The sequence below is a fragment of the Paenibacillus sp. O199 genome, assembly GCF_001636635.1.
In the GTDB taxonomy this organism is placed as follows: Bacteria; Bacillota; Bacilli; order Paenibacillales; family Paenibacillaceae; genus Paenibacillus; species Paenibacillus marchantiae.
Genome location: NZ_LGRP01000038.1, coordinates 1 through 43,588 on the forward strand (window position 1 = coordinate 1; position 43,588 = coordinate 43,588).

44 protein-coding genes are annotated in these 43,588 nt (G+C 47.1%); 28 read left to right on the forward strand and 16 right to left on the reverse strand.

Features of this window, described 5'->3' with window-relative positions:
- Nucleotides 1-182: 182 nt before the first annotated feature.
- The 10 genes from A6049_RS28295 to A6049_RS28340 all read right to left on the reverse strand — a co-directional run bounded on the left by A6049_RS28295 (nt 183) and on the right by A6049_RS28340 (nt 10,585).
- Nucleotides 183-1,508, reverse strand: coding sequence for a 6-phospho-beta-glucosidase (locus tag A6049_RS28295; protein ID WP_063567783.1), 1,326 nt, complete (start codon nt 1,506-1,508; stop codon nt 183-185).
- Between the two features lie 54 nt (nt 1,509-1,562).
- Nucleotides 1,563-2,555: an N-acetylglucosamine kinase gene (locus A6049_RS28300; protein ID WP_063567784.1), complete on the reverse strand. Its 993-nt coding sequence runs from the start codon at nt 2,553-2,555 to the stop codon at nt 1,563-1,565.
- Between the two features lie 33 nt (nt 2,556-2,588).
- Nucleotides 2,589-3,596, reverse strand: a complete 1,008-nt coding sequence (locus A6049_RS28305) for a LacI family DNA-binding transcriptional regulator (protein ID WP_063567785.1) — start codon at nt 3,594-3,596, stop codon at nt 2,589-2,591.
- 131 nt (nt 3,597-3,727) lie between these two features.
- Complete coding sequence (locus tag A6049_RS28310; RefSeq protein ID WP_063567786.1) at nt 3,728-5,110, reverse strand: ABC transporter substrate-binding protein; 1,383 nt, start codon at nt 5,108-5,110, stop codon at nt 3,728-3,730.
- A gap of 53 nt (nt 5,111-5,163) precedes the next feature.
- The gene (locus tag A6049_RS28315; protein WP_063567787.1) at nt 5,164-6,048 is read right to left on the reverse strand and encodes a carbohydrate ABC transporter permease; all 885 of its coding nucleotides are present in this window, start codon (nt 6,046-6,048) and stop codon (nt 5,164-5,166) included.
- Nucleotides 6,045-6,902 (reverse strand): carbohydrate ABC transporter permease, encoded by an 858-nt coding sequence (locus tag A6049_RS28320; protein ID WP_063567788.1) that lies wholly within the window; start codon nt 6,900-6,902, stop codon nt 6,045-6,047. The genes A6049_RS28315 and A6049_RS28320 overlap by 4 nt, the downstream gene beginning before the upstream one ends.
- Before the next feature lie 672 nt (nt 6,903-7,574).
- Nucleotides 7,575-8,309, reverse strand: a complete 735-nt coding sequence (locus tag A6049_RS28325) for an IclR family transcriptional regulator (protein ID WP_063567789.1) — start codon at nt 8,307-8,309, stop codon at nt 7,575-7,577.
- Between the two features lie 162 nt (nt 8,310-8,471).
- Nucleotides 8,472-8,924 carry a heme-binding protein gene (locus A6049_RS28330; protein WP_161490649.1) on the reverse strand — a complete coding sequence of 151 codons (453 nt, stop codon included), beginning with the start codon at nt 8,922-8,924 and terminating at the stop codon, nt 8,472-8,474.
- A gap of 6 nt (nt 8,925-8,930) precedes the next feature.
- On the reverse strand, nt 8,931-10,124 hold the full coding sequence (locus tag A6049_RS28335; RefSeq protein WP_063567791.1) for an MFS transporter: 1,194 nt from the start codon (nt 10,122-10,124) through the stop codon (nt 8,931-8,933).
- Between the two features lie 167 nt (nt 10,125-10,291).
- On the reverse strand, nt 10,292-10,585 hold the full coding sequence (locus tag A6049_RS28340) for a putative quinol monooxygenase (protein WP_063567792.1): 294 nt from the start codon (nt 10,583-10,585) through the stop codon (nt 10,292-10,294).
- A 322-nt stretch (nt 10,586-10,907) separates the two neighbouring features.
- On the opposite strand from A6049_RS28340, the gene A6049_RS28345 reads away from it, so the two are divergent.
- Nucleotides 10,908-11,264: a FlxA-like family protein gene (locus A6049_RS28345; RefSeq protein WP_063567793.1), complete on the forward strand. Its 357-nt coding sequence runs from the start codon at nt 10,908-10,910 to the stop codon at nt 11,262-11,264.
- Between the two features lie 149 nt (nt 11,265-11,413).
- Here the strand turns inward: A6049_RS28345 and A6049_RS28350 are convergent, their stop codons facing one another.
- Nucleotides 11,414-12,769 carry an MATE family efflux transporter gene (locus tag A6049_RS28350; RefSeq protein ID WP_063567794.1) on the reverse strand — a complete coding sequence of 452 codons (1,356 nt, stop codon included), beginning with the start codon at nt 12,767-12,769 and terminating at the stop codon, nt 11,414-11,416.
- 167 nt (nt 12,770-12,936) lie between these two features.
- Between A6049_RS28350 and A6049_RS28355 the strand changes: the two genes are divergently transcribed.
- From A6049_RS28355 to A6049_RS28390, 8 genes are all read left to right on the forward strand, one after another.
- Nucleotides 12,937-13,671 carry a class I SAM-dependent methyltransferase gene (locus A6049_RS28355; RefSeq protein ID WP_063567795.1) on the forward strand — a complete coding sequence of 245 codons (735 nt, stop codon included), beginning with the start codon at nt 12,937-12,939 and terminating at the stop codon, nt 13,669-13,671.
- A 177-nt stretch (nt 13,672-13,848) separates the two neighbouring features.
- Nucleotides 13,849-14,427, forward strand: a complete 579-nt coding sequence (locus A6049_RS28360) for an RNA polymerase sigma factor (protein ID WP_240321569.1) — start codon at nt 13,849-13,851, stop codon at nt 14,425-14,427.
- Entirely contained in the window at nt 14,424-15,686 is a 1,263-nt protein-coding gene (locus tag A6049_RS28365) for a hypothetical protein (protein ID WP_063567796.1), read from the forward strand. Before A6049_RS28360 ends, A6049_RS28365 begins: the two co-directional genes overlap by 4 nt.
- A gap of 60 nt (nt 15,687-15,746) precedes the next feature.
- Complete coding sequence (locus tag A6049_RS28370; RefSeq protein ID WP_063567797.1) at nt 15,747-16,205, forward strand: 2-thiouracil desulfurase family protein; 459 nt, start codon at nt 15,747-15,749, stop codon at nt 16,203-16,205.
- 267 nt (nt 16,206-16,472) lie between these two features.
- Entirely contained in the window at nt 16,473-17,150 is a 678-nt protein-coding gene (locus A6049_RS28375; RefSeq protein WP_063567798.1) for an NAD(P)H-dependent oxidoreductase, read from the forward strand.
- Between the two features lie 147 nt (nt 17,151-17,297).
- Nucleotides 17,298-17,609 carry an ArsR/SmtB family transcription factor gene (locus A6049_RS28380; protein ID WP_063567799.1) on the forward strand — a complete coding sequence of 104 codons (312 nt, stop codon included), beginning with the start codon at nt 17,298-17,300 and terminating at the stop codon, nt 17,607-17,609.
- A 164-nt stretch (nt 17,610-17,773) separates the two neighbouring features.
- The gene (locus A6049_RS28385) at nt 17,774-18,808 is read left to right on the forward strand and encodes an LLM class flavin-dependent oxidoreductase (RefSeq protein ID WP_063567800.1); all 1,035 of its coding nucleotides are present in this window, start codon (nt 17,774-17,776) and stop codon (nt 18,806-18,808) included.
- Nucleotides 18,809-19,124: 316 nt separating this feature from the next.
- Entirely contained in the window at nt 19,125-20,285 is a 1,161-nt protein-coding gene (locus tag A6049_RS28390; protein WP_063567801.1) for an AI-2E family transporter, read from the forward strand.
- Between the two features lie 139 nt (nt 20,286-20,424).
- On the opposite strand, the gene A6049_RS28395 is transcribed toward A6049_RS28390, so the two are convergent.
- Nucleotides 20,425-20,796, reverse strand: a complete 372-nt coding sequence (locus A6049_RS28395) for an ArsR/SmtB family transcription factor (protein WP_063567802.1) — start codon at nt 20,794-20,796, stop codon at nt 20,425-20,427.
- A gap of 264 nt (nt 20,797-21,060) precedes the next feature.
- Here A6049_RS28395 and A6049_RS28400 point away from each other — a divergent pair, with 264 nt between their 5' ends.
- The 7 genes from A6049_RS28400 to A6049_RS28430 all read left to right on the forward strand — a co-directional run bounded on the left by A6049_RS28400 (nt 21,061) and on the right by A6049_RS28430 (nt 29,075).
- Nucleotides 21,061-23,430, forward strand: coding sequence for a heavy metal translocating P-type ATPase (locus A6049_RS28400; protein WP_063567803.1), 2,370 nt, complete (start codon nt 21,061-21,063; stop codon nt 23,428-23,430).
- Between the two features lie 100 nt (nt 23,431-23,530).
- Nucleotides 23,531-23,890 (forward strand): SdpI family protein, encoded by a 360-nt coding sequence (locus A6049_RS28405; RefSeq protein ID WP_161490650.1) that lies wholly within the window; start codon nt 23,531-23,533, stop codon nt 23,888-23,890.
- 246 nt (nt 23,891-24,136) lie between these two features.
- Nucleotides 24,137-24,577, forward strand: a complete 441-nt coding sequence (locus A6049_RS28410) for a helix-turn-helix domain-containing protein (protein WP_063567805.1) — start codon at nt 24,137-24,139, stop codon at nt 24,575-24,577.
- Nucleotides 24,578-24,717: 140 nt separating this feature from the next.
- Nucleotides 24,718-25,935: an MFS transporter gene (locus A6049_RS28415; protein WP_063567806.1), complete on the forward strand. Its 1,218-nt coding sequence runs from the start codon at nt 24,718-24,720 to the stop codon at nt 25,933-25,935.
- Nucleotides 25,936-25,954: 19 nt separating this feature from the next.
- Nucleotides 25,955-26,377 carry a universal stress protein gene (locus A6049_RS28420; protein WP_063567807.1) on the forward strand — a complete coding sequence of 141 codons (423 nt, stop codon included), beginning with the start codon at nt 25,955-25,957 and terminating at the stop codon, nt 26,375-26,377.
- Between the two features lie 90 nt (nt 26,378-26,467).
- The gene (locus tag A6049_RS28425) at nt 26,468-27,892 is read left to right on the forward strand and encodes an aldehyde dehydrogenase family protein (protein ID WP_090810322.1); all 1,425 of its coding nucleotides are present in this window, start codon (nt 26,468-26,470) and stop codon (nt 27,890-27,892) included.
- Between the two features lie 367 nt (nt 27,893-28,259).
- The gene (locus tag A6049_RS28430) at nt 28,260-29,075 is read left to right on the forward strand and encodes a MerR family transcriptional regulator (protein ID WP_063567809.1); all 816 of its coding nucleotides are present in this window, start codon (nt 28,260-28,262) and stop codon (nt 29,073-29,075) included.
- A gap of 153 nt (nt 29,076-29,228) precedes the next feature.
- Here the strand turns inward: A6049_RS28430 and A6049_RS28435 are convergent, their stop codons facing one another.
- Nucleotides 29,229-29,717, reverse strand: coding sequence for a GAF domain-containing protein (locus A6049_RS28435; RefSeq protein ID WP_063567810.1), 489 nt, complete (start codon nt 29,715-29,717; stop codon nt 29,229-29,231).
- 186 nt (nt 29,718-29,903) lie between these two features.
- Between A6049_RS28435 and A6049_RS28440 the strand changes: the two genes are divergently transcribed.
- The 5 genes from A6049_RS28440 to A6049_RS28460 all read left to right on the forward strand — a co-directional run bounded on the left by A6049_RS28440 (nt 29,904) and on the right by A6049_RS28460 (nt 33,355).
- The gene (locus A6049_RS28440; RefSeq protein WP_063567811.1) at nt 29,904-30,200 is read left to right on the forward strand and encodes a hypothetical protein; all 297 of its coding nucleotides are present in this window, start codon (nt 29,904-29,906) and stop codon (nt 30,198-30,200) included.
- A 197-nt stretch (nt 30,201-30,397) separates the two neighbouring features.
- Nucleotides 30,398-30,970, forward strand: a complete 573-nt coding sequence (locus A6049_RS28445; RefSeq protein ID WP_063567812.1) for a GNAT family N-acetyltransferase — start codon at nt 30,398-30,400, stop codon at nt 30,968-30,970.
- A gap of 51 nt (nt 30,971-31,021) precedes the next feature.
- Complete coding sequence (locus A6049_RS28450) at nt 31,022-32,530, forward strand: MDR family MFS transporter (protein WP_079695914.1); 1,509 nt, start codon at nt 31,022-31,024, stop codon at nt 32,528-32,530.
- A 119-nt stretch (nt 32,531-32,649) separates the two neighbouring features.
- Complete coding sequence (locus A6049_RS28455) at nt 32,650-33,138, forward strand: hypothetical protein (protein WP_063567814.1); 489 nt, start codon at nt 32,650-32,652, stop codon at nt 33,136-33,138.
- 34 nt (nt 33,139-33,172) lie between these two features.
- Nucleotides 33,173-33,355, forward strand: a complete 183-nt coding sequence (locus tag A6049_RS28460) for a hypothetical protein (protein WP_063567815.1) — start codon at nt 33,173-33,175, stop codon at nt 33,353-33,355.
- Between the two features lie 89 nt (nt 33,356-33,444).
- Here A6049_RS28460 and A6049_RS28465 read toward each other — a convergent pair whose 3' ends face one another.
- Nucleotides 33,445-33,906: a MarR family winged helix-turn-helix transcriptional regulator gene (locus A6049_RS28465; RefSeq protein ID WP_024632985.1), complete on the reverse strand. Its 462-nt coding sequence runs from the start codon at nt 33,904-33,906 to the stop codon at nt 33,445-33,447.
- A gap of 307 nt (nt 33,907-34,213) precedes the next feature.
- Between A6049_RS28465 and A6049_RS28470 the strand changes: the two genes are divergently transcribed.
- The gene (locus A6049_RS28470; protein ID WP_240321570.1) at nt 34,214-35,548 is read left to right on the forward strand and encodes an MFS transporter; all 1,335 of its coding nucleotides are present in this window, start codon (nt 34,214-34,216) and stop codon (nt 35,546-35,548) included.
- 112 nt (nt 35,549-35,660) lie between these two features.
- Here A6049_RS28470 and A6049_RS28475 read toward each other — a convergent pair whose 3' ends face one another.
- Nucleotides 35,661-35,969, reverse strand: coding sequence for a type II toxin-antitoxin system death-on-curing family toxin (locus A6049_RS28475; protein WP_240321571.1), 309 nt, complete (start codon nt 35,967-35,969; stop codon nt 35,661-35,663).
- A gap of 179 nt (nt 35,970-36,148) precedes the next feature.
- Between A6049_RS28475 and A6049_RS28480 the strand changes: the two genes are divergently transcribed.
- The 3 genes from A6049_RS28480 (at nt 36,149) to A6049_RS28490 (ending at nt 38,648) form a co-directional block, all read left to right on the forward strand.
- Nucleotides 36,149-36,880, forward strand: a complete 732-nt coding sequence (locus A6049_RS28480; protein ID WP_063567817.1) for an ABC transporter ATP-binding protein — start codon at nt 36,149-36,151, stop codon at nt 36,878-36,880.
- A 19-nt stretch (nt 36,881-36,899) separates the two neighbouring features.
- Nucleotides 36,900-38,150, forward strand: a complete 1,251-nt coding sequence (locus A6049_RS28485) for an ABC transporter permease (protein WP_063567818.1) — start codon at nt 36,900-36,902, stop codon at nt 38,148-38,150.
- Between the two features lie 114 nt (nt 38,151-38,264).
- Nucleotides 38,265-38,648 (forward strand): hypothetical protein, encoded by a 384-nt coding sequence (locus tag A6049_RS28490; RefSeq protein ID WP_063567819.1) that lies wholly within the window; start codon nt 38,265-38,267, stop codon nt 38,646-38,648.
- 178 nt (nt 38,649-38,826) lie between these two features.
- Here A6049_RS28490 and A6049_RS28495 read toward each other — a convergent pair whose 3' ends face one another.
- Nucleotides 38,827-40,092 (reverse strand): BaiN/RdsA family NAD(P)/FAD-dependent oxidoreductase, encoded by a 1,266-nt coding sequence (locus tag A6049_RS28495; RefSeq protein WP_063567820.1) that lies wholly within the window; start codon nt 40,090-40,092, stop codon nt 38,827-38,829.
- A 169-nt stretch (nt 40,093-40,261) separates the two neighbouring features.
- Here A6049_RS28495 and A6049_RS28500 point away from each other — a divergent pair, with 169 nt between their 5' ends.
- The 3 genes from A6049_RS28500 (at nt 40,262) to nadE (ending at nt 43,532) form a co-directional block, all read left to right on the forward strand.
- Nucleotides 40,262-41,983 carry a two-component system sensor histidine kinase NtrB gene (locus A6049_RS28500; RefSeq protein ID WP_095206241.1) on the forward strand — a complete coding sequence of 574 codons (1,722 nt, stop codon included), beginning with the start codon at nt 40,262-40,264 and terminating at the stop codon, nt 41,981-41,983.
- Nucleotides 41,984-42,150: 167 nt separating this feature from the next.
- On the forward strand, nt 42,151-42,585 hold the full coding sequence (locus A6049_RS28505; RefSeq protein ID WP_053779648.1) for a BrxA/BrxB family bacilliredoxin: 435 nt from the start codon (nt 42,151-42,153) through the stop codon (nt 42,583-42,585).
- 137 nt (nt 42,586-42,722) lie between these two features.
- Entirely contained in the window at nt 42,723-43,532 is an 810-nt protein-coding gene (gene nadE / locus A6049_RS28510) for an ammonia-dependent NAD(+) synthetase (RefSeq protein ID WP_063567821.1), read from the forward strand.
- Nucleotides 43,533-43,588 lie beyond the last annotated feature (56 nt).

The window sequence follows — 43,588 nt, forward strand, 5'->3', positions numbered from 1 at the left end:
GATAGAGAGCTAGGAGAATGTATTTAATGATTGATTTAAGAAAGCCTTATAGATAGCAAATGCCTAGAAACAACAAACCGCCATATCTCAGGAAATTCTGGGATATGGCGGTTTCTCTTAATTTGAAAGTACGTCGATAGACGTTTTTCTTATGGTATCAGGACGAATGGATGATAGCCGAATTATGCTTTAGCTGCAGATTCAGTAAAGAACTGCGGCAAATATTCCTTGTTGGCTTCGAGCATTTCATCCAGCATCTGAATCGCCACTTCGACCGAAGGGACCAAAGGATGATGGGCCAATGCCTGTATGGCCAATCCACGATCGCCGGTCACGGCAGCATCGATGGCGAGGCGCTCATAGGTTTTAACCGCATGGATCAGTCCAACTGCCATTGGAGGAACCTTGGTCAACGGCAGGGGCAGTGGACCGGTTTTGGTGACCACGCAGTTGACTTCAATGCTGGCATCGTCTGGCAGGAAATCAATGATACCTTGATTGGCTACGTTCAACGTCTGAATGTCATTCGTTCCGTTGTAGAGTGAGCGCATCAGGTTCACGGCTGCTTCGGAATAGAAGGCGCCGCCCCGCTGTTCCAGCTGTTTCGGTTTATCTTTCAGGTCCGGGTCATTGTAAAGCTCGAAAAGTTCTTCTTCGACGCGTTTAACCACTTCCGCACGGTTGCCGCCTTTTTGTAAGGATTCCAGCTGCTCTTCGAGCATGGCGTCGGTCATATAAAAGTATTTCAGATAGTAAGAAGGCAGGGCATGCAGGGATTGCAGGAATTCCGGATTCCACTCCCGTGCAGGCACGTTCTTCGCGCTGTAACCGGCCGTATCGGACAGCATGTCATCCAGTTTGTCTTCTCCATTCACATCAATACGCGTAATCCAGTGGAGATGGTTCAGGCCAACAAACTCGGCATAGATGCGGTCCGCTTCTACGCCGTATTTGGCTGAGGTTTGCTTGATTAGGCCGATTGGTGCATTACAGAGACCAATACTTTTAACGTTGGAATACTTCAGAATGGCTTCCGTGACCATACCCGCCGGATTCGTAAAGTTCAGCAGCCAGGCATTAGGAGCGAGTTCTTCAATATCACGGCAGATATCAAGCAGGACCGGAATCGTCCGCAGCGCCTTCATCATGCCCCCGGGACCAGTGGTTTCCTGACCGATCACGCCGTATTTCAGGGGAATGGATTCATCGCGGCCACGGGCGTCAAGCATGCCGACACGCATTTGAGTGCTGACGAAATCCGCACCCTTGATGGCTTCGCGACGGTCGAACGTCAAATGAACTTCAATCGGCAGACCCGATTTCTCCACCATGCGTTTGGCTAAGTTGCCGACAATATTCAGTTTGCGCTCTCCCGGCTCAATATCGACCAACCACAGCTCTCGTACAGGAAGCTCGGCATGATGGAGGATGAACCCCTCAACGAGCTCCGGAGTATAGGAAGATCCACCGCCGATTACCGCTATTTTTAGCCCTTGTTCATATGCCATTTTGCACACTCCAGTCTTTTAAGAATTTTTTATGATGACAGTGTTTATAGACGTTTATCTTGTTGTTTGCTTAATATGTTCGAAGTCACGGAAGGCCCGCATTTTGTCATATACATCCTGGCTTACCGCATGTCCGGCCGCATCCATAGCAGACCATAAGGCACCGACAACAGGCTCGGTGGCCAACGTTACGATGGTCGCGTTTGGAGCGATGGTTGCAACAGTCTGTGCAATTTTGCTACGTATCCAGCCACGGTCTCCCCTTGTTAGCAGACTTCCTGCCAGTATAACGTCAAAGGCGTCCTTTTCCATTCCAAGTTTATGGATAACCGCAGCTGCTGATTTGCCAAGCTCGACGCCTTGACGGTTCAGAATTTCCAGAGCTACAGCATCGTCCTCTGCGGCAGCTTCAAATAGCAGCTTCGCTGCATGGACAGGCACATGCTTGCCGTGATCCTGAAAGTCATCGAACATGTCGCTGACACTGTCATATCCAAGGAAGTTCAGCAGCAGGGGAGTCAGGAGCGTTGGCTGCTCACGGCCGTCCCAAGAACGGATGACAGAGCGGAACACCTCAATATTGAGGGAACCGCCACCGCCGAAATCACCGTACATATAATCAAAACCGCCGACCTGTATATGTTCTCCTGCCGGATTGCGGCCTGCGGAGTTGGTGCCTGTGCCGCAGATCAGCGCGACCCCGTAAGGCCGGTTCGTACCTGCGCGCAGACCGATCATCGTGTCACAGTTAATCGAGTAGTTCTGGGTGAATCCGATTCCTTGAACCAGAGGGTGCAGGATTCGGTAATCTACCTCCCGATCTGCGCCTGCAAGTCCGAAATAGGTGTGCGAGATTTCATGAATCCGCAGTCCTGCTTCGTTTAGAGCTCCTTCTGCAGCTTCCCGTATGCTTTGTGCGGCCAAGGCGCGGTCAATCTGGTGATTGCCGTTGCCGCCCACGCCTTTGCCAAGCACATTGCCGAAGTCATCGGTCAGCAGGGCGTATGTTTTTGTTCCTCCCCCATCGATTCCCAAGTAGTAAGCCAATGGTCGTCACTCCTATATATAAGGTTATATTTTTTATCCGGTTGTACCTTTTGTTGGTGATCCAGTAGATTCTCTCACGATGAGTTCAGGATCGATCCTTACATTAGCCCCGCGTTTCATCGTACCGTCCATGCGTTTCAACAGCATATCCGCAGCGGCGACCCCAATGCGGTCGGCAGGCTGCCGGACCGTTGTCAGATGGGGGTGCAGCTTGGATGAAATATACTGATCGTCATAGCCGACGATAGCTACCTGTTCAGGCACCTTGATGCCTTCTTCCATGAGGGCGTTCACGACCCCAAGCGCGATATGATCATCGCCCGCGAACACTGCGGAAGGCAGGCGTCCCTCACGCAGCCATTTGCGGCAGATGTCATAACCAAAATCGATTTCGAAATCGCCCGTGATCATTTCAAATGGAGCCAGATCTTTTTCCTTAAGTGCCTGCAGGAAACCGCTGCGACGCTCTCTCGTACTGCGGAACATGTTTTGTCCGCTTAAGTGCGCGATGGAGGTATGGCCGAGATCAAGCAGATGCTTCGTAGCGGCATAGCCACCTTTGTAGTTATCGATCGTTACCGAAAAAGTATCATTCTCCGGCTTCTGATTGTCGATTAGGACATAAGGAATATTGCGCCGCTTCAGTTCCACGATGTAGTTATCCTCTTCCATCGGCGAGAGCAGAATAAGTCCGTCTACCCGGTCCTCCTGGATCAGGTAATGGGTTTCATCGGAGCCAATGCCGGTAGAGACCGAAACGGCCAGAAAATAGCCGTGAAGTGCAAGCACTTCGTTCAGCTCTTTAACGACGGTGTCGAAGAAGGAATCCTGAAGAGTGGTCATGATCAAGCCGACGATTCCTGTCTTACCGCGAGCTAAACTCCGCGCAGCAGCGTTGGGATGGTAATCGAGCTCCTTGATGGCTTCCAGAACCTTTTGCCTATTTTTCTCTCGCACGGATTCGGCACCGTTTAAGACGCGTGAGACCGTTACGACGGACAGCCCTGATTTCTTTGCAACATCAAATATACTAACCTTCATTGTTTATTCTCCTTGCGGCAGATTTTCCGTACTTTATATTGACTTAACAATAGTATACATGTACGGAGGCTTAGCCGCGAAGCTAATTTGATAGATGCACCGCCCCTTGCAGGACGGCACAATGTCTAGCGTTAACGTTTGATAATTTCCATGACCTTTTTCTGAATCGTCGGCATCACTTCTTCAACGGTGTTGTGTCCGGTATCGATCGGCTGCATCTCATTAATGAACATGTCGTTGATCTGAGAATAGTGGGTGATCAGGTGGTTATAGGATTCAAAGCCGTATTTCACAGCGCCTTCGTAAACCTTCTTCACATCTGCCGCATCGATGCCATCAAAATGCTTGTAATAGGTTTCGGCTGCCTTCGTATTCACTGGAGGGTTACCACCGCTCAGGTCGATGGATTTTTCCTGAATTTCGTCGCTGACCAGATACTTGATCCATTCAAAAGCTTCCTTCGGATGTTTGGAGCCCTTCAGAATCAAGAGCGGATCGACGAACAGCACGCTGCGGACCTTGTCATTGCCGCCGGCAGGCACTGCAGCCACGCCAACCTTGAAAGGAAAGTCATTGGAGCCCGCAAGGCTCCATGAGCCGCTGACGGTCATACCCACCTTGCCGGTTACGAACGCATCGCCGTTTTGCCCCGCTACGCTTTTGCTCCATTCCGTTGTCGGAGACACTTTATCTTTTAAGATCAGGTTGAACAACTTGTTATAGGCTGCGATGACTTCAGGCGAATCAAAATAAGTCTCGGATGGTACGCCGCCGTTGGTCCAGGTATCCTGGGAGTAGGGTTCAGCTCCGAAATAGAGCGGGCGCATATCGCGCTCGGACCATGTGAAGTCAACGCCATATTGAGTTTTAGCAATATCATTGGATACATGCGTCATTTTCTTCGCGTCTTCGACCATTTTGTCAAACGTCCAGCTCTTGTCCTCGTAATCGCTTGGAGGATAAGCAACGTTAGCAGCATCGAACATGTCTTTGTTGTAGAGCATCAGAGAGACGTACATGTTGACCGGAATACCGTAGACTTGGTCTTTGACGGTGTAGATTTTCATAAGATCATCCGGGATGTTGTAGTCGGACGCCTTAAATCCGTCTTCCTTAATAATGTCGTTCATATCAAGCAGCATGTCTTTGTTATAATACTCTGCAAAACCGCCGTATCCATAATGGCTTGTGACGTCAGGCGATTTGCCCCCGGCAATCAGCGTTTGAAGTTTACTGTCGAACTGCTCGTAAGGAGCTTTCTCGATTTTCACCTTAATATTCGGATGTTGGGCTTCGAAATCCGGAACGAGCTTTTCGATAAAAGTGCGATCCTCGGAATCGATGGTGTAGTGCGTTATGGTTACTTGCCCACCTGAGTTAGCGCTATCGCCATCGTTACCAGGTACGACATCTCCCGCTGATTTGCCGCCGCTACAGCCGGACAAAGCCAATACGACGAGCATGCTGGTCGCAAGCAAAAGTGTAAAAGACTTTTTGATCCTTATCGTTTTCATGAATTACAGTCCCCCATATATTCAAGTTTTTTGCCGCCCCTGCGACGGAGTCTTTACTTGATGCCTGTAAGTACAATTCCTTCCACAAACCGCTTCTGGGCTATCGCAAACAGGGTCACGATCGGCAGCATGGCGAGTACGGAGGCGACCATGAGCAGATGCCACGGCGGAATTCGAAAACGCGAAGATGTGAAGGAAGACATACCGACCGGAAGCGTAAACTTATCCGATGAGCTTAAATAGAGCACAGGTGTCAAAAGGTCATTCCAGCTGTAGATGAAGGCAAAGATCGCAACGGTTGCAAGTGCTGGACCAGACAGAGGCAAAGCAATCTGTCGCCACATCCGGAACTCGCTGCAGCCATCGATACGTCCGGCGTCAAACAGCTCATCCGGCAGCGTGGTAAAGAACTGTCGCAGCAAAAAGATGTTGTATGCTGAACCGAAAAACGCAGGGACAATCAGCGGCAGGAAGGTATCGATCCAGTTCAGCTTGGAAAAGAGAATGAACTGTGGGATCATAATCGCTGGATATGGAAGCATCATGGTGCTGAGCATGAGCATGAACCACAAGTTGCTACCCTTGCCCCGATATCTGGCGAAGCCATAGCCTGCAAGCGCCGACGAAAACAGGGTGCCGACAACAGTCAAAATGCCGATAATGAGACTGTTCATATACATTTGACCGAAGTTCAGCGTGTCGAAAATTTCTCTGTAGTTACTCCACTGCCAGGACTCCGGCAGAAAGGTCGGAGGAAACGTCAGCAGTTCCTTCTTCGATTTCAGTGAGGTCGAGACCATGAAAAACAAAGGGAGGAGCATGAGAAAGGTGGTGACCACCAGGGCAATGAAGCTGGCAATGCTAACCGCATCGATTTTGCGCCGGCGTTTATTCACAGAAGGTGAAGCCCCTGGGCCGGCAGTCGGAATCGTACTCATTTGCGTCCGCCTCCTTCATAGTGAACATAACGGTTCGAGAGTTTGATAATAAGCGCCGTAAACGCCATGACGACGATCAGCAGTACCCAAGCGAGTGCCGAGGAGTAGCCCGCTCTGTATTCCTTGAAGGCGCTGGTGTACAGGTTGTAAACGTAGAACCAGGTCGAGTAGTTTGGACCCCCTTGGGTCATTACATACGCCTGCGTAAATACTTGGAAGGAATCAATGACGCCCATAATCAGTTGGAACAAAAGTACCGGTGAAATCATGGGCAGCGTTACGTTCAGGAAAATCCGGAAACGTCCCGCACCGTCAAGCTTGGCGGCTTCCACGAGGCTTGAAGGAACGCCCTGAAGTCCCGCAAGGAACAAAATCATGCCTGAGCCCACCGTCCAGAAGGACATAATCATCAGAGCGTAAAGCGCATAATCGGGGCTCATGAGCCAAGCTGGGCCGCTAATGCCGAACCAGGACAGCACGTAATTGAACAGACCGATCGATGGATTGAAAATCCAGTACCATAGCAAGGACATGGCGACGCCGGATACCATGCTCGGAAAATACATGGCCGTGCGGAAAAATCCGCGAAACGGTATTTTCGCATTGAGCAGGAGAGCAAATCCCAGTGCCAGCAGCAGCTGGATCGGTACACTGATAAATGTATAGCGTACCGTTACGACAACAGATTTCCAAAATAGGTCATTTTGAAACATTTCTTTGTAATTCGCGAGTCCGACATATTTCGGCGGGTGGATAATGTCATAGTCCGTGAAGCTGTAATAAAGGGATGACAGAATCGGATACAAGGCAAACACGAAGAAACCGATAAGCCATGGAGAGATGAAGAGGTACATGTAAAATGTCTGCCGCCGGCTTTCGCGATGGGTCACATAAACACCAACCTTTCTATTTGATATAAAGTTATAACGCTTTAACTTTCGTAGTTGAGTTTCCCCGAAATTAAAAGGTTTCATGTGATGTTATGTAATTGAAAGTTAAAGTGCTTTAACTTTATTATCCGGACTGATGAGATTATCATAGTGGATGGTTTCTCAATTATCAACCCTTTTTTTGGATGTTTGTAAGCGCTACCTTCGTTGAAGCTTCGTAAGTTCTGTCAAATCGCGTCGCAAGAGGCTGATATAGATAGGTTTGGGTGGATATTCCAGCCATCCGAAATTCACAAAATTTCTTGGAAGAAATTTTCACGAAAGGACTGTATTTTTAGGCCAAGTGTACTAGTAAGTCCGAATTGGCATTCGTATCATATGCTTCGACTCCGGTCAAGTCGAAGCGAAGTTGATTCCCTAACGCGTCAACTACCGCATGATAGAATTCGTTCTTCTACTCAAAGAACTATGCTAATTGTCGCCAAGCTCTTGAAAGAACAGCCTCGATATATTCCCCTTTTTGATGACATTTTTCTTTTGAACCTAAAAAGTTTACTCGACACGCAGTTCAGGTTACGTACTCTAAGGGACTGCAATTATCACAATATGTGGGCTGTATTTTAGCAGGTGAGCGGGTCAAAGTAGACCGGTAATTTGTGCACTGCATTCCTTCAATTTTTTACTTAACGCACGGTCTCTCTTTCGACTTAATCGCGCGGCAGGGCCGGATATAGCCAATGCTGCAATCACTTTACCATTATAAAATATTGGAGCAGCAACGCAGCGTAAACCCACTTCTGTTTCTTCATCATCAACGGCGTATCCTTGTTGACGGATTACGTTTAGATGCTCTTTTAATAGATGGTTGTCGTCAAAGGTATGCTTTGTTGCTTTGTGCTGGGTAAGATGTGTAAGCATTTTTTTTAGTTGTTCATCACTTAGGTGCGCTAGGATAACTTTCCCAAAGGCACTTAGATGGGCATAAGCGGAATCACCTACACGTGTATGGCTACGGATGGCATGATTGCCCTCTACCACTTGGACTGTCATGACTTTCATTCCATCTAAAACTCCGATATAGGCAGTTTCGCCAAGATCCTGTGCTAATTGATGCAGGGATGGAACAACTAACCAATGAAGTCGAGTGTTAGCAGACGATGAATGGTGTCCCTTTAATTCAGAAGCTTTGTACGTGTGACCATCTTTTTGAATAAATCCTGTCATTTCGAGCGTATATAGCAGACGGAAAGTTGTAGACTTGTTAAGGTTAAACCGATGCATGATCTCAGTCAGTCTCATGGGTGCACCTTGTTGCAACGCGTCTAGAATGAGTAGTCCTTTTTTTAGGGTTGCAACCTCATATTGATCCATTGATTCACCTCTAAGCGGGAAATTATTATAATTGAATTATTGACATATAAACGGATTACATTCTTTATGCTGACCTCATTACAAATGAAAAAGAGAGGGAAAGAGCTTTACGCCCAAACCCTCTCAGGTATATTTAAGTGGTTATGACCATAACCATGACACTTATTCTCCTTTTAAAAACAGGCGAATGCCCTCAACTGCGTAAGCATGATCCAACTTGCCGGTTAATCCGCCAACCGTTACAGATCCGACTACGCCAACACCCTTGACACGGATGGGAATAGAACCGCCAACCGCTTGATATTCTGCAGTGGAAAGCAGGGAGTGTTCTGCATGAGAAGCACCGCTTTGGATAAAGCGCTGGTCGATGTAGGCAGAACTGCGGTTATAGTGATCGACAATCCGTTTTTTGCGAAATAACCATACGTAGTTTTCCTCCGAAGTACCATCCATGAGATGTGTAAACACGGGAACTCGGTTACGTTCAATATGCACGGCCACCGCTACGTTGTTTTCTTGAGCATACTGCACAATCTGGTTACCAATGACAAGAGCATCTTGATGGCTAAAACTTGTAAATTCCAATTCTTCCTCTAATAGTTCTAGTGATTTCAAATCCATTTATCCTCTCTCCTCAACAAAAAGATTCTGTTTCTTATCCATTCTGAAGTTTATAGCTGCCAGTAAAAAGGCGAACCCTGCCATAATTGCACCGATCCAAGCCGTGTCCATCATATGCAAGTGGTCTACCGCAAGCCCACCCAATGTTGAACCAGCAGCGATCCCAATATTAAATGCAGAGATGTTTAATGCAGAAGCGACATCCTTGGCAGAAGGAACCAGCTTTTCTGCAAGCATTAGAATGTAAGCCTGTACGCCGGGAGACATCATAAAAGCAAAGAAACCCATTAATATGAGAGACAAAATGGTGAGCGCCTTGTTGGGCAATAGCCATATTTGGAGCAGCAGAGCAATGCCCTGAAACAGAAATACGAATCGAAGTGACTTTACAGGATGTCCATTTGCTAATTTCCCACCGATAATATTCCCAACGGCTACAGCAACACCGTAAATCAACAGTAGCCATGAAATAGACGAAGATGAGTAGCCGCTAATCTCTTCAAGGATAGGAGAGATATACGTGAATAAAGCGAAGGTTCCGCCGAAACCTAGAATCGTCATTAACAAGGCAGTGATGATCCGAGGATTAACAATCAAACTTCCAACATCTCTTAAGGTCGGTGAGTGCATTGAACGTGGGACTTTTTCTACTGCCACAAGACTGACCAACAAGGCTATCAGCCCTAAAACTGCGACCACGGCAAATGACATTCGCCAACCAAATTCCTGCCCGATATAGGTTCCAAGGGGAACACCCAAAATGGTAGCGACGGTTAACCCAGTGAACATAATGGAGATGGCGGTGCCTTTCTTGTTAGCAGGCACCATATCTGCTGCCACTGTAGCTGCAACAGCGAAAAATACACCATGTGCAATAGCTGTAATTATCCTGGATAAGAGCAAAAGGGAATAGGTGGAAGATATTGCTGCTAGAGCATTCCCTAAAGTGAAGACAACCATGAGGAAAACCAAGTATCCTTTTTTAGGCAATTTCCCGGTTATAACTACGACGATTGGGGTTCCAATAGCAAGGGCCACTGCATACCCTGACACCAGGGTCCCAGCTTGCGTTACCGATATGCCAAGATCGGTGGCTACCTCTTGCAGAATACCGACAATAACAAATTCTGTCGTTCCAATAGCAAAAGCACTTATTGCAAGTGACATTAGTGCTATAAAGATTTTTGAATTCATACTTTCACCTCCTTATGTAGGCCAATATTAAGTGAGAACTTAAATGAGTTCAAATAAAGAAAAAAAGTTTCTATAAAAGAAACTTTTCTCGGTGGATACAATGATAATACCAATTGGAGAATCGATTGATCTTTACATAAACGATAACAACGTACTTCGCTTTGATCTTATGTCTCAATGTTATCCAAATGATACACGTCCATGGTGTCAATTATGGTTTCTATATTTTTTCGGTATGTTTGGTAATGCTCGGTATTCACATGTGCGATTATGGCATTTTCGTCAGCCCAAGACTCATAAAAAACATATGTGCCTTCTTTTTCAAGCGATTTATGCAGCTTGTACTGTATACAACCTTTCTCTGCACGAGACGGTTCAATAAGTTTGATCAATTCATCGCGTAGCCGTTCCTCTTGCCCAGGTTTTGCTTTTAGAATCGCACAAATGGTAATGACATTCATAAAATACACCCCTTAATAAAAAGTTTTGTTGATCTCTTGTTGATAAAATCTAAACAATAATTGAGTAACGATATTACTGTGTCTCTAAGCCGATATTTTTTCTGTACAGTGATTCTCCAAAGGGGTTAAAAGAAAGATCTGTTACTGAAATATGAAAAAAATGCATGCAGCATGGCCTATCATAGGTGAATCATAGGAGATTTCCAAAAAAATGTTAGAAAGTTTCTAATAAAGAACCCATTCAGCAACCTTTCAGTTGAATTTAACGTTCCTATCGTCTGTATGGGATATAGTGGAACCAAGAAAGAGGAGGAGATCAACAATGAATATTTCTTCAGCAGCAAGTTCCACGACATCCTACATATCCACGTCTTCATCCAGTTCGAACAGCACAAGTGAGTTGGAAAAACAAAAGACGAAGCTTGAGGCCGAATTGGAGAAAGTGCAATCCAGCAAGGACGATGATAAAACCAAGGAGACCAAAACGAAGCAGCTGCAGCAGCAAATCAAGCAAATCGAAGCTCAAATCTCGCAGCAAAGCTCCCAGAGCAGCGGGACAATCGGAACCAAAGAAGCGCCGCCGGCCAAACCACCAACCAATGGCATGCAAGCAGCATCACCGCAAGAAATTGCAAATGCAACGACGGACAGCAATGGCCGATTTGATATTCGGGTATAAGAAGGAATACAGCACTTAATTTAAAACCGAATATAAAATAATTTAAACCAACGAGCTAATCGATAAGTTGGAGCTGATTGGCTCAACCAAAAGACCTGCTTGATCTCTATAGATCAAGCAGGTCTTTTGGTTGTTCACATGTACATGTTTTATTCAATCGTTAAACCGTTTATCCGTTCAGAGATGGCTCTTTTTTTATAGTACATGCCGATAGTCACCAGAACCACCATCTCGGATAGCGGAACGGCAAGCCAAACGCCAGTAACACCGAAGAATGAAGGGAGGATCGCAATCAAAGCAACCATAATAATCATCTCGCGTGCAGCTGTAATCCAGATGGCCATTTTGGCATTTCCGACAGATTGAAAGTACGTGCTCATGACAAAGTTAATACCCATGAACAAGTATGCAAAAGTAAATATTCGCAAACCGTACACGGCGTTATCCGTCACGCTGGCACTGAAGTTCCCGAAGATTTGCACAAAATAAGGTGCGCCCAGTTGTACAACGAGTAATAGCAGGACCCCACATGCCAGAGCCGTTCTGGAGGCTAAACGAATGGTCTGTTTTTCCCGATCCATCTGTTTGGCTCCGTGATAATAACTGACCAAAGGTTGGGCAGCGGAGGCTAGACCGAGAAATGCGAGCAGTACAACACCATGAATATAGTTCAAGACTGTAAAAGATGCCACGCCATCCGTGCCCGCAATCCGATCCAGTGAGATGTTGTGAGAGATGGAGAAGACGGACATGCCTAGTTCAGCAAGGAAGCTTGGAAACCCAATGAGTACAATAGAAGCCAGCAGTTTGGTATTCCATTTGAAGCGAGTGAATTTGAGATTATTATTTTTTCTGAAAAAGTGAGTCAGCAACACAAGAAGCGCCAGAGATGCCGATATAATTGTACCAATCGCGACGCCACGAACGCCCCATTCCAGTACGTATAACGTTATATAGTTAAGCACAATATTAGCTACCGCAAATGTAATCTGAGCATACATGGATGTATTGGGATTGCCGTCGTTACGAACAAAAATAGTAAGTGCATTCTCAATGGTGAAGACAAAACCGAACAACAGCATAATATTCATATAGTCCGCAGCAAACGGGAATGTTTCAGTATTGGCACCAAGGGCCAAAACAAGCTTATCTCTGAAAGTATATGCCGTATATCCGATAACCATTGTAATCAGCAAAATAATCGTAATGGATTTAGTGAAAATTTGCTTCGCTGTCGTGGGGTCCTTCTTACCCATATAGGTGGAATACAAGGTTGCCCCGCCCATTCCAATCCATAGCGACATAGCTACAAAAAGCGTATAGACAGGAGATGCAATCCCGATTCCCGCCAACGCTGTAGAACCCAGTTTGTGTCCAACCATAATACCGTCGATAATAAAATTGAAAGCGATAACGAGCATCCCTAATATGGAAGGCACGAGGTAGCTTACAAATGCCTTACCTACAGATTGCCTTTCTAATGGATGCGTCCAATTTGTGTTCATGATGACCTCCGTTATTATACTGAATGTTCGTTCTATATTATATTATACTGAACGTTCGTTCTGTATAATAACATGCCGAGAATTTGGTTGGCAACTTTTCCAAAAGATGATCGTTTATATGGTAGAGTTAATAGAGCATCTTTTATGACACGGGAGGGAATCTCTTTATGAAGCAAAACAAGTATGATGAAGCTGAGTTTTTCGGCAATTACAGTCAGATGGCTCGATCTACCCAAGGGTTGGAGGCTGCTGGCGAGTGGCATGAACTGCAAACGATGCTGCCTGAATTAAAGGGCAAGAACGTATTGGATCTGGGGTGCGGCTTTGGTTGGCACTGTCGATATGCACGTGAGCAACACGCTAGTTCTGTGGTTGGCGTGGATTTGTCTGAAAATATGTTGCAACGTGCACGCGAGATGACGGATGATCCTCAGATCGAGTACCAGCGTATGGCGATTGAGGATATTGATTTTGCACCCGGACAATTTGATGTAGTGATCAGCTCACTGGCTTTGCATTATATCGAGCGTCTGGATCAGGTATACGCCAAAATCAATGCATGTCTTGTTCAAGGAGGTACGTTTGTCTTATCTGCGGAACATCCCATCTTCACGGCGCGGGCGGAGCAGGACTGGCATTATGGAGCTCAAGGTGAAATACTGCATTGGCCTGTGGATCATTATCAAGAGGAAGGGCAGCGGGTAGCGAACTTTTTGAATCAGGACGTGGTGAAATATCATCGGACGATGGCGACTCATCTGAATGAATTGATTCAGGCTGGTTTTGTCATTCAACAGGTAGCCGAGTCCAAGCCATCTCCTGAGATGATGGAGCAGGTTCCCGGTATGCGAGACGAGAATCGTCGGCCGATGTTTCTGATGATTGCCGCGGTTAAGGCTTGAGCAGCAGCTTCGGCGGTATCAAAATGAAGTTTATGGGTTTTATACTCGATAGACCAGCGCGTTCAGTACATCTGGACTTTGCTGGTTTATTTTATTTTGTAGGAGAGGGAGAAGAAATAAACCGTTTGGGAACCAAATCCGAATGGACGTAGTCTTATTAAGTGAGGTGAACATCAGTTGGACTATCAATATCTGGCACACGCTCAGACGATCGACAATTATACACTTAGCAGCATGATGGATGAGTACGGGAACGATGTATGGAACTACGCGTACTTTCTGACCAAAAGTACCGAGCAGGCGGATGAATTGTCACAGGAAGTGTTTATCCGGGCATATTCCGGGATCGCCCATTTTCGAGGAGAATGCTCATTGAAGACATGGCTGCTGACCATCACTAGGAACACGACATTTACATACCGGAAATCCAGATTTTTTCGCAGCAGTTTATGGGGAGAGACACTGCCAATCCCCACGGAACAGGGGAATACGAGCATGGGTGAGATGAAGCCTGAAAAATGGGTTCACCCCTCTGCCGAAGCCGAGGCGATCAGCAGGGAGCACATTCACGAAATCTGGGACATCATCATGGCTCTGCCGGACAAATTCCGGGAATTGCTTTTGCTGCATCTGAAGTATGAGCTTAAGACGAGTGAAATTGCGGAAATGCTGGGCATCAGCGCGGGAACGGTCAAATCGCGACTGTCCAGAGCGAAGGCCAAAGTACGGAAACAGTGGGAGGAGCGAAGTGAATGAAACATATGGATGACGAATGGGAAAAAGTAGTCAAACAGGAGCCGTTTGCGGCGTCTCCTTTTACCGAGGAGCATAAACAGAACGTACTTCGTCAGGTAGCCTGGCTCAAATCGGGATCTGCACAGAAAATGAGTGATGTTGGGGATAAGTCCGCCGAGCAAAACACCCTGCCCAATCAACACAGACGCCGTCTTCGCTCCCGCAGAGCCGTAATGGCGTGCACGACGATTGCAGCCGTGGCAGCGGCGGTCATTCTCTGGAACGGACAAATTGTGGAGCCTGTGATTGAAACAGTGTATCCCACAGCAGCGCTGCAATATACGGATGATGCAGGCATGAGCCTGCTCACAGACAAGATGAAAAAGAATGTAGCTGTAACGATGCGAGACTATCTTGGCAAACAATTACGTATAACCAAAGTGCAGGACCTTCCTGTTTCTGGAAGAGTATATGTCGAGGCTGGAAAAGAAGGTGACGAAGAATATGCGTTGATCTGGCTTGATGCGGCAACAGGCAATCTACGTGAGGTACAGATGAGACGGGAGATGGCAGCTAATGAGCTGGAGCATCGTTATTTGCGTCAAGTACCGTCACTGCTTGAAGGCATAAACAGTGACCCTACGCTAAAACCGATCTCAGCCAGACGTTATGTGAAAATGAAGCAGGGTCAGGAAAAACCGGTATGGTTCACTACATTGTTTTTGGAGAATAGTAGGGGCAGTGGTAGTATCGAATGGACAAGGGATGAAGCAGTATCCGTTTCTGGTAGTGTGAGTTCAGATACTGTATCACAAGATTTAATAACAGAAGCCAGAATGTCGATTGAAGCCTTGTCTGGTGAGCCCGCACCTGATTTGAAAAATATAATTTTTGAACAAAATGGCAAGACGCTTGAAGATACAACAGACCTGTATTTTGGAGATCGTTATTTAGTAAGTAGAAGTGGTGGGATGTTTAGCGATGAATATACTGTAATGGATTTCCAAAGGGGAATTCCAGAACTTGAAACGGGGGAAGAGTACGAGCTTTACTTTGAGAAGTTACGTAATATGAAAGAAAGTGTAATCAGGCAGAACGCAGCACCAATAATCAAACAAATATTCAAAATCGACCTTGATCTATATAAACTTGAAAGAGATCCAAATACGCTTGGAATGGTCACATTCCGTTCAGCAGAGACAGAGGTTTACCATACTTTTAAGGTTCGATATGAAGAAGATGCAAGGATTACGATGATCACATTGGATGCCAACCTCTAAGACTTGATTTCATATGGTACAATCAATTTAATAGATGATTGGAGCATAAGGAGCATAACGATGAAATATTTGGTGAGTTCATGTCTTGCTGGCGTAGCCTGCCGTTACAACGGAACAGCGAGTCTGGATGCAAAGATTCAGGAGCTTGTGGAGCAGGAGCAGGCAAAGATGGTCTGCCCGGAGCTGCTTGGAGGATTTTCCACCCCGCGGGAGCCAGCTGAAATTATCGGCGGTACGGGTAAGGATGTGCTGGCAGGTACAGCCAAGGTGATTGAGAAGAGTGGCAATGACGTCACGGATCTGTACATTAAAGGAGCCTATCAGACACTTGAATGGGCGCAAAAACTGGATGTCACCTGTGTGGTGCTTAAAGAATTCAGTCCTTCCTGCGGTACACAGATGATCTACGATGGCAACTTTGCCAACCACAAAGTCGTGGGCGAAGGGGTTACTTCTGCTTTGCTGCGGCAAGAGGGATTTACGGTTATCTCGGAAAATGAGTTCATGGAACAGTTGTAATTGTCGTAATCACAATAATCTCTGATACGAATTACAGGTAAGTCGCCTTGGGGAGCAGCAGATCCATGGCGACTTGTTTTTTTGTTACAACAGGGCATGCACTTGATTCTTGAAAAAACCTTGTTAGAAATAATTGTTACTTTTATATACTAAGAAACATTATTGTGCGTACTTTTATATTTTGATTATAAACTCTAAAATAATACTCAGGTATTCAAGTTCAGACCATAAACAGGAACATAAACAAGAAAAGGATGTGCAGATCATATGGAATCCTCGGCAAAAGCCATTACGAAAGAAAACATTTTGAACGCTTACTATTTTCGGCATGCAACCAAACAGTTTGATGCTTCACGTATCATTTCGGCTGAAGATTTTGAGTTTATTCTAGAAACGGGACGGTTGTCGCCAAGCTCAATTGGTTTGGAACCATGGAAATTTCTGATTGTGCAGAACCCGGACTTCCGTAAGCGTCTGTCCGAAGTTTCTTCCGGGGCTCAGAAACAATTGGCGAAGGCAAGCCATTTTATTGTCATTCTGGCGCGGTCTGAGGCGAGTTATAACTCGCCTTACGCGGAATATATGCTGAAAGAAATCAAGGGCATGCCGGATGACGTATTTGAGCTGACCCGTGAAGCTTATGGCAAATTTCAAAAGAACCAACGAATGCTTGAGAACCCGCGTACTTTATTTGACTGGGCGTCCAAACAGACCTACATCGCTCTCGGTAATATGATGACTGCGGCAGCGCTGATTGGTATCGATTCCTGCCCAATTGAAGGGTTTAGATATGAAGACGTACATCGTATTCTGGAAGAGGAAGGTTTGCTTGAGGATGGACAATGGGATGTTTCCGTCATGGCAGCCTTCGGTTATCGGGCGGAAGATCCGCCACGCGAGAAATCCCGTCAGCCTTTGGATAAAATCACGCAGTGGATTGATTAAGCTTATCAGTCCATGCTGGAACAAGTAAAAGAAACGGTCAGCACCAAGTTCTAAACGTATTCACTTGTATTTATTGGCAGGCCGGTTCCTTCGTCGAATCGGTCTGTTTGGTTTGCAAAATGAAAGAAAGGCGGTATAATCTTACCCATGGAACCTATACTCATATTCAAAGCATTATCCAACGAGACACGTCGACAGATTCTGTTGTGGCTCAAAAACCCGGAGCAACACTTTCCACCGCTGGAGTTATCCCAGCATCCGGATGCAGGAAAGAGCGGCATATGTGTTGGAACGATTCAGGTGAAGGCCGGACTGGCTCAATCCGTCATATCCAGCTATCTGCTGACTATGCTCAAAGCCGGGTTGCTGATCTCCGAGCGTAGGGGACAGTGGACGTATTATCGCCGCAACGAAGAAACCATTCGTCAATTTGCCGAGTACGTACAGCACGAGCTATAAGCCGGACGCCGAGACGGAAGCAAGAATGCAGGTGCAGGCGGGTATTCCGTCCGGATGTAAACGGCTAGAGGAGCAGCTCTGTGACATCATTTTTTTGCGCTTTTACATCTATATATCTGGATATACAAAAATAAAAATATGAACAAAGAGGAGAACTTTCTATTATGTCTACCGAAAACACAGCTTCATCCCATAAAAAACTTATTAACGACGTTAAATTGTCCATACTGGATTTGGCTCCTGTCGTAGTAGGTGCCACACCTGCGGATGCGCTTCGCAACAGTCTGGATCTTGCTCAGCACGCAGAGCGTTGGGGATATCACCGTTACTGGGTAGCGGAACACCACAACATGCCGGGCATCGCTTCTTCCGCGACCTCGGTTGTCATTGGTTACCTTGCAGGTGGAACGAAGACCATTCGTCTCGGATCAGGCGGAATCATGCTGCCTAACCATGCGCCGCTTGTTATTGCCGAACAGTTTGGCACGTTAGAGTCACTGTATCCAGGCCGTATTGACCTTGGGCTGGGCCGTGCACCGGGAAGTGACCGACGTACGTCTCTTGCTTTGCGAAAAGATCTGAACAGTGGTGAAGATTTTCCCGAATTGCTGGCTGAACTTAGAGCATACTTCGATGCTTCTGCTACATCGTATCACGCGCCTGTTCGCGCTGTACCCGGTGAAGGGTTGAATATCCCGATTTACCTGCTCGGCTCCAGTGATTTCAGTGCTCGTCTCGCCGGACAGCTGGGATTGCCGTTTGCTTTTGCCAGCCACTTCTCACCGGATTACACCCGGATTGCACTTGAAACGTATCGGAGCAGCTTCCAACCATCCGATTACTTGAAGGAACCCCATGTTATTGTGGGTGTAAATGCTGTCGTGGCGGATACCGACGAAGAAGCAGCATGGCTTGGCACAACGATGCAGCAGCAGTTCTTGAATATTATTCGTGGCACAACCGGATTGGTGCAGCCACCAGCCGATATGGAAGGCAAATGGACAGATCGTGAGAAAGCTGGTGTAGAGCAGACGCTAAAAGCAGCTGTGAACGGTTCTCCAGAGACCGTGCGTGGTCAACTGGAATCATTTATTGCTCAGACCCAGGCGGATGAGCTGATTATTACGTCGATGATCTATGATCATCAGGCACGCCTGCACTCGTATGAGCTGATCGCTCAACTGGCGGGAAAAGCATAAACAAAAGCATAAACTCAACAGCGGACGTGAACAAAAGGCTCGCATGCCGCTGACATATTAACGGTTTGTCTCTTCGGAGGCGAGCCGTTTTTTGGTAGGGAAATTATTCAAAGGAGTTGTATGGGGCAGAAGGTTCTTTTTAGGGTAAAATGAACTTACCGGTCTAATTTGAAACGGTTAAACAGCGCCATACGTATAAACTCAATGTGTTATACATATGTTGGCTTGTACAAGCAACTTTATGCGCAGTCAAGAAACATGCAGGTTTACAGCTTATGCTTTTGATAAAGGATACATAAGAGAGGAAGACACGCCTATGGAGCAACCCGAGCAACCCCGCATTTGGCCGGATCGGTTTAAGCGATTTTTTTTGAATAATAAGTTTGTCCTTTTTCTGTTAATTTTACTGCTGGTAGGACTGAACGTGATGGTTCTTACCAAAGTATCCTTTGTTTTGCATCCGCTCGCGGTGCTGATCAAGACGATTGTGCTGCCGATTATTCTGTCGGGTATTCTCTATTACCTGCTGAATCCGATTGTGGATGTTATGGAAAAGTGGAAAATCAAACGTGGCTGGTCCATTCTGATCTTATATCTGGCTATCGGGGGCATCCTGACAGTCGTGGTACTGGCGGTCATTCCGGTCGTACGTAACCAGATTACGAGTCTGATTGAAAATTTTCCAACGTACAGTGAGACGGTCAAACAGCAGTTTGAGCAGCTTACGGGCAGCAAGCTGTTCGGTCAGTTCCAGGAGACAGTCAATTTGAATTCTCAGGACTGGTGGGGCACGATTTCCCAGAAAGCCACTGACATTCTGAACTCGACCTGGAACAAATTGGGCGGATTCCTCGGAGCGTTCACCGAGACGGTGCTGTCCATTGTAACGGTTCCGTTCATCCTGTTCTATCTGCTGAAAGACGGCAAGAAGCTTCCATCGAAAATTCTGTCTTTCCTGCCAATTAAGAGCCGTACAGGTGCAATGCATGTGCTGGAAGATATCAATCACCAGATCAGTTCGTTCATTCGTGGACAGATTATCGTTAGCTTCTGCATTGGTATTCTGCTATACATCGGTTATATGATTATTGGTCTGGACTATGCGCTGATTCTTGCGATTATCGCATCGTTCACGAGTGTTGTACCGTATCTGGGACCTGCGATTGCGATCACGCCTGCGTTGATTGTTGCTCTGGTCACTTCCCCGGTGATGTTGCTGAAGATGGTAGCGGTGTGGACGATCGTACAATTAATTGAGGGTAAATTCATCTCACCTCAGATTATGGGCAAAACGCTCAAAATTCACCCTATCACGATTATCTTTGTCATTCTGACTTCAGGTAATCTGTTCGGTGTAGTGGGCATTCTGCTGGCTGTTCCGGGATACGCAGTGCTGAAAGTATGTGTGTCGCATATCTTCAACTGGTTCAAGGAACGATCCGGCCTGTATGATCCGAAGAATAACAATCTACTGTAACCGAAGTGGGCAAGCCCGTAGCTAGAGCATGATAAACTTCTTTTTCTGGCAAAACGGTGCCCTAATTCAACAGAACCCCCGTCCATCGGCTAACAGCCGAGAGGCGGGGGTTCTGTTGTGTGAACAGGCTGGCTGATGCCTAGCCATGTTTAATATGCTGAAGCGTCTGCAGGAAAATCTGCTCAATGTGTGTATCATCCAGAGAATAATACACGGTCTTGCCTTCTTTGCGCCGCTTGACAATCCGCATGTTGCGGAGTGATCGCAGCTGGTGCGAAATGGCCGACTGTCCCATATCGAGCAGCACCGTCAGATCATGAACACATAATTCCTTCTGCAACAGTGCATCAATAATACGAAGCCGTGTCGGGTCACTGAAAGCCTTGAACCAATCAGCCATCTCGGAAGAGGTCTCGCGATCCATGAGAGAAGCACGAATGGTCTGCACGTCAGCCTCTGTTCCAGAGCAGGCCGCGTCGCATTCGGCTGGAGCTTTAACCGGTTGTTCCATTTCCTATCACCACCTATATTAACTCAACCTTTGATTTGATCAAATGTTCTTCGATAAGCCTATTATATCCAAAAAACGTCTAAAGCGAAATGATTACTATTAGCATATTCTGTATGAAAAATCAAACGGAATTGTTGACACTCATGTTTAAGCGTGCATATAATAGGGTTAACAAAACATATGAATGATTGCTCATATATTGATTTTAACGTAAAAATTACGAATAATAATATTGATTTACGTACTGCAAAGGGGAGAGTTCACATGGGAACCGGACAGGAACAGGTGAAAAGGGAACTGCTGCTGGATGGATTGGATTGCGCGAACTGCGCATTGAAGATTGAGAATGGCGTCAAAAAAATTAAAGGCATTTCCGATTGCTCAGTCAATTTTGTGACCAAAACCTTATCCATGCACACCACATCCGATATGGATGAGCAGGTGGTGGAAGAAGCGAAGCGCAAAGTACTTCGGCTGGAGCCGCATATTCGTATTTCGGAAAAAGGTAAATCATCACAAGGCAGTCGTAGTTCTGCTGATTCAATAAACCAAGCTAACGGCAATGTGCACGCACATGCAGGTAGCGGAGCTCACGCGCATGAGCATACTCCGAGTGGGCACGATCATGCTGGTCACTCCCATGACCATGACCACGGTCATCATCACGGAGCCCAAGATCACACGCATGATCATGGAAGTCATGCCGGACATGATCACGGTCATGCAGACGGTCACGATCATGACGCGCATGCCGGACACTCACATGAACATGGCGCTGGGCAGACGAAGGTGCTGCTGGCACGCCTGGCGGTAGGCTCCATTTTGGTAGCAGCCGCGATCTGGTCTCCGCTGGAAGGATGGGCACAGCTTGCACTCTATGTTGTCGCTTATCTGATCGCAGGGGGAGATATCGTTCTCCAGGCGTTCAAAAATATTATTCGCGGTCAGGTATTCGATGAATACTTCCTGATGTCCGTGGCTACCATCGGTGCTTTTGCCATCGGTCAATACCCCGAAGGTGTTGCGGTTATGCTCTTTTATCAGCTCGGTGAGCTGTTTCAGGGGCTGGCGGTTAATCGGTCAAGGAAGTCGATCCAGTCGCTTATGGATATTCGCCCGGACTATGCGAATATGCTGATTGGTGCAGGAGACGAGACCAAGCGGGTGTCGCCGGAAGAAGTACGTATTGGAGATCGCATTTTGGTTAAAGCGGGTGAGCGAGTACCTCTGGACGGGATTGTTAAGGCAGGTCGTTCCATGGTGGACACTTCCGCTCTGACAGGTGAGTCAGTTCCGCGTGAACTGGAACCCGGTAGTGATGTACTGAGTGGATTCGTGAACAAAAACGGGATGTTGACTATCGAAGTAACAAAAACTTTTGGTGAATCCACGGTATCCAAAATTCTGGACCTAGTGCAGAATGCGAGTAGCCGCAAAGCCAAAACAGAACATTTTATTAGCAAATTCGCCCGTTATTATACACCGGTTGTCGTCATTCTCGCCGCGTTGATTGCGCTCGTTCCACCATTGGTGCTCAGTGGTGCGACATTTGCCGATTGGATCTATCGTGCACTGGTCTTCCTCGTGATCTCTTGTCCGTGTGCGCTGGTCGTTTCCATTCCGCTTGGTTTTTTCGGCGGTATCGGAGCTGCCTCGCGTAACGGTATTCTCATCAAAGGAAGTAACTACCTTGAAGCCTTGAACGATGTCAAAGTCGTTGTTTTCGATAAAACGGGTACACTAACTAAAGGTGTTTTCAAAGTAACAGCTATTCGCCCTGAAGGTGGGCGTAACGAAGATGAATTGATGGAGCTTGCTGCAATTGCCGAGGCTCATTCCAATCATCCGATTGCTGAATCCATTCGCGCAGCTTGGGCAAAAGATATCCGGACCCAAGGTGTGGATGATTACGATGAGGTTGCAGGGCATGGCATCAAGGTCAGTGTGGATGGACGTGAAGTGCTTGCTGGTAACGCCAAATTGATGGAACAGGCAGGTATCTCCTACACGACTCCACAAACCGTAGGCACAGTGGTGCACGTTGCCGAATCGGGTTCGTATGTCGGTCACCTGATCATTGCCGATGAGGTTAAGGATGATGCAGCGGCAGCCATTCAGGCACTCAAGAAGCTCGGTATTCGCAAAACAGTGATGCTGACAGGGGATGCCAAGGCTGTTGGTGAAGCTGTAGGGCGTGAGCTGGGTGTCGATGAAGTATACGCTGAGCTGCTGCCACAGCATAAAGTCGAACAGCTGGAGCGTCTCGAAGCTGCCAAATCGTCGAAAGAGAAAATGGTGTTTGTCGGGGATGGCATTAACGATACACCGGTTCTGGCACGTGCCGATGTAGGTGTAGCAATGGGGGGACTCGGTTCGGATGCCGCGATTGAGGCGGCAGACGTTGTCATCATGACGGATGAACCATCCAGACTGGCAAGTGCGATCCGAATTGCAAAACGGACACGAACCATTGTTTGGCAAAATATCGGTTTTGCGTTGGGTGTCAAAGCGATCTTCCTGCTGCTGGGTGTGTTCGGAATTGCCACCATGTGGGAAGCGGTATTCTCTGATGTAGGGGTGACCGTACTGGCTGTCCTGAACGCCATGCGTGTACTGCGCGTGAAGGACATCTAAGTTTTACGAAACGATCCGGACGGCTCTTCGTATATACGTAGAGCCGTTTTTTTGTTTTAATATCTGTGGTGTATTTTTAATGGAGTTAGGGGAGAACATTGTGGCAGGAGCAGTAGTTGGGATTATATGCGGAGTGTGCTATTTCATTCTGGGATTAATGGTGTACAAAAAGCCGCCGAAAAGGATTAATGGCGTTTATGGTTATCGTACTCCGCGAGCAATGAGTCATCCTGAGTTATGGGAAGAAGCGCAACGTTATAGCGCCAATCTGATGATGCAGTTTGGTGTGATTATTACGGTATTCGGCATAATCGGTTTTTGGCTTACGGATGTACGAGCTTTGGTTCTAAGTCTTGTGGCTATAGGATTCTATACATTCAGGCTGTTTACCAGAGTCGAAGGCCGTTTGAAGCAAATGCAGCGTGTCCAGCAACAGGAACAGAAGGAGCAAGGCGCTTAGAGGCACAATGTGAAATCGCACCTGAACGAAGATCCGCGCGAGCGGATCTTTTTTGCATCTTATAGAGGCGAAGGATAACAGAGATCTGCTTTTAACAACGTGTTGTAAAAATTACCACTGCAATAATTTATTCTTGTTTGAGACATACTACATATTCAAGTCCAAAATCTAACGTTGACGTTAACGTTAATAATATATATAATTATGTACATAACATTATAGACATATTGAAGTGAGGTGAAGGAAATGAGTTTATATAAAATCGATGACGTAGCCAAGGAATGTGGTTTGACCAAGCGTACCATTCGGTATTACGAAGAGATCGGTGTTATGCCTTCACCTCAGCGGACGGACGGTGGCACACGATTATACACCCGGGAAGATATCGATTATCTCAAAAAGGTGGTTCGGGCGAAGGAAGTGCTTGGTTTCTCGCTTCAGGAGCTACATACCTATGTGGCAACGGCGGATGCGCTGAACGAACAGCGTTTTGACTACCAACAGACCACTGAGGTGAGAGAACGGATCGAGAAGCTCACCAAGATGGAAACGACGTTGGATGACCAGCTGCAACTGATCGAGCAGAAACTTCAGAGTATTCACGCCGTTCAGGAGGAACTAGAGGAATTACGTGAACGGGTTCAGAACGGCATTCGACGATTAGAAGGGCACGAGAATGAGACATAATTAGTATTTCACGATAAGCACCGGGAGATCCGGTGTCATTTGTGCCGTTTTCTTTCCTATATTTCTGAAAAAAAATGAGCATTTCATTGTTTTTCACAATTTATTTCACAACATAAATCATGAACCAGGAGGAATTACGTATGAAAAGAGAACCCTCATTACCTGATGAATTGCCGTCATCCCGTGGAGGTCTGTTATCCCAGCCCAGAGCAGTATGGGCAGTAGCCTTCGCCTGTATTATCTCCTTTATGGGTCTGGGATTGGTTGACCCGATTCTGCCTGCGATTGCCGATCAGCTGCATGCCTCCAAAAGCCAAGTATCTTTATTGTTTACAAGTTATAACGCGGTTACTGGGGTAGCCATGCTGATTACAGGTGTTGTATCCAGCCGGATTGGTGTGAAGTGGACACTGCTCAGCGGGATTTTGCTGATCATTGTTTTCTCTTTCCTCGGAGGAACCTCTGACACTGTAGGTGCGCTCGTCGGTTACCGTGGTGGTTGGGGACTAGGGAATGCCCTGTTCATCGCAACTGCATTATCCGCTATTGTAGGACTGTCCACTTCGGGGACAGCCAAAGCGATTATTTTATACGAAGCAGCGCTTGGTCTGGGGATTGCCGTTGGTCCATTGCTCGGTGGTGAACTGGGTTCCATCTCATGGCGTGGCCCGTTCTATGGTGTAGCTGTTCTGATGGCGATTGCTTTTATCAGTATTACGTTTATGCTGCCTAAGATGGCCAAACCGAAAATGCGTAGTTCCTTGTCCGATCCGTTCAAAGCTCTGGGTTATCCTTCACTGAAAACATTGGCGATCACGGCCTTCCTGTATAACTTTGGTTTCTTTACCTTGATGGCTTATTCACCTTATGTCATGAATCTGGATGAGCACGGACTAGGTTATGTATTCTTCGGTTGGGGTCTGATGCTGGCGATCACGTCTGTCTTTGTCGCACCAAGACTGCAACGTCGATTCGGATCCGTTCCTTCCATGAGCGTTATGCTGACCCTGTTCGCCATTGATCTGCTGGTAATGGCGGTGGGTACGGTAATGGGATCATCCACAACGGTTATTGTGGCCGTTATCGTTGCCGGGATTTTCCTCGGGATCAACAACACATTGATTACAACGGCAGTTATGGAAGCTGCCCCAGTGGAACGTTCTGTGGCATCGGCTGCATACAGCTTTGTCCGGTTCCTTGGAGGTGCGCTGGCACCTTGGCTTGCTGGTAAATTGTCCGAGTGGTTCCTGCCGGAGACACCGTTTTATTTTGGCGCATTGATGGTTCTGATCGGGGTCGTTGTGCTTCTGGTACGCCGCAGACATCTTCGCGATATCGATGCTGCCATTACGCATTAATGAACAGGAGGAATGGAAAATGCTGAAACGAATATTGGTTGCTGTCGATGGGTCGGATCATGCACACAAGGCTTTGGAGCAAGCCGTTGTTCTGGCAGAAAGTATGAAACAACCGGCTTCCTTGATGATCGTGCACGTTAATCCTTCGATCTCGCTGAATGAGCCCGCACTGGGTGTGGATCTGGAAGCACGGATCGCAGAAGAAGGACAGCATATTATTCAACCTGTTAATGAATTGTTAGCTACTCGTTCAGTTCATTATGAAACGTTGCTGATAGCTGGTGATCCCGTGAATGAGATCTGTCGTGTAGCGAAGGATAGAGACTGTGATCTCATTGTGATGGGGACGGCGGGGAAAAGCATGCTCGCTGAGATCGTCGTGGGCAGTGTCAGCCACGGTGTCTTGAAACATGCAGCATGTCCCGTAATGACTGTGAAATAGTGGTATGACTTTCTTGTGTTGATGATGCTAAAGTGGTGTATAAATAGGTATGGGATAACTTTGCGTTAAACATGAATGGAGGATACAACTATGAAAAAACAACATCTGTTCATCGGGGGCAAGCCCACCGAATCAGTAGACTATATAGCACTTCAGGCACCATACTCGAAAGAAACACTGGCAGACGTATCCTCGGCGACAGCTGAGGAAGTGGAAGCGGCGATTGCCGCCGCAGTTCAGGCGGGCAAAGAGATGCGCAGAATGCCTGCCCATCAGCGTGCAGACATCCTTTACAAGCTGTCCACCCTGCTGGAAGAACGGAAGGAAGAAGCAGCACGGATCATTGCGCTGGAGGCAGCAAAGCCGATTACTGCGGCACTTGCCGAGGTTGACCGTACGGTGGAAACGTATCGTTTCGCCGCAGAGGAAGCTAAGCGGCTCACCGGAGAGACGGTTCCCATGGACGCAGCCAAAGGCGGTGAAGGACGCGTAGGCTACACGATGCGGCAGCCTTTGGGTGTTATTGGAGCCATTACGCCGTTTAATTTTCCGATGAACCTGGTGGCTCACAAAGTAGGACCGGCACTGGCAGCAGGCAATACGATTGTGTTGAAACCTGCGGAGCAGACACCGCTGTCCTCGTATTATATTGCCAATTTGCTTCAGGAAGCGGGATTACCGGATGGCGCATTGAATGTAGTGAGCGGTGACGGTAAAACGATTGGTGATGTGCTTGTAGAACATCCTGACGTGGCCCATATTACGTTTACAGGCAGCCCGGCTGTAGGCACCAGTATTCGCAGCAAAGCCGGACTGAAACGCGTCACATTGGAGCTAGGGTCCAATGCAGCTGTCATTATTGACGCGGATGCCAATTTGGACAAGGTGGTACCGAGATGTGTGACCGGAGCTTTTACTTACCAAGGTCAGGTATGTATCTCGCTGCAGCGGATTTATGTGCACAGCGCTATCGCGGATGAGTTCATTCGTCGTTTTGCTGAAGCGGCCCAAAAAGTCGTAGTTGGAGACCCGTTGAATCCGGATACCGTTGTGTCTGCGCTCATCACATCCAAAGATGTACAGCGTACGCTGGATTGGATTGATGAAGCGAAGCAGGCAGGTGCTGAGGTGGCAACAGGCGGCGAAGCCGAGGGCGGCGTATTACGTCCAACGGTGCTTGTTAACGTTCCGCGGGATGCCAAGGTGTCTTGTCAGGAGGTCTTTGCCCCGATCGTTGTCATTAATACGGTGGATTCGGTTGAAGAAGGCATCGAGCAAGTGAATGATTCCATCTACGGGCTTCAGGCGGGTGTGTTTACCAATGATATTCATACTGCATTGCATGCAGCGGACCACATCGAAGCTGGCGGCGTGATGATTAACGATATTCCCACTTTCCGAGTGGATCATATGCCTTATGGTGGTGTGAAGCAGAGCGGGATGGGACGTGAAGGTGTTAAATATGCTGTAGAGGAAATGACGGAATTGAAGTTTGTCATGTTTAACAAGAATTAAATATCCACTCCTAGGACGAGCGGAATTCGAGATAAAATAGAACAAGATGATCCTGTACCCGAGTTAGGGGTGCGGGATTTTTTTCTTTTCTACATTCAGCCCTTACCGTAAAAAAATACATAGCCTTTCTTTATTAACCCCGGGTTCACATCTGATGAGAAGGGTATAAATACTTATCATACCGCAAATGTACCAATTAGATGCCGTTCATATCACCGAAGCATTGTGTATCCATCCAGAGAAATGAACGGATTACTGGGGTACAGAATTGTTGGAAGTTTTATAATATCTCACTTAAATTTAAATAAAATGCAGTATGAACAAGCCTGAACCTAGGAGTTACAGGCCAGACAGGAGGTGTATTCAAATGGCATATTCCATGGTTGATGTATCCGGGATGTCCGGTGTAAGTCTGAGTGAATTGGGACAGTATGCGGAGACAGGTCTGCTGAATCCAGCCTTCGTTGGTCAAGACGAGGATATCTACTATGAGAAGCCGGAGCTGCTGAGACTACAGCAGATTCTGTTCTGTAAAGAAGTAGGCATGGAGGAGGAAGAGATCGGCCCCATGCTCAGGGATACTCCCCGTGACATGATCCGTATTATGCAGCAGCATCGGCTCGAGATGCTGGAGAAGGCACTTCATCTGCACGGAATGATTCAAACACTGGATAAAACCATCTCCTACTTACGTGGAGAGCAGGAACTGGATGAGTACGAACTGTACGCTGGGTTTTCCAACAAGGGGCGTCACCAGCTTCTAAATGAACCGACCTCTGACCAAGCGTCAAAAAATGACTATTCTGAACGGATGCAGACAGAGGACAGTCAGAAGTACAACGCCAATTCACCGGAGCAATCAACAATGCCTGATGGGCAGGAGATGAAGTCGAAGGAAGATTTTCTCGATTCACAGGCGAAGATTGACCGGATTCACTTGGACTTGCAGGGCGCTATTGAGGATGGGTTAGAACCCGGCAGCTCGGAAGTACAGCAGATTATTGGAAGACACCTGGATTGGATCAAGGATTATTACACCCCAACAGCAGAGATTTACCGGGATTTGGCCAATCTGTACGTCGAGCACAAAAATTTTCGTCAGATGTATGATGGCTACCACCCCAAGCTGGCCGAGTTTTTGCGAGATGGGATGATGATTAAAGCGGAACAGGATTTATCCTAGATGCATAAAGTATCTTGGGCGAGCAGAACATGGGTGTGAAGAAAAATAACTAACAAAGAGCGCAGATCCTCTAGGAGGATGGCGCTCTTTGTTATTGCATATCATCGTAAGGTCGATAAACCCTCCATCGGCTTAAGATGGTATTTCAGGCAGTTAGGATAATTCCAGCTGCTCTGTAATTAGGCTTACCGCCTTTTCCAGGAAGACGCGGTCTTCATCGTCAAAACGGTTTTTGATCGGGCTGTCGATGTCGAGCACCCCGTACAATTCGCCGTTTTTGATAATGGGTACAACGATTTCACTGTTCGATGCGGCATCACAGGCGATATGGCCTGGAAAGGCATGAACATCTTCAACGACCATTGTACGCCGTTCCGCAGCAGAAGTGCCGCATACACCGCGTCCAAGTGGAATACGGATGCAGGCAGGCAGTCCCTGGAATGGACCGAGTACAAGTTCTTTTCCATCATACAGATAGAATCCGACCCAATTGGTGTCGGTCATAAATACATTGAGCAACGCCGCAGCGTTTGCCAGATTGGCAATAGCGCTAGGTTCATCGCGGATCAGAGCACTTAACTGTCCCAGGACGGCGGTTTGCTGCTCGCTTCGTGTTCCTTCATAAGAAACAGCTTGAAACATGATGAATCACCCTCCCGAGCAAAAATGGTACTTATTTTCAAGATAGTGCAGAGCCTGCGGTTAGTCAAGCGGAGGATTTCGGAAAGGGCAGGTCAGGCATGAATATTCCTCCTGTTTCTCATCTTCCTGGGTGGGGTAAATACTTAGCAACCACGGCGGGCTACAACCCGGGAAGGAGCTTGGCTTATGCATGCAGAGGTACAGAATCTTTTTGTACGAATTCATCTTCTATATTTAGCTCAAAATCAGGATTTAACTGTTAGCGACGCATTGCCTCTATTGGAAGAACGGGGGTATCGCGTTGGAGAACGGGAGATCAAGCAGGAACTTGAGCATCTGACACAGGAAAACTTCCTGACCGCCCATGGAGATCAATGGAGCCTTACCGGGACTGGCATTGAGGAGTTTAAGGAAATCATAGCCGTGTTCGGCCGGGTTAGTGAGGAATTGCTGGGGACGGGCAAGAAGACGTCTACAGCCTGAAATTAAATTTGGATAAGGTATCCCGAAATAGGATGCAAACTTGAGTTGATCCATACGTACAACAAGACCGGGAGCGGAAGTGGCCCGGTTTTTTGACGTGATCATGATGACTGAACAGTTGCCATTCGGTGCAGGTTATGGTTAGATGGCTATTGAATATGAGGTCTGTGAGATAGATCGGATCGGAGAGTCTTTTCATGTACAAATGCAAAGGGAGAATTCCCGAATTAGAGACAGGGCGGTTGCGTCTGCGCAAAATGCGCCGCCGAGATGCTGCCCAGATGTTCGCTTGCTGGTCAGACCGGGAAGTGACCCGTTATATGAATTTGGCGCCCATGATCGGGACAAGTGAGGCTGCGGATATGATTGGGCTGTTGAACCATATGGCAGGAGAAGAGGAGGCGATTCGCTGGGGTATTGAGCTCAAGGAGACGGGCCAGCTCATCGGAAGTTGCGGATATAACACTTGGCAACTTGAAGGCGCATTCCGTGGGGAGATCGGTTATGAACTGGGGCGCGACTACTGGCGTCACGGTTATATGACGGAAGCATTTTCAGTTATGTTACCGTTTGGGTATGAGACGATGGGTCTCAATCGGATTGAAGCGCTGGTTGATCCGCGCAATGTGGCTTCGGGAGAGTTTTTGACGAACCGCGGTTTCACGAGGGAAGGCCTGCTGCGTCAGGTGCAACATACATCTACCGGATATAAGGATATGGTGATGTATTCCCTGTTGTACGATGAGTTTTTGCGTAAGAGAGATAAATAGAGATTAGAACGACTTGAAGAGAGAAGGGTTTGTGTGAATACAACCGGAGGTTTGAATCGCAGTTTCATCCTGGCGGGATTGCTGCTGGCGACTTTTTTGTCTGCAATTGAAGGTACAGTCATTGGTCCGGCAGGGCCAACCATTGTCAGTGAGCTGGGAAGTGTGCAGCTGTTGAGCTGGATTTTCACTGCTTATCTGTTGACGATGGCTGTGAGCACGCCGATTTTTGGCAAAATCAGTGATCTATACGGACGAAAGCCAGTATTCCTGATTGGCTGTGCCTTATTCTTACTAGGCTCGCTTCTGTGCTGCCTTTCGCAGAACATGGAGCAACTGATTATTTTTAGAGCGATTCAAGGGATTGGCGCAGGTGCGGTTGTGCCTGTTACGTTTACGATTATTGGTGACATCTACCGCCTTGAAGAACGGGGCAAAATACAGGGATGGATCAGCTCCGTGTGGGGCATTTCATCTCTGGCCGGACCGCTGCTTGGCGGTTATTTCGTAGACAATCTGGGCTGGCAGTGGATCTTTGGATTTAATTTGCCGTTCGGACTGCTGGCGATGTGGTTTGTGTTCCGTTATTTGAAGGAAGAAATGTCTCCGCGTACCGCGAAAATTGACTATATGGGTGCGTTGACTTTTACCGTTGGTATTACAGCATTGCTCTTTGTATTGTCCGCGGGTGGACAGTATTATGCCTGGAGTTCTCCTATTATTGTGGGACTGAGTATCGTAGCTGTTTTGTTTATGATTTTATTTTTTGTGGTGGAAAAAAGAGCCCAGGCCCCAATGGTACCTCTTCATCTATTCCGTATTCGGGACATCCGGGTGGCGAATATCGCCGGACTACTGACCAGTACCCTGATGATTGGCCTAACCAGTTATTTGCCACTATGGGTGCAGGGGGTTCGTGGCGGTAACGCGACTGAATCAGGATTGCTGCTTGCACCGATGTCTGTTGGCTGGCTGATCGGTAGTGTACTTGCTGGCCGTCTGCTAATGAAAATTGGATCACGCTTAACAGCGGTGATTGGATTAACCGGGATTGCCATTGGATCGGGTGGACTCTTCTTGGTCGGTGGAACATCACCCCAAGCCGTACTGTTTATTTTGACCTTTATTTACGGACTCGGCTTCGGATTTGCTTTTACAATATTCACGATCATTTCACAGTCGTCGGTTGGGTATAAAGAACGTGGATCTTCCACGGCCTTACATACCTTTATGCGTACGCTTGGACAAACCATTGGTGCAGCAGCCTTCGGCACATGGTTGAATTACCGAATTTCAACGTTGTCGAGCGAACAGCATCTGGCAGAGGCAGGCATCTCGGATGGGGACCTGAATCAACTGCTTGCTCCGCATACGGATGCCGCTCTATCGGATGACAAATGGGCGCTACTGCGTAACGTGTTGGAAGGAAGTCTGCATTCCTTGTTTGTCATCATGTTTGTCATTGCCATTATCTCATGGGTGACGACACTGGCCTTGCGCAAACGGCTAATCGTTCCCGAAGATGCAGATACTCCGCCACAAGCACAAGCTTCAGCGAAGTAAACGAAGTGAAAAGAAAATTCATTGGATTAGGGCAGCTGTTTCTTGGCTGCTTTTTTGTTTATTATTTTCTAGAAGGGATTATCTATAATTTACAATAATGGAATGGGAGGCGAGTTAAGATGAGTAAGCAATCGCTGCAATCATTCTGGTTAATATCCTTTTCAATCAAGCTGCTGGCAGTCATTATGACTTGCATTTCGCTCTCAATTGTTGTCGGACTCATGAAATATGTTCCCTTGGCAGAACGAGCGGAACATACATATTACTATCCCTTCTGGTATACATTGATCATAAGCATTCTTATCAACTTGGCTCTTCTTCTGTTTCTGACCCTGCCTTTATCGTTAATTGCGGACAGTGTGCTTGCTTCCCTGAAAATGAACAGATCTATATCCAAGGTAATAAGTACAATCGTAGCTTATTTTCTTCTTGGTGTAGGTAGTGCGCTGTTGTTCTCCATCTTTGTGTACAGAATGCATGCCTTTCAGTATGCTGGCCCTTATCAATACGTAGTAACAACAACGTTTGTTTTTTTACTGTGGCAATCAGGTCTGGGATGGATCTTGAAAAAAATTCGTAAGCAGAAGCAGCAGACCAGCACAGGATAATATAGATATCTCATTTGGAGTAGGGGTGAGGGTGATGTTTCCCAATAATCTGAATTCGTCCAAGGAAGATGAAGCCAAAAGAAAGTACGAAGAGACTCAGAGAGAGATTGAGGGTCACAGCCGCTCAGGTCTGTCCAGTTACATTGTCGATTTGCTGATTGCAGGTGGATTGGTTGTCGCTGTCCTCACGGTGTTGATGTGGATTCTGTACCTTTGATTTGATTAATAAACAAATTCGAATAACCGGTACCGCCTATTAAGGCGAACCGGTTATTTTTAGTTTGGATCAGATGATACGGGTGGGCCTTAACCGTTTGCGGATAAACGATCCGCACCGAGTGCAAGCCTTTCCAACAGCTCAGAAAGCAGTGTCTTATCATCTTCGCTCAGACCGCTGACAGCACGATCTATTTTGTGTGCGTAGCCTGGATAGATCTCATCCATCGTACGCTGGCCTTCTTCGGTCAATTCTACGAAAATGATGCGTCTGTCCTGCGGACAGTGTTTTCGATGTAAAAGTCCCTTTTGCTCCAGCTTGTCAATGACATAAGTGACATTCCCGCTTTGCAGCAGAAGCTGTGCACCGACTTGTTGAATGGGCTGTGCTCCTTTCATATATAACACTTCGAGCACCCCGTAAGCGGTGGGGTTGAAGCCATGCACTTTGCTTCCGGATACAGCGTGTTCATTCACGCTCTTAAATGTCTGGGCCAAGGTGCGGTACAGATGAAGAGAACGTTCGGTTCCGATTTCCTGTAATTCCAGCATACTGATCCCGCCTTTTCAGATTTATTGGAGTTGATGAATTTACATTTGACGATTCAAAGGTTCGCCATATTTCTATTGTAAGCATCTGTTTGCACGAAAAACATGCGATATGTCACAAGATTTGCATTTTTAGCAATTAAAATTTAATCATTTTTCGTATTGTCAGCATTCATGAGATTTGAAAATAAGTACTGAGAAAATCATCCTGAAGGCGCCGCGTCCTCTCCGTCTCTGGCAGGAGGTTGGAGCTCAGCCTGCTCTCTATAATAAATTCATATCATGAATGGGTTGAGGGCGGAGGAGAAGAATGATGGCAAATGGATTAACGATGCAGGAACGAAGACCCCTGAAGCACAATCGATCTTTTATCACTTTGATGGCTGCGCAGGCTATCTCCAATCTGGGAGACTGGCTGCACCTGCTTGCGATCCTTACGCTGGTGGGCATTCGCTGGAATGCCACGCCATGGGAGATTACGTTCACCACGCTCTGTGCAGCATTGCCTGTCTTACTTACAGGTCCATTTGCAGGGGCACTGGCGGACCGGGTCAATCGCAAGTGGCTGATGATCGGCGCAGACGGTGCGCGAATTGTGATCGTTGGAGGGCTCATTTTTGCGGATCAAATCTGGCATGTGTATGTATTGCTTATTCTCAAGTCTTTATTCGATGTGGTGTTCTCACCGGCCAAGAACGGCAAGCTTAAGGAGATTGTGCCGCAGGAGCAATTGGGGCAGGCGGTGTCCATCAGCTCGGTGATTGAACAGATGTCCAAAATTATCGGTCCGGCTCTTGGCGGGCTGTTGGTTGCCGCTTTTGGGATCACCTGGTGTTTCGTGTTGGATTCCGCGTCCTTTCTGATCTCAGGCATTATTTTGCTATGGATTCCTGGAGCGCGAGTGATCCAATCTGTGAATCAGAACTTAGAACAAGTAAGGGAAGAGACAGCAGGTGTTGCTCCAGCAGGTAAAAAAGCTACGTTTATGAAAGATACAATGGAAGGCATCCGCATGCTCGCATCTCTTCCTCATGTGGGGACCTCTTTAGTCCTGCTTGCCTCAGCCCTTCTGTTTCTGCAATTTGCGGATTCCCAGACGGTAGTCCTGTTTAGGCAGCTTCCTGGTATTTCAAGTGATCTGCTCGGATGGTGTGTCGCGGCTAGCGGTGTTGGGACGTTAATTGCAGCGATGAGTGTTCAGAAGTGGAAGAAGGCGGGGCATGTAATCAAGATGGGTCTTGGAACATCATTGATGGGTCTTGTCATTGGTGGAGTAGGCATGATCGTAGGAGTATGGCCGCATGCTGGTCTTGGCGCTAATTTACTGCTGATATCGTTATTTGCCTTGGCAGGTGTGGGGGTTGGGTTTGCCATTGTTCCGTTCCAAATTCTACTTCAGGAGCAAACGCCTGAATCCATGACGGGGCGTGTGTTTGGAACGGTTGGCAGCATCATGACGGCCAGTAACATCATGGGTCCGGTGGTAGGTGGATTTCTGGTGACCTCATTCGGAGTTATTCCGGCTTTTATCAGTTCAGGCATTTTGCTGACGTTGCTTGGCGTGATTTATGTAGCGATTCGTAGGCGAAAAAAGAACGATATGGACGGGAGTCTTACAGCAAACTACATGATTACAGGTGAGTGAAACGAGTATGCAAATATGAGATTTTCACTGTAATATAAAGAAGCAGGGGTTCCGGAACCCCTGCTTCTTTTGTTTATTATAAAATTATGTTACCGCACGACTGAATGGTCCTTTAATATAGTTGCGATGCTTTCAAATGAGTGCTTCCCTCTGCAATATTGACCACGAACTCTACTGCAAATTGACGTTCCATTTGGAGATGGTAACCATTCAACATCAAAAACGATTTGGTCACGAGATAAGCTGTCCTTTTGTTCCCATTTTGAAAGCAGTGATTTTTAACTAAAGACTCTAATAAAGCACTAGTTTTTTCAAATATAGAAGGATAGGCATCTTCTCCAAACAAAGTTTGTTGGGGGCTATTTACAGCAGAGTCCAACAAAGAATAGTTCTTCACTCCAGCTTGTGCTGTGTTATTCATCCTCTTCAAAAACATCAAAAAAAGCTTCCAGTACTTCAGGTCTCACATTTTCAGGTATTTTCACAGTATGATCCAACTTAAGAACAAAAGCTTAAAATGATCAAACAATTCCTCACGAACTCGATTACAATATCAATAAAGAACCGAACAAGCACCTGACAGGACAGGGAGTGAATGATATGGAAATTGAAAACGAAGATACAGCCGCACAGGAGTCCATATTGGACGTACATATTACGGAAGCAGGATATGAGGCGGGTCAATCCACGATCAGGAACATCCGATTACACGTGGCGCCGGGGGAACTGGTGGGTATTATCGGACCGAATGGGGCTGGCAAAAGCACGACCATCAAAACATTGCTTGGCTTACTTGAGCATGCAAAGTATGAAGTAACCATTGGGGGAGATGGACGTTATGCCTATATCCCGGAACAACCTGTGTTTTACGAATATATGACCCTGTGGGAACATCTCGATCTGGCAGCGGCTGCCTATGAGATGGAGGAAGAGGTCTTTGTTGCCAGGGCGGAGGAGATGTTGGTTCGTTTCGGCATGGACCACGTTCGCAATGATCTTCCGGCCAGTTTCTCCAAGGGGATGCGGCAGAAAATGATGCTGATGATCGGCTTCCTGTCCTCGCCGGATGTATATATTGTGGACGAGCCTTTCATCGGGCTGGACCCACGCGCAACCAAGGATTTTCTGAAATTGCTGGACGATGAGCGCCGCCGTGGTGCGGGTGTCCTTATGTCAACGCATGTACTGGATACCGCTGAGCGAATCTGTGATCGTTTTATTCTTATTCATTCCGGGCGCTCTGCTGCCGAAGGAACATTGGACGAAATCCGTGCAGCCGCAGATTTGCCGGATGCCTCGTTGTTTGATTGTTTTGACACACTGACATCCTAACCGGGAAGGGGGGAGGAAGATGGAGACCTCTCGAGCATACACGCCACTTGGTTTATATAGACGCAGACGCAAGGAGCACTTCAATGAACAGTTAAAAAACCTGAAACTGGTAGTAGATTGGACGGTATGGGTATACCTGCTTATTCCGGGTCTGCTGTATTTCAGCGGATGGTACGTGAGTTTATGGTCCAAACCACTGCCCTCATGGGCGACCGGATTAACGCTGCCTACACTGACAGGACTGATCGACGTCATTATGCTTACAGGTGGAATTCTTATATTTGTAGAGGAAGCGGATGTGTTATTCCTGAAGTCGCGGTCGCTGTGGATGCGTACATTGATGAAACAAGGGATCTACCGGGCTTGCTTGCAGCATTTGGGTAAAATGATTGCAATTACGGCGTTGACTTCACCACTATGGTCCCGTGTGTATGACATGTCATTTATCCATATCGCACTAATAGCGATTTGGTTTGGCGCAGTAGCTTCATTCCAGGTCATTGTACTTCATATGACGAAAGTACGTTATACCGGATGGAGACGCTGGATTCGCATGATCCCTTTAGCAGTTGCCATGGGCATTATCACGATTGGAGTAACATCCTGGATGCATGGACACATCTGGATACTGCTTGCAGGTATTGTGGCCGCAATCCTTCTTCTGATTTTGGTTGGCCGATTGAGGCTGGAGATGAAGGGAACCTTTGAGGGCGATGTGCGTGAAGATTTACGAGAAAGGCTAAAGTTCACAGCCCTTTTACTGAGTCGATCTGTAACCAAACCGAAAGCACCACGCACCCGGACGATCATATTCCGCAAGCAGCGCAAGTTGCTGCGTCATCGAACGATCTCTAATCGGACAGCTGAGACGGCATTCAAAGCATTTTTTCGTAACTCCTCGACCATGAAATTGTACTTGCAGCTTGGCGGCCTTTCGATTGCTGCCGTTGCTTTACCACCTTTCCCGGTCAATGTAATCGTGTGTGGCTTGTTGGTCATCATGTTGAGCGTACTTTTCTATCGTTCCTGGGAGGTCTTTGCAACCTCGGAGTACGTTCAGCTTGTATCCTATGATTCCGAGGCGTTAAATCGTGCAGGTGTGACCATGGTACGGATGTTGTTTGTTCCGCTAGGGATTCTAATGGGATTTTCACTGGGAGCAGCCTGGCTAGGCTGGCTGGAAGGTATCTTTACGGCTGCGGCTGTCGTAGCATTCGGGCTGTTCGTCCTATCTATAACAGGCTGGATTCGTTACATCCGATCCGCTTAGTTGATATTCTTCCTTGTTCAGTAGCATATCAGATGAAGTAACTGACCATGCTATAGGAGACGGGTCTTACGATTTTGAAAGTAAGGGATCGGCTCTCGCAAGGAGGAAAAAATCATGTTGGATGATAGTGAACTTCAGGTACATTTTGCAGACAATGCAGCGTTGCTCGCGGCGCAGGCAACTTTGGAGGAACTTGGGTATAAGCCATACCAGTCAGGGCCGCTTGAATTGTACATTCCTACAGATCGACAGGATACGCTATCTGCTGTGGAAATCGTACAGTCACACGGAGGAAGTGCGGTGTTTCTCTCCGAAACAGATGGATTGGATCAGTTTCAGAATATATCCATTCCGGCTCATCTCGTGAATGAAGATTGGAATGAAGGTTATGCGAGCGGAACCCAGGGGGGCAATCCCGAACAGGAGATGTCTAACCGGGATGAAGATCCGACATTCGATGATTCAGTGGATGGTTTCTCGGGCAGTGTGAAGGCGTAAATACAACAGGGGCAACGATGCTGCTTGCCTTGTTGGTGACAGTGATTCTGGATTGCATACATCTCAAAAAAACCTCGATACCCCCCCGATAGCGGGATGTCGAGGTTTTTTCATGCTCTTAATAAACTTACGTGATGTGGCCCCTAACTCTGTCCATCAACATCATATGTTCAAGTCATTAGTGAGCGTTTTTATACTCTGCAGCATGCATGCCAGCCGTGTACCCCGTAGAGAAGGCAGCGGTAATATTATAGCCTCCCGTGTAGCCGTGAATATCCAAAACTTCACCGCAAAAGAATAGTCCCGGCAGCAGCTTGGATTCCATTGTTTTGGGGTATATTTCCTTTAAGTGGATTCCCCCGCCAGTCACAAAGGCTTCTTTGAGAGAACGAGTTCCGTCTACGCGGAAGGTAAAATCCTTCATTAACCCCACTAATGCACTTAACATGCCTTTGGGGAAATGGTGAAATGTGAGGTCTTCGCTGATTTCTGCACGCTTCATCATCAATGGAATCATGCGCTCAGGAACCCATGTTTTGAGTATGTTTTTGACGGCCTTTCGGGATTCCTGCTCCAGCACCTGCTGAACCTGTGCTTCCAGAGCACCGGGGGACAGATCGGGGAACAGATCAATACTCATCGTGACCTGAGGGTTCCCAGATTTCATTTGCACCTTGCGAATGAACTGGCTGCAACGAAGCGCGATCGGTCCTGATACGCCGAAATGGGTGAAGATCATATCTCCGCGATGGGAGATAACCGATTTGCCTTTGGCATCTAGAACAGATAACCCGACATCCCGCAAGGACAAGCCTTGCAGTTCTTTGGATTGAATCCAGCTCTCGCCAGACACAATCGGCACTTCCGTCGGATACAGCTCTGTAATCGTATGTCCAGCCGCTTCAGCCCAAGGGTAGCCATCCCCGGTTGATCCGGTTTGAGGGACTGATTTACCCCCGGTAGCGATAATAACTGAGCGTGCAAGTACCGTTGTACCAGAAGCCAGCTTTACGCCCTGCACGTGTTGACCATTCTGAATTAATTCCTTAACCGGCTGTTTGGTGCGAATCTCTACCCCAAGGGAAACAATTTTACCTACCAACGCATCAACGACCGTTTTGGCTTTATCGGTTACCGGGAACATTCTCCCGTTATCCTCCTCTTTCAGGGCAATACCGAGATCTTCAAAAAAACGCATAATTCCCTGATTGTCCAGATTCTGAAATGAACTATATAAAAAGCGTCCATTGCCCGGAATATGCCGGATTAGTTCATCCGTCTCCTTGGCATTGGTCACATTGCAGCGACCGCCGCCAGAGATCCCGAGTTTACGGCCGAGCTGATCTCCTTTATCCAGCAGAAGCACTGAGGCTCCATGCTCAGCAGCGGCAACACAGGCCATGAGGCCCGCAGATCCACCGCCAATTACAATGACATCATACATGCATTATTACCCTCTTTTTTCATTGATTTTGTCTGTTTTCCGAAAACCCTGTCTACTCCTGCCTGTTTATGAAACAATACAAATGTATTAGCAGTTCTATTATGCAGTCTTAAGGGATATATTGTAATATACTGTCGCCTATGTTTTAATCAGAAATACATGAGGGAATGTGCAGGCAGAGGAGGGAGATGGCATTGTGGTTGCGTTGAAGGACATTCTTTTACAAATACTGCTTGCAGGAGCTGCGGTATTCCTGATTCCATTATTGCACTTGGGGCTCTCCAAGCAAGCGGTCGCCAAGGCAGGATATCATAGGATGGTACAGACCAGTTTTGCCGCGACCAGTGTGGTGAGCATGTTGCTATGTCTGCTTTTTGCCCACTATGGGAGTCCGGTGTCAGTTCCCATCTCCTTGGGCATTGTGCCCCTGACGCTAGTCATATTGTATTGCAGGCCTCGCATTGGTCTAACGCTGTCTCTTCTCCAGATACTCTTCTATTTTCTCTTTGCGCATCCCTATAATCTGTACGGATTTCTACTTCAAACGGGCATCCTTCTCTATCCTATTGTATGGTTGTCAGCCAAACGATTCAAGCATTATACACGTTCACGCAAAATGGCAACAGTTATCGCCTTAATAACGGCAGAGCTGGTTGTGTCCAGTGTACTGTATATTCCATTGATGGAAAGCCAGCCAACATTCTCAATAGTACAGTGGGTATTGCTAGCCCTGGGATATACCATCGGTGCAGTTATTGCTGGAAGTCTTAGTATGCTCTGGATTGAACAGATGCAACATCACCGGGGGCTTGAGCAACATTTGTCTGAAGTTCATCATAGATACATAGCCGAAACGGAAAAGCTTAACCAAATTCTGAATGCCGTCCCATTATCCATCGCAACCGTAGATAAGGAAGGGACCGTGCAGTTCGTCAATGATACGATGGAGCAAACGGCGCGGGATCAACTGCCTTGCACAACCACACCAGATTTGATTGGGCAACCAGCGAGTCAGTTTGTCGAACAAGCCCAGGCAGACAAGATGGAGAGCAGTATTCGTAAAGCCATTGTTCATGGAGAAGTGAGTGGGCTAACAGTGCGTTACGGTTCAAACGTGTTTCAATCCCGGACGGTTCCCATATACGCGTATTCAGCAGAACTGCCAAGAGAGGCTATCGGAGCCATGTTGATCATTCAGGATATTACTGAGCTTGAAATGCTGCGAAGCGAGCTCGATAATGTGGATCGCCTCAGTCTTGTCGGCCAAATGGCCGCAAGTATTACCCATGAAGTACGGAATCCGATGGCGGTTGTGCGTGGTTTTCTTCAATTAATGCAGGAAAAGAGTCCAGAGTCCCTGGATCACTATTACCGGATCGTTCTGGAAGAGCTTGATCGGGCGAATAGCATTATTAATGATTTTCTGTCATTGGCTCAGAATCGAATTGCCGAGAAAGAAGAATCCCAGCTGCATGATATCATCCATGAACTAAGTCCTTTGTTATGGGCGGATGCAAATTTGCGAGGTCAGAGTATTGAATTTATGCTGGCTCACAATGTGCCGAAGCTGCATCTGAATTCAAAGGAAATCAAACAAGTGGTACTTAATCTGGCTCGTAACGGGATGGAAGCCATGAATGAAAAAGGGGTACTTACACTTGAGACCCGGTTGGTGGATGACACCGTGGAGCTGTGTGTGCGAGATACAGGCCCAGGAATACCTAGAGTGAAGCAGGAGAAGCTGTTCGAACCTTTTTTTACGACCAAGGCCAAAGGAACCGGACTGGGATTATCCATGTGTCTGAGTATTGTTGAACGGCATAACGGAACCATTACCGTCGAATCGGAGGAAGGGCAGGGTACAACTTTCAAGGTTGCATTTCAACGCTGAACTTTAAGCATGTTTTGCCAAGGAATGAGACATAATATTGAAGGAGAAGCCTTTCCGCAGGCGGTGTTTGAACCTTGCTTTCATTGATTAGGGATGTATAATAGGAATAGCACAAAAGCATTTAATTTTTAAATAATAGAACTCACATGTTTAAGGAGTGAAACCGAATGTCTATGTCATTTGATCAATACATGAAAGATATGGTTCAACCGATGCGGGATGATCTGACTCGTTTGGGAATTCAGGAGTTGCGTACTCCAGAAGAAGTTGAAGCAAGTTTGCCGGATGCCAAAGGAACCGCTCTGGTTGTCATTAACTCGGTTTGCGGATGTGCCGCAGGTCAATGCCGTCCAGGTGTATCCCAAGCACTTCAACATGATATTACACCAGACCACCTGTACACAGTATTTGCTGGTCAGGACAAAGAAGCTACAGCAAAAGCACGTGAATACTTTGCACCGTATCCTCCATCTTCACCTTCCATCGCTCTGATGAAAGACGGAGAACTCGTTCACTTTATTGAGCGTCATCAAGTGGAAGATCGTTCTGCGGAGGAAATTGCGGCTGAACTCACAAGTGTGTTTGACCGTTACTGCCGTTAATTAGCTCAAGCAACGCCCCGCCTTTCGGATGACCGATGCCGGGGCGTTTCATTTTGAGCGAATAGGGTTATTGAACCATTCGAACCTTTCAAAATGGACATCAAATTTCATTAATTTAGAAACGGGGTGTGTGAACGATGAGTTTGCAACAACAGATCATCGCTGAATTGAAGGTTAAACCAAGCATTAATGAAGAAGAGGAAGTGCGCAAGCGCGTGGACTTTCTCAAAACCTATGTGAAAAATGCCAATTCCAAAGGGTTGCTTATTGCAATCAGTGGCGGGATTGACAGCGCTGTAGCTACGGCGCTTTGCAAAAAAGCAACGGACGAGCTTACAGCTGAAGAGAATAAGGAATACAAAACGCTGGGTGTATTCCAGCCTTACGGTGAGCAATCGGACATTGACCATAGCTATGCTGTAGCAAAAGCCTACGACCTGAAGCACGTTGTGGAAACCAACATCGAAGATGCAGTGAACGAAATCGCACTCGAAGTGGAACAAGGTTTCAAATCCATGGGTAGCCCGCGTCATATGACTCATCAAGGCAAAGGGAATGTGAAAGCAAGAACCCGTATGGTGATGCAATATGCTCTGTCCTTTGAGGAAAACCTGTTGGTTGTCGGAACAGACCATGCTTCTGAAGCCATCACGGGCTTTTACACCAAGTGGGGTGACGGCGCCGTGGATATTACACCACTGAGCAGCCTGAACAAACGTCAAGTGCGTCAGCTGGCTGCGTATTTAAACGTGCCACAGGCCATTTTGGACAAGGCTCCATCAGCGGGACTCTGGGAAGGCCAGACTGATGAAGATGAACTGGGCATTTCGTATGAAGCGAACAGTGACTATCTGGAAGGCAAACAGATTGATCCGGCTGCACAGGAGCGTCTTGAAGCATTCTACACACGTACCCATCACAAACGTAATGCCATTCCTGGCATCTAATATGGATTGTAAGCATGCCATGATCTGATATGGGCTATGCAAGCATCTGAACAGCA

Excerpts from the sequence above, each read along its gene's own strand:
- A6049_RS28465 (WP_024632985.1), bottom strand. The coding sequence starts at position 33,906 with ATGCTGGAATTACAGGAAATCGGAACCGAACGTTCTCTTCATCTGTAC.
- A6049_RS28335 (WP_063567791.1), bottom strand. The coding sequence starts at position 10,124 with ATGAATTCAAAAATCTTTATAGCACTAATGTCACTTGCAATAAGTGCT.
- A6049_RS28445 (WP_063567812.1), top strand. The coding sequence starts at position 30,398 with ATGTACAAATGCAAAGGGAGAATTCCCGAATTAGAGACAGGGCGGTTG.
- A6049_RS28495 (WP_063567820.1), bottom strand. The coding sequence starts at position 40,092 with ATGTATGATGTCATTGTAATTGGCGGTGGATCTGCGGGCCTCATGGCC.
- A6049_RS28395 (WP_063567802.1), bottom strand. The coding sequence starts at position 20,796 with ATGGAACAACCGGTTAAAGCTCCAGCCGAATGCGACGCGGCCTGCTCT.
- A6049_RS28455 (WP_063567814.1), top strand. The coding sequence starts at position 32,650 with ATGAGTAAGCAATCGCTGCAATCATTCTGGTTAATATCCTTTTCAATC.
- A6049_RS28400 (WP_063567803.1), top strand. The coding sequence starts at position 21,061 with ATGGGAACCGGACAGGAACAGGTGAAAAGGGAACTGCTGCTGGATGGA.
- A6049_RS28310 (WP_063567786.1), bottom strand. The coding sequence starts at position 5,110 with ATGAAAACGATAAGGATCAAAAAGTCTTTTACACTTTTGCTTGCGACC.
- A6049_RS28390 (WP_063567801.1), top strand. The coding sequence starts at position 19,125 with ATGGAGCAACCCGAGCAACCCCGCATTTGGCCGGATCGGTTTAAGCGA.
- A6049_RS28365 (WP_063567796.1), top strand. The coding sequence starts at position 14,424 with ATGAAACATATGGATGACGAATGGGAAAAAGTAGTCAAACAGGAGCCG.
- nadE (WP_063567821.1), top strand. The coding sequence starts at position 42,723 with ATGAGTTTGCAACAACAGATCATCGCTGAATTGAAGGTTAAACCAAGC.
- A6049_RS28350 (WP_063567794.1), bottom strand. The coding sequence starts at position 12,769 with ATGAACACAAATTGGACGCATCCATTAGAAAGGCAATCTGTAGGTAAG.
- A6049_RS28375 (WP_063567798.1), top strand. The coding sequence starts at position 16,473 with ATGGAATCCTCGGCAAAAGCCATTACGAAAGAAAACATTTTGAACGCT.
- A6049_RS28425 (WP_090810322.1), top strand. The coding sequence starts at position 26,468 with ATGAAAAAACAACATCTGTTCATCGGGGGCAAGCCCACCGAATCAGTA.
- A6049_RS28345 (WP_063567793.1), top strand. The coding sequence starts at position 10,908 with ATGAATATTTCTTCAGCAGCAAGTTCCACGACATCCTACATATCCACG.
- A6049_RS28460 (WP_063567815.1), top strand. The coding sequence starts at position 33,173 with ATGTTTCCCAATAATCTGAATTCGTCCAAGGAAGATGAAGCCAAAAGA.
- A6049_RS28340 (WP_063567792.1), bottom strand. The coding sequence starts at position 10,585 with ATGAATGTCATTACCATTTGTGCGATTCTAAAAGCAAAACCTGGGCAA.
- A6049_RS28490 (WP_063567819.1), top strand. The coding sequence starts at position 38,265 with ATGTTGGATGATAGTGAACTTCAGGTACATTTTGCAGACAATGCAGCG.
- A6049_RS28320 (WP_063567788.1), bottom strand. The coding sequence starts at position 6,902 with ATGTACCTCTTCATCTCTCCATGGCTTATCGGTTTCTTCGTGTTTGCC.
- A6049_RS28430 (WP_063567809.1), top strand. The coding sequence starts at position 28,260 with ATGGCATATTCCATGGTTGATGTATCCGGGATGTCCGGTGTAAGTCTG.
- A6049_RS28305 (WP_063567785.1), bottom strand. The coding sequence starts at position 3,596 with ATGAAGGTTAGTATATTTGATGTTGCAAAGAAATCAGGGCTGTCCGTC.
- A6049_RS28485 (WP_063567818.1), top strand. The coding sequence starts at position 36,900 with ATGGAGACCTCTCGAGCATACACGCCACTTGGTTTATATAGACGCAGA.
- A6049_RS28295 (WP_063567783.1), bottom strand. The coding sequence starts at position 1,508 with ATGGCATATGAACAAGGGCTAAAAATAGCGGTAATCGGCGGTGGATCT.
- A6049_RS28385 (WP_063567800.1), top strand. The coding sequence starts at position 17,774 with ATGTCTACCGAAAACACAGCTTCATCCCATAAAAAACTTATTAACGAC.
- A6049_RS28410 (WP_063567805.1), top strand. The coding sequence starts at position 24,137 with ATGAGTTTATATAAAATCGATGACGTAGCCAAGGAATGTGGTTTGACC.
- A6049_RS28420 (WP_063567807.1), top strand. The coding sequence starts at position 25,955 with ATGCTGAAACGAATATTGGTTGCTGTCGATGGGTCGGATCATGCACAC.
- A6049_RS28440 (WP_063567811.1), top strand. The coding sequence starts at position 29,904 with ATGCATGCAGAGGTACAGAATCTTTTTGTACGAATTCATCTTCTATAT.
- A6049_RS28380 (WP_063567799.1), top strand. The coding sequence starts at position 17,298 with ATGGAACCTATACTCATATTCAAAGCATTATCCAACGAGACACGTCGA.
- A6049_RS28470 (WP_240321570.1), top strand. The coding sequence starts at position 34,214 with ATGATGGCAAATGGATTAACGATGCAGGAACGAAGACCCCTGAAGCAC.
- A6049_RS28480 (WP_063567817.1), top strand. The coding sequence starts at position 36,149 with ATGGAAATTGAAAACGAAGATACAGCCGCACAGGAGTCCATATTGGAC.
- A6049_RS28315 (WP_063567787.1), bottom strand. The coding sequence starts at position 6,048 with ATGAGTACGATTCCGACTGCCGGCCCAGGGGCTTCACCTTCTGTGAAT.
- A6049_RS28415 (WP_063567806.1), top strand. The coding sequence starts at position 24,718 with ATGAAAAGAGAACCCTCATTACCTGATGAATTGCCGTCATCCCGTGGA.
- A6049_RS28505 (WP_053779648.1), top strand. The coding sequence starts at position 42,151 with ATGTCTATGTCATTTGATCAATACATGAAAGATATGGTTCAACCGATG.
- A6049_RS28435 (WP_063567810.1), bottom strand. The coding sequence starts at position 29,717 with ATGTTTCAAGCTGTTTCTTATGAAGGAACACGAAGCGAGCAGCAAACC.
- A6049_RS28355 (WP_063567795.1), top strand. The coding sequence starts at position 12,937 with ATGAAGCAAAACAAGTATGATGAAGCTGAGTTTTTCGGCAATTACAGT.
- A6049_RS28370 (WP_063567797.1), top strand. The coding sequence starts at position 15,747 with ATGAAATATTTGGTGAGTTCATGTCTTGCTGGCGTAGCCTGCCGTTAC.
- A6049_RS28475 (WP_240321571.1), bottom strand. The coding sequence starts at position 35,969 with ATGAATAACACAGCACAAGCTGGAGTGAAGAACTATTCTTTGTTGGAC.
- A6049_RS28325 (WP_063567789.1), bottom strand. The coding sequence starts at position 8,309 with ATGGATCAATATGAGGTTGCAACCCTAAAAAAAGGACTACTCATTCTA.